The 43,912-nt window shown below is 72.4% G+C and carries 35 protein-coding genes and 1 pseudogene; 6 read left to right on the top strand and 30 right to left on the bottom strand.

All coding sequences use genetic code 11. The annotated features are described in order from the left end of the window. Positions 1 to 20: 20 nt before the first annotated feature. Genes NBZ85_RS01440 through miaB form a run of 3 tightly spaced genes read right to left on the bottom strand, consistent with a single transcriptional unit; the run spans position 21 to position 3,182 of the window. Positions 21 to 884 carry an alpha/beta fold hydrolase gene (locus NBZ85_RS01440; RefSeq protein WP_261553838.1) on the bottom strand — a complete coding sequence of 288 codons (864 nt, stop codon included), beginning with the start codon at positions 882 to 884 and terminating at the stop codon, positions 21 to 23. 1 nt (position 885) lies between these two features. Continuing rightward, a complete protein-coding gene (locus NBZ85_RS01435; protein WP_261553837.1) occupies positions 886 to 1,659 on the bottom strand; it encodes a class III extradiol dioxygenase subunit B-like domain-containing protein in 774 nt (257 codons plus the stop codon). Next, positions 1,656 to 3,182 (bottom strand): tRNA (N6-isopentenyl adenosine(37)-C2)-methylthiotransferase MiaB, encoded by a 1,527-nt coding sequence (gene miaB, locus NBZ85_RS01430; protein ID WP_261553836.1) that lies wholly within the window; start codon positions 3,180 to 3,182, stop codon positions 1,656 to 1,658. Before miaB ends, NBZ85_RS01435 begins: the two co-directional genes overlap by 4 nt. Before the next feature lie 463 nt (positions 3,183 to 3,645). Between miaB and NBZ85_RS01425 the strand changes: the two genes are divergently transcribed. The 4 genes from NBZ85_RS01425 (at position 3,646) to NBZ85_RS01410 (ending at position 7,239) form a co-directional block, all read left to right on the top strand. Beyond that, entirely contained in the window at positions 3,646 to 4,380 is a 735-nt protein-coding gene (locus tag NBZ85_RS01425; RefSeq protein ID WP_308204932.1) for an amino acid ABC transporter ATP-binding protein, read from the top strand. Positions 4,381 to 4,523: 143 nt separating this feature from the next. Beyond that, positions 4,524 to 5,549 carry a glutamate ABC transporter substrate-binding protein gene (locus tag NBZ85_RS01420; protein ID WP_261561388.1) on the top strand — a complete coding sequence of 342 codons (1,026 nt, stop codon included), beginning with the start codon at positions 4,524 to 4,526 and terminating at the stop codon, positions 5,547 to 5,549. A gap of 95 nt (positions 5,550 to 5,644) precedes the next feature. Further along, entirely contained in the window at positions 5,645 to 6,340 is a 696-nt protein-coding gene (locus NBZ85_RS01415; RefSeq protein WP_261553834.1) for an amino acid ABC transporter permease, read from the top strand. Next, positions 6,337 to 7,239 carry an amino acid ABC transporter permease gene (locus NBZ85_RS01410; protein ID WP_261553833.1) on the top strand — a complete coding sequence of 301 codons (903 nt, stop codon included), beginning with the start codon at positions 6,337 to 6,339 and terminating at the stop codon, positions 7,237 to 7,239. Before NBZ85_RS01415 ends, NBZ85_RS01410 begins: the two co-directional genes overlap by 4 nt. A gap of 22 nt (positions 7,240 to 7,261) precedes the next feature. Here NBZ85_RS01410 and rny read toward each other — a convergent pair whose 3' ends face one another. The 4 genes from rny to NBZ85_RS01390 form a co-directional block, all read right to left on the bottom strand. Continuing rightward, positions 7,262 to 9,367, bottom strand: coding sequence for a ribonuclease Y (gene rny, locus NBZ85_RS01405; protein WP_261553849.1), 2,106 nt, complete (start codon positions 9,365 to 9,367; stop codon positions 7,262 to 7,264). 349 nt (positions 9,368 to 9,716) lie between these two features. Beyond that, positions 9,717 to 10,325 carry a recombination regulator RecX gene (gene recX, locus NBZ85_RS01400; RefSeq protein WP_261553832.1) on the bottom strand — a complete coding sequence of 203 codons (609 nt, stop codon included), beginning with the start codon at positions 10,323 to 10,325 and terminating at the stop codon, positions 9,717 to 9,719. A gap of 3 nt (positions 10,326 to 10,328) precedes the next feature. Beyond that, complete coding sequence (gene recA / locus NBZ85_RS01395; RefSeq protein WP_261553831.1) at positions 10,329 to 11,369, bottom strand: recombinase RecA; 1,041 nt, start codon at positions 11,367 to 11,369, stop codon at positions 10,329 to 10,331. 168 nt (positions 11,370 to 11,537) lie between these two features. Further along, positions 11,538 to 11,732, bottom strand: coding sequence for a DUF3046 domain-containing protein (locus tag NBZ85_RS01390; RefSeq protein WP_308203349.1), 195 nt, complete (start codon positions 11,730 to 11,732; stop codon positions 11,538 to 11,540). 160 nt (positions 11,733 to 11,892) lie between these two features. Between NBZ85_RS01390 and NBZ85_RS01385 the strand changes: the two genes are divergently transcribed. Together NBZ85_RS01385 and NBZ85_RS01380 are read left to right on the top strand one after the other, a co-directional pair. Then, positions 11,893 to 16,665 (top strand): ATP-dependent helicase, encoded by a 4,773-nt coding sequence (locus NBZ85_RS01385; RefSeq protein ID WP_261561387.1) that lies wholly within the window; start codon positions 11,893 to 11,895, stop codon positions 16,663 to 16,665. A gap of 65 nt (positions 16,666 to 16,730) precedes the next feature. Continuing rightward, a complete protein-coding gene (locus NBZ85_RS01380; RefSeq protein ID WP_261553828.1) occupies positions 16,731 to 17,219 on the top strand; it encodes a hypothetical protein in 489 nt (162 codons plus the stop codon). Between the two features lie 34 nt (positions 17,220 to 17,253). Here the strand turns inward: NBZ85_RS01380 and NBZ85_RS01375 are convergent, their stop codons facing one another. The 23 genes and pseudogenes from NBZ85_RS01375 to NBZ85_RS01265 form a co-directional block, all read right to left on the bottom strand. Beyond that, on the bottom strand, positions 17,254 to 17,751 hold the full coding sequence (locus NBZ85_RS01375) for an RNA polymerase sigma factor (RefSeq protein ID WP_261553827.1): 498 nt from the start codon (positions 17,749 to 17,751) through the stop codon (positions 17,254 to 17,256). A 587-nt stretch (positions 17,752 to 18,338) separates the two neighbouring features. After that, positions 18,339 to 19,202 carry a phage shock envelope stress response protein PspM gene (gene pspM / locus NBZ85_RS01370; RefSeq protein WP_261553826.1) on the bottom strand — a complete coding sequence of 288 codons (864 nt, stop codon included), beginning with the start codon at positions 19,200 to 19,202 and terminating at the stop codon, positions 18,339 to 18,341. A gap of 19 nt (positions 19,203 to 19,221) precedes the next feature. Next, positions 19,222 to 20,151 (bottom strand): PspA/IM30 family protein, encoded by a 930-nt coding sequence (locus NBZ85_RS01365; RefSeq protein WP_261553825.1) that lies wholly within the window; start codon positions 20,149 to 20,151, stop codon positions 19,222 to 19,224. 68 nt (positions 20,152 to 20,219) lie between these two features. Beyond that, complete coding sequence (locus NBZ85_RS01360) at positions 20,220 to 20,414, bottom strand: hypothetical protein (RefSeq protein ID WP_261553824.1); 195 nt, start codon at positions 20,412 to 20,414, stop codon at positions 20,220 to 20,222. 175 nt (positions 20,415 to 20,589) lie between these two features. Beyond that, the gene (locus NBZ85_RS01355; RefSeq protein ID WP_163551476.1) at positions 20,590 to 21,057 is read right to left on the bottom strand and encodes a Dps family protein; all 468 of its coding nucleotides are present in this window, start codon (positions 21,055 to 21,057) and stop codon (positions 20,590 to 20,592) included. A 182-nt stretch (positions 21,058 to 21,239) separates the two neighbouring features. Further along, positions 21,240 to 21,551, bottom strand: coding sequence for a helix-turn-helix domain-containing protein (locus tag NBZ85_RS01350; RefSeq protein WP_261553823.1), 312 nt, complete (start codon positions 21,549 to 21,551; stop codon positions 21,240 to 21,242). Positions 21,552 to 21,659: 108 nt separating this feature from the next. Beyond that, on the bottom strand, positions 21,660 to 22,973 hold the full coding sequence (locus tag NBZ85_RS01345) for a competence/damage-inducible protein A (RefSeq protein ID WP_261553822.1): 1,314 nt from the start codon (positions 22,971 to 22,973) through the stop codon (positions 21,660 to 21,662). Continuing rightward, the gene (locus tag NBZ85_RS01340; RefSeq protein WP_372517645.1) at positions 22,963 to 23,637 is read right to left on the bottom strand and encodes a CDP-alcohol phosphatidyltransferase family protein; all 675 of its coding nucleotides are present in this window, start codon (positions 23,635 to 23,637) and stop codon (positions 22,963 to 22,965) included. The genes NBZ85_RS01345 and NBZ85_RS01340 overlap by 11 nt, the downstream gene beginning before the upstream one ends. Then, complete coding sequence (locus tag NBZ85_RS01335; protein WP_261553821.1) at positions 23,634 to 25,262, bottom strand: MiaB/RimO family radical SAM methylthiotransferase; 1,629 nt, start codon at positions 25,260 to 25,262, stop codon at positions 23,634 to 23,636. Before NBZ85_RS01335 ends, NBZ85_RS01340 begins: the two co-directional genes overlap by 4 nt. A gap of 93 nt (positions 25,263 to 25,355) precedes the next feature. Further along, a complete protein-coding gene (locus NBZ85_RS01330) occupies positions 25,356 to 26,240 on the bottom strand; it encodes a helix-turn-helix domain-containing protein (protein WP_261553820.1) in 885 nt (294 codons plus the stop codon). 105 nt (positions 26,241 to 26,345) lie between these two features. Continuing rightward, entirely contained in the window at positions 26,346 to 28,931 is a 2,586-nt protein-coding gene (locus tag NBZ85_RS01325) for an FtsK/SpoIIIE family DNA translocase (protein WP_261561386.1), read from the bottom strand. 360 nt (positions 28,932 to 29,291) lie between these two features. Beyond that, positions 29,292 to 30,977 carry a ribonuclease J gene (locus NBZ85_RS01320; RefSeq protein ID WP_261553819.1) on the bottom strand — a complete coding sequence of 562 codons (1,686 nt, stop codon included), beginning with the start codon at positions 30,975 to 30,977 and terminating at the stop codon, positions 29,292 to 29,294. Beyond that, positions 30,974 to 31,969, bottom strand: coding sequence for a 4-hydroxy-tetrahydrodipicolinate synthase (dapA, locus tag NBZ85_RS01315; RefSeq protein WP_261553846.1), 996 nt, complete (start codon positions 31,967 to 31,969; stop codon positions 30,974 to 30,976). Before dapA ends, NBZ85_RS01320 begins: the two co-directional genes overlap by 4 nt. A gap of 221 nt (positions 31,970 to 32,190) precedes the next feature. Then, positions 32,191 to 32,403 carry a hypothetical protein gene (locus NBZ85_RS01310; RefSeq protein ID WP_261553818.1) on the bottom strand — a complete coding sequence of 71 codons (213 nt, stop codon included), beginning with the start codon at positions 32,401 to 32,403 and terminating at the stop codon, positions 32,191 to 32,193. 360 nt (positions 32,404 to 32,763) lie between these two features. After that, on the bottom strand, positions 32,764 to 34,416 hold the full coding sequence (locus NBZ85_RS01305; protein ID WP_261553817.1) for a hypothetical protein: 1,653 nt from the start codon (positions 34,414 to 34,416) through the stop codon (positions 32,764 to 32,766). 88 nt (positions 34,417 to 34,504) lie between these two features. After that, positions 34,505 to 35,620, bottom strand: a complete 1,116-nt coding sequence (locus NBZ85_RS01300) for an acetate/propionate family kinase (protein WP_261553816.1) — start codon at positions 35,618 to 35,620, stop codon at positions 34,505 to 34,507. 17 nt (positions 35,621 to 35,637) lie between these two features. Continuing rightward, positions 35,638 to 36,150, bottom strand: coding sequence for a phosphoketolase family protein (locus NBZ85_RS01295; RefSeq protein WP_372517643.1), 513 nt, complete (start codon positions 36,148 to 36,150; stop codon positions 35,638 to 35,640). 38 nt (positions 36,151 to 36,188) lie between these two features. Then, positions 36,189 to 36,923, bottom strand: coding sequence for an FAD-dependent thymidylate synthase (gene thyX, locus NBZ85_RS01290; protein ID WP_261553844.1), 735 nt, complete (start codon positions 36,921 to 36,923; stop codon positions 36,189 to 36,191). A gap of 665 nt (positions 36,924 to 37,588) precedes the next feature. Beyond that, positions 37,589 to 38,911 carry a histidine--tRNA ligase gene (gene hisS / locus NBZ85_RS01285; RefSeq protein WP_261553815.1) on the bottom strand — a complete coding sequence of 441 codons (1,323 nt, stop codon included), beginning with the start codon at positions 38,909 to 38,911 and terminating at the stop codon, positions 37,589 to 37,591. Between the two features lie 207 nt (positions 38,912 to 39,118). Continuing rightward, positions 39,119 to 40,768, bottom strand: coding sequence for a UDP-glucose dehydrogenase family protein (locus NBZ85_RS01280; protein WP_261553814.1), 1,650 nt, complete (start codon positions 40,766 to 40,768; stop codon positions 39,119 to 39,121). Further along, entirely contained in the window at positions 40,746 to 41,813 is a 1,068-nt protein-coding gene (gene galE, locus NBZ85_RS01275) for a UDP-glucose 4-epimerase GalE (RefSeq protein ID WP_261553813.1), read from the bottom strand. Before galE ends, NBZ85_RS01280 begins: the two co-directional genes overlap by 23 nt. Before the next feature lie 371 nt (positions 41,814 to 42,184). Then, positions 42,185 to 43,135 (bottom strand): UDP-glucuronic acid decarboxylase family protein, encoded by a 951-nt coding sequence (locus tag NBZ85_RS01270; protein ID WP_261553812.1) that lies wholly within the window; start codon positions 43,133 to 43,135, stop codon positions 42,185 to 42,187. A 576-nt stretch (positions 43,136 to 43,711) separates the two neighbouring features. Beyond that, positions 43,712 to 43,912 (bottom strand): annotated as a pseudogene (locus NBZ85_RS01265) (hypothetical protein); the annotation flags it as partial.

The raw sequence follows: 43,912 nt of genomic DNA, 5'->3' as shown, positions 1-43,912 counted from the left end.
CCGCTCAGGCACTCAGGCACTCAGCCGGCCCCGGAGCTGGCCTCGGCGACGGCGGACGCCGGGCGCCGTGCCGGCGCGCCCGGCGTCCGCCAGAACTCCACCAGCGCGGCGACCAGCGCGTCCGGGGCATCGGCCGCCGGGTCGTGCCGGGCGCCCGGCAGCACCTCGTAGCGGGCCGCGAGCCGGCGGGCCATGTCGGCCTGCACGGCTGCCGGCCAACCGTCGTCACCGTCACCATGCGTGACCAGGACCGGCAGGCTCGCGCCGCGGGCAACCGCCGCCAGCTCCGCGACCCGGTCGGGGGTGTCGAGCAGATGCTGGGCGATCGCCACCAGGCAAGCCTGGTTGTGCGCGAAGAACCGCTGGCGCAGGAAATCGGCCGTCGGCGCCGGACGGGGCCGCTCCACCGCGTGCAGCGCCGCCCACACCGCGGCCGACCCGCCCCGCTCCAGGACCAGCCGGATCGTGCGCAACGCCGCCTGACGGCGCCCGACGATGCCGGCGGGTCCGGAGGACAGCAGGGTCAACGAGCGCATCCGGCCCGGGTCTGCGATGACCGCCGCGCGGGCGACGAGGCCGCCGAAGCTGTGCCCGACCAGATGTGCGGGCCCGGCTCCGAGCGCGTCGATCACGCGATGAACGTCGTCGGCAAACGCCTCCATGCTGTACGCGGCGATCTCGTCGGGGCCGGGCGACTCGTGCTGGCCCCGCAGGTCAAGCGCGGTCACGGCGAATCCCGCAGCGGCCAGCGCCGGCAGGATCGGCAGGAAGTCCTCCTTGCTTGCCGCATACCCGGGCAGCAGGAGGACCGCCGGGGCGACCTCCGGCCCGCAGCGCAACGCGGCGAGGCCGCCGAGATCGGTCCGCCACACACCTACCGGCAACTCAGCCGGACTCCCAACCACGTTGCGCGCCCCCCCGATTCCATACGGCAACCAGATACCCGACACCGTAGGGCGCGTCGTCATAGGTGAGCTCGCTGGACCAGACTTCGGCTGGCGTGTCGTCCCGAGTCGCGGCGAGTAGCGCACCGGCGAGCACCTGCCACGGGGCCCGGCCGGCGGCCAGCAGCTCGGTCGCCAGCGCCGGATCAAGGTCGAGCAGGGCGGCCGGATCGGGTCCGGCCAGGGCCGCCGCGGCGGCGGCGTCGAATGCCGCGGCGCGCTCGTCGAGCCCGCCCGGCGCCTTCAGCGTGCGCCGCGCCGACCCGTCGCCCATGACCAGCAGAGCGAGCCGCTCGCCCCGCCCCACCTGCGCGAGAAGGCGCTCACCGAGTCCGGCCGCCGCCCGCGGGGAGTGGCCGGCCGGCACCCCGAGCGCCGAGCGGTCTCCGGACCAGCCGGCGCTCGCCAGCAGCCAGGCACCTACGGTGAGCGACAGGGGCAACGCTGGCCCCACGGCGGCGGCAGACCCAGCGGCCGACGGCCCGAGCGGCACGCGCAGGTCCACCCCGAAGCCGGCAAGGGACCCCGCCGACTCGGGCCCGTAGCGCGTCTCGGCCGGCGCATCCCCGACCACCACGATGCGGTCCGGCTGCGTGGCGCACAGCCGCCGCACCGCATCCACCGCCGCGGCGCGGGCCTGGACCTGCTCGCCGCGGCCGACCTCGGGGACCAGCAGCGGCGGGTGCGGGCAGACGGCCGCGGCGACGAAGGTCACCGGCGACTCGGGCCCGCCGCCGGGCCCACCGACGGCATGCCGAGGGTGACGGCCTGCCGGGCCGCAGGCGCGTCGTTGCCGGCGGGGGCGACGGGGGCGGCTCGACCGAGCTCCCAGGCGTCACCCGCGCGGGTACGGCGGTAGGACAGCAGCGGGCCGTCGGCGGTGAGGTGGTGCGGCGCCGCCCGCGTCACCACAGTCTCGACCACGTCGCCGGGCCGCACCGCGGGCCCCGAACCGGCCGGATCGCCGCCAGGTGCGGGCTGGACACCCGAATCCACGCGGAAGTGCACGAGACGCCCGTCCCGCGCCCGGCCGGACAACCGACCGGTGGCGCCGTCCTTGCGACCCTCGCCCTCGGCGACGAGGAGCTCGACCCGCCGACCGACCAGTTCCCGGTTCTGCGCCCAGGAGACCTCGTCCTGCAGCGCGACCAGCCGGGCGTACCGCTCGGCCACCGTGGCCCGGTCGATCTGGCCGTCCATCGTCGCCGCCGGAGTACCCGGGCGCGGGGAGTACTGGAAGGTGAACGCCCCCGAGAAGCGAGCCTGGCGCACGACGTCGAGGGTGTCGGCGAAGTCCGCCTCGGTCTCACCGGGGAATCCGACGATGATGTCGGTGGTGATGGCCGCGTCGGGCATCGCCGCCCGCACCCGTTCGACGATGCCGAGGTACCGGTCCCGGCGGTAGGAGCGGCGCATCCGGCGCAGCACCTCGTCCGAACCGGACTGCAGGGGCATGTGCAACTGATGGCAGACGTTGGCGGTGGCGGCCATCGCCTCAATGACGTCGTCGGTGAAGTCCCGCGGATGGGGCGAGGTGAAGCGCACCCGCTCCAGGCCGTCGACTCGGCCGCAGGCGACGAGCAGTTTGGCGAACGCGCCCGGATCCCCCAGCGAACGGCCGTAGGAATTCACGTTCTGCCCCAGCAGGGTGATCTCCAACGCCCCCTCGCCGACGAGCGCCTCGACCTCGGCGAGCACGTCACCGGGTCGGCGGTCGCGCTCGCGGCCGCGCAGGCTGGGCACGATGCAGAAGGTGCAGGTGTTGTCGCAGCCCACGCTGATGCTGACCCAGGCCGAGTGGTGGCTGGCCCGCCGCGTCGGCAGCGAGCTCGGGAACACCTCGAGCGCCTCGGCGATCTCCAGCTGGGCCGAGGCGTTGTGCCGGGCCCGTTCCAGCAGCACCGGCAGGCGATGCAGATTGTTGGTGCCGAACACGACGTCGACCCAGGGAGCGCGATCGAGGATCGTCGCGCGATCCTTTTGCGCCAGGCAGCCGCCGACGGCGATCTGCATCCCCGGATGGCCCTTCTTCACCGGGACGAGCTGGCCGAGATTGCCGTACAGCCGGTTGTCGGCGTTTTCCCGCACCGCACAGGTGTTGAACACCACGACATCGGCCTCGCTGCCGGGGGCGGCGGGGACGTAGCCGGCGGACTCGAGCAGTCCGGAGAGCCGTTCGGAGTCGTGGACGTTCATCTGGCATCCGAACGTGCGTACCTCGTAGCTGCGGCCCTTCACATCGACCAGCCTACGGCGCGTCGGTCGCGGCCCATCCGGCGACCGCCGGCCGCGACCGATACACGGCTCCCGATCGGGGCCGTGACCAGGGAAGACGATGGTCGAGACGCGGACACACAGAGGTCACAGCCGGCGAGACGGCGGCCGGCGGCCGAGCAGTGCGTGTGCGGACGGGCGGGGGTGGGCGCCCGGGCGACGCCCCGCTGCGCCGGCCACCGGCACCCACCGGGGCACCGGCAGGGGTACCCGCCCGGAAAATGTCAAGAAATATACAGATTCGCGGACTCCCGATCCCGGTCGCGTATCATCCGCGGATGCCGCCCTAACGGTCCGGAAACGGAGCGCGGCGGCCGTCCACCTGTCAGACCGACGACTGATCCGCGCGCCTGGCCCGCCCATCCGGGACCTGCCGGGATGCTCGGCCCAACACCACACCGTTCTGCCATTGTGTCGGGAGGTCGATGTGCCCCTGGTGACCCTGGAACGCGTCGGGAAATCCTTCGGCGACAACCGAGTACTGAGCGACGTCGACCTGACCGTCGAGGCAGGGGAGGTCGTGGTCGTCATCGGCCCCTCCGGGTCCGGAAAGTCGACGCTGTGCCGTTGCATCAACCGGTTGGAGACGATCGACGAGGGCCGCATCCTGTTCGAGGGCAACCCACTGCCCGCGGAGGGACGTGAACTCGCCCGGATGCGTTCTCGGGTGGGAATGGTTTTCCAGTCGTTCAATCTGTTCGCCCACCGCACGATTCTCGACAACGTGACGCTCGGGCCGACGAAAGTGCTCGGGCAGAAGCGGGGTCCCGCCGAGGCCCGCGCCCGCGAGCTGCTGGCCAGGGTCGGCATCGCGGACAAGGCCGACCGGCTGCCCCGCCAGCTCTCCGGCGGCCAGCAGCAGCGCGCCGCCATCGCCCGGGCGCTGGCCATGGATCCGGTGCTGATGCTTTTCGACGAGCCGACCTCGGCCCTGGATCCCGAGATGATCTCCGAGGTGCTCGACGTCATGCGCTCCCTGGCCGCGAGCGGGATGACCATGATCGTGGTCACCCATGAGATGGGCTTCGCCCGCTCCGCCGCGGACCGCGTCGCCTTCATGGCCGACGGCCGCATTCTCGAGATCGCTCCACCCGACGAGTTCTTCGGCGCGCCGAAATCCGAACGGGCCAGGGACTTCCTGGCCAGGATCCTGCAGCACTGATCGGGCACCGCGCGGGTGCGCCCCCCTTGCACCCGCGCGGGCGCCGGGCGAGAGCCATGCCGCAGGCAGCACCGGGACACCGCATTCGACATCAGAGCCCGATCCGGACCCCGCGGTCCGGATCACCGCGAGAGGATTCGGTCATGCGTACACCGTTTATTCGGGGCCGGCGGCCAACCGCCGAACATCTTCCCGGGGACCTCGGGGACCCCGGGGACCCCGGGGACCCCGGGCAGCCGGTCGGGGGCTCACCCCGGCGCTTCGGCGGCCCCGGCCCCGGCCGCGCCCGGCGGCAGCGCGGCGGCGCGTTGCTGCTCGGCGTCGCGATGGTCGCCACCGTCGGCCTGACCGCCTGCGGCAGCGACGACGACGGCGGGGACACGGCCACCCCGAACGCCGCGGCGAGCTTCGCCCCCGGTACCACGATGGCCAAGCTCCACGACGCCGGAAAGATCACCATCGGGACCAAGTTCGACCAGAACCTGTTCGGCCTGAAGAACCTCAGCGGCAAGCCCGAGGGCTTCGACGTCGAGATCGCGGAGATCGTCACCGACGCGCTCGGGATCCCCCGGGACAAGGTGAACTTCGTGGAGACGGTGTCGGCCAACCGCGAGCCGTTCATCCAGCAGGGCCGGGTCAACATGGTCGTCGCCACATACACGATCAACGACAAGCGCAAGAAGGTCGTCGACTTCGCCGGGCCGTACTACGTCGCCGGCCAGTCGATCATGGTGGCGAAGAACAACACCGACATCACCGGCAAGGACTCCCTCGCCGGCAAGAAGGTGTGCTCGGTCAGCGGCTCCACCCCGGCGGAGAACATCCGCAAGGTGGCGCCCGCCGCCCAGCTGGTCCTGTTCGACGTGTACAGCAAGTGCGCCGACGCGTTGAAGAACAAGCAGGTGGACGCGGTCACCACCGACAACGTGATCCTCCTCGGCCTCATCGACAAGGACCCGGACGCCTTCAAGCTCGTGGGCGGCACCTTCACCAAGGAGCCGTACGGCATCGGGATCAAGAAGGGCGACACCGCCTTCCGGACCTTCATCAACGACACGCTGGAGGCCTCCTACAAGGACGGCCGTTGGGCGAAGGCGTTCAGCTCGACCGTCGGCAAGGTCGAGCCGACCACGCCGACCCCGCCTCCCGTCGACCGGTACACCTCCTGATCCACGTGAGCACGCGGGTCCGCACCCGCTGACGCGGCGGGGGCTCGGGGCGGCCACCGGCCAGCCCCAGCGCCGTCCCGGCCCTCGCCGCCGTCGTGCCGCCGCACCGCATCGGGCGTTCCACCGCACGAGGGAGCATCGCGATCGACGCCGTCTTCGACAACCTCGACATCTTCGCCGAGGGATTCCGCCGCACGGTGGGTCTGAGCCTGTTCGCCGCGATCGCGGCGCTGATCCTCGGCACCGCGCTCGCGGCGATGCGGGTCTCCCCGGTGCCCCCACTGCGCTGGTTCGGCACCGCCTACGTGGAGATCGTCCGCAACACCCCGTTGACCGTGGTGTTCTTCTTCGTCGTGTTCGTCCTGCCACAGGTCGACATCAGGTTCTCCTACTTCACCTTCGCGGTGGTCGCCTTGTCGATCTACCACGGGGCACTGGTCTGCGAGGCGGTCCGCTCCGGCATCAACGGGGTCGATCTCGGTCAGGCCGAGGCCGCCCGCGCACTCGGCCTGACCTTCACCCAGACGCTGCGGATGATCGTGCTGCCGCAGGCGTTCCGCAACGTGCTCCAGCCCCTCGGCAGCGTGATCAGCGCGCTGATCCGCAACACCTCGATCGCCGCGGCGTTCGGCGTCCAGGAGCTGACCGGGGTGGTGCAGCGGCTGACGACGGCCAACCCGGACTCGGTCATCGCCGTGCTGCTCGGCGGTGTCGTCGCCTACCTGATCCTCACCCTGGCGCTGGCGGGCGCGCTGGCCCTGACCGAACGACGAGTGGCGAGCGCACGATGAGCGGCACACCGATCGTCCTGGCGGATCCGCCCGGTCCCCGGGGCCGGCGGCGCATCCTGATCTCCAGCATCCTCGCGCTCGTCGTCCTCGCCGGCCTGGTCACGCTGGCGCTGCTGCGACTGGCGGACAAAGGCCAGCTCGACGGCGAGCTGTGGAGCGTGTTCGTCGACCAGCCCGACCTGCGAACCCTGCTGTGGAACGGCCTGCTCGACACGCTGCGCGCAGCGCTGACGGCGATGGTGTTCGCCGCGGCCCTGGGCATCGCGCTGGCGTTGGCGCGAACGTCGCGGCAATGGGCCGTGCGCATCCCGGCCACCGCTGTGGTCGAGTTGTTCCGTAGCTTGCCGGTGCTCATGCTGATCCTGTTCGCCTACCTGGGCCTGCCGGCGCTCGGTTGGCAGCTGTCGGCCTTCTGGGCCCTGGTCCTCGGCCTGACCGCCTACAACGGGGCAGTGATCAGCGAGATCTTCCGGGCGGGAATCGCCTCGATCGACCGGGGGCAGACCGAGGCCGCCAGTGCGCTCGGGCTGCGGCCGCTGCAGATCTTCCGACTCATCCAGTTCCCGCAGGCGGTCCGGCGGATGAGCCCGACGCTGATCAGCCAGCTCGTGACCCTGCTCAAGGACACCTCCCTCGGTTTCGTCATCGCCTACAGCGAGCTGCTGCGCTCCGGGCGCGGCGCCGTGGAGTTCCTCGGCAGCCGATATGCCCTGCCGATCTACACGGCGATCGCCGCGATCTACATCGTGACCAACGGCCTGCTGTCGGCGCTGGCCCGCTGGCTCGATCGCCGGCAGAGCCGCCGGCTCGGCGGGCGGCACGCGGAGCTGCCGATGGATGCCGCGGCTGCGACGGCTGCGCTGCCCGAGCCGAGTGGGCCGGACAGCGCCCGGACCTGAACCGCCGGGCTGGCCGGGCTGGTCAGCGGGCCGTGCCCACCGCCCGGGTCTCGCGGACCACGGTCACTCGGATCTGACCCGGGTAGGTCAGCTCGTCCTCGATCTGCCTGGCGACGTCGCGGGCGAGCAGGTGAGCGGCGACGTCGTCGACCTCCTCGGGGATGACCATGACCCGCACCTCCCGCCCGGCCTGCATCGCGAACACCCGGTCGACCCCCGGGCGGTCACCGGCGATCTGCTCGATCCGTTCGAGCCGCTTCACATACGACTCCAGACTGTTGCGGCGGGCCCCCGGCCGGCCGCCGGAAATCTGGTCGGCCGCCTGGGTCAGCACGGCGCACAACGAGCGGGGCGCGACCTCGTTGTGGTGGGCCTCGATTGCGTGCACGACCTCCTCGTCCTCCCCGTAACGACGGGCCATATCCGCACCGATGAGCGCATGGGAACCCTCGACCTCGTGCGTGAGCGCCTTGCCGAGATCGTGCAGCAGGGCGGCGCGTTTCGCCAGGGGCAGCGCCATCCGCAGCTCCGCGGCCATGATCCCGGCGAGGTGCGCGCTCTCGATGAGGTGCGCGAGCACGTTCTGGCCGTAGCTGGTGCGGTAACGCAGCCGACCGAGCAGGGTGACCAGCTCGGGGTGCATCTCGGAGATCCCGGTCTCGAGCAGCGCGTCCTCGCCTGCGCGCACGCACCGCTCCTCCACCTCCACCTGGGCCCGCGCGTACTCCTCCTCGATGCGATGCGGGTGGATGCGCCCGTCGGACACCAGCGCCGCCAACGTTATCCGGCCGATCTCCCTGCGCACCGGGTCGAAACAGCTCAGCAGGACCGCCTCGGGGGTGTCGTCGATCAGCACGTTCACCCCGGTCACGGACTCGAACGTGCGGATGTTGCGCCCCTCGCGGCCGATGATCCGGCCCTTCATCTCATCGCCCGGCAGGTGCAGCACGGTGACGACGGACTCGGCGGTCTGCTCCGAGGCGACCCGCTGGATGGCCGTGGTCACGATCCGGCGGGCGCGTTCCTCTCCTTCCTCCTCGGCCTGCGACTCGATCGCGCGAACAAGCAGGGCGGCCTCGCGGCGGGCCTCGTGCTCGATGGTCGAGACCAGCTCCGCGCGGGCCTGCGCCGCGGTGAGCTCGGCGATCCGCTCCAGCGCCGCCTGCCGCGCGGCCTCCACGCCGGACGCCTCGATCGCCTTGCGGGCCAGCTCGTCCTCCCGGTCGAGCAGGTCCTGTTCACGTGCGGCGAGCCGACTGGCGTGTTCGTCCAGGCCGGCGGTGCGCTCCTCGACCCGCTGATCGCGGGCCGCCAGCGCCTCGTCCCGGCCGCGCAGTTCAGCCCGCCGGACCCGCAGCTCCTCCTCGAAGGAGGCCCGGGCCGAGGCGATCTCGGCCCGGGCAGCCTCCAGCTCGGCCCGGGCCACGTCACGCGCCGCCGCCTCCGCCCGGGACGCGTCGGCCGCGGCGTCAGCGACCGCCTGCTTGCGCAGCGAGGCGACCTCGTCGTCGCCACGACGGCGGATCTCCGCAGCCTCCCGCTCGCCGCGAGCCAGCCGTTCCGCCGCCTCACGTTCGGCGCGCGCGACAATCTGCGCGGCCTCCCGCTCGGCGGCCCGCAACGCCGACGCCACCTCCCGAGGCGCCGCCTCCTGCGACGCCACCTCCTGCCTCGGCGCCTCGGCGACGAGCGGAGCGTCGGCCCGGCCCGGCCCGGCGGGCGATCCGGTCGCCGGTGCAGACGCACCACCATCACCGTCGCCAGAGTCGGGATCCGGTGCGACGACGGCATCGCTCGGCACCCGCCCGGAGGGCGCGGAACCGGAACCCGCCCCCGTGGCGACCGGCGAGCCACCGACGGCCGTCACCGGGGCGGCGCCGGCTGGCTGAGCGCCGTCGGCGGCAGAGCGGACGGGGGGGAGCACCCGGACTGCGGGTTCCTCGTCCTCGTCGTCGAGCGGGTGCGCGTTGGCCGCGGCCGCGGTACCCGAGGAGCTCCGGGCTGCATGTATCGCGGTACCGTAATGCCGATCCCCCCGCCCCGTGCGCGCCAGCCACGCCACGGCGAGGATAAGCGCGATGAGCACGACGAGAACGACTGACAAGAGGATGACGAGAACGCCGTCCATCGCTGCTCCCACCGCTATCGTCGGATCCGCCCAGGCAGGCTGGATCGGAGCGGCGAAGGACCCACGACCCGGCGCGATCTACAGCCGTGGAGGGACAGCACGCGGACTCCATCATTACGATAAGGAGCCCACGGCGGCACGCTAGAGCAGACCATCAGCGGTGATGGCCCATCCCGGCATAGCGACTCGGGCACCCGCTCGCGGCGGCTGCCTCCTTGTGAAGTTGAACGAGCTATCGTCACCGCGTCGCCGCGGAGGATCCTGTCACCTTTCTGGGAGAATAAGTCGGGTTGCATTCTCCGGTCAAGAAATTCGTCACATTGACAACCGGCGAAAATCCCGCTACCGCTCACACGGAGGGGTCGAGATCCCCGCCGTCCCACGTCGTCGGCGGCGGCTCGCCGTCGTCGGTATTGGCGCTGGACTGCTCCCGTACGACGCGGATCGCGAGCGCGGGCGGGTAGCCCCGACGCATGAGCATGGCCAGCAGCCTCCGCGCCCGCGCCTGCTCGGGCAGCCGGTCCATCGATCGCAAGCGGCGCCGGACAAGATCCCGGGCTGTGGCCTCCTCGTCCTCCGCCGCGACGACGGCCGTGGCCGCCTCGACCATGGCTGGTTGAACCCCTCGCCGACGCAGTTCCGCGGCGAGCGCCTGCCGGCCCAACCCACGCTGGGACCGCGCCGAGGACACGAAGGCAGCGGCGAAGGCCGCATCGTCCACGAGCCCGACGGCGGCCAGCCGGTCGAGGACGGTCGCGGCCACGTCGTCGGCCACGCCTCGGCGGCGCAAGGTCGTGGCCAACTCGGCTCTGCTACGCGCCCGCGTCGCTAGCTGGCGCAGGCAGATCTCCCGTGCGACGACAACCGGATCCGTCGGCCGACCGGCACCAGGATCGCCCGAGGCGTCGGTGCCGGTGGCCGGACGGCGTTCGGCGTCGCGCCGACCGGCTTCCACCATCGGTTAGAGGTCGATGGGGACCGGTGCCACAACGTCGGATTCGACGCTGGGCAGGAGGCCGAGTTTTTCCTTGATCTTCTTCTCGATCTCGTTGGCCAGGTCGGGATTGTCCCGCAGGAACGACCGGGCGTTCTCCTTGCCCTGGCCGAGCTGGTCACCGTCGTAGGTGTACCAGGCACCGGACTTGCGGATGATGCCGTGTTCGACGCCCATGTCGATGAGGGAACCCTCGCGACTGATTCCGCCGCCGTAGACGATGTCGAATTCGGCGGTCCGGAACGGCGGGGCGACCTTGTTCTTCACCACCTTGACCCGGGTACGGTTACCCACGGCTTCCGCGCCGTCCTTGAGCGTCTCGATGCGGCGGACGTCGAGGCGCACCGACGCATAGAACTTCAGGGCCTTTCCACCGGTCGTGGTCTCCGGTGAACCGAACATGACGCCGATCTTCTCGCGCAGCTGGTTGATGAAAATCGCGGTCGTGCCGGAGTTCGCCAGCGCGCCCGTCATCTTGCGCAGGGCCTGCGACATCAGGCGGGCCTGGAGGCCGACGTGGCTGTCTCCCATCTCACCCTCGATCTCGGCCCGCGGCACCAGCGCCGCCACCGAGTCGATGACGATGATGTCCAGCGCGCCGGACCGCACGAGCATGTCCGCGATCTCGAGTGCCTGCTCACCGGTGTCCGGCTGGGAGACCAGCAGGTTGTCGACGTCGACGCCGAGCTTTCCCGCATACTCTGGATCAAGGGCGTGCTCGGCGTCGATGAACGCCGCGATGCCGCCGGCGGCCTGCGCGTTGGCCACCGCGTGCAGGGCGACGGTCGTCTTCCCGGACGACTCCGGGCCATAGATCTCGATGACCCGGCCCCGCGGGAGCCCGCCGATGCCGAGCGCGACATCCAGCGCGATCGAGCCGGTGGGGATCACCTGGATCGGCGGCCGGGTCTCGTCCCCCAACCGCATGACCGATCCCTTACCGAACGCCTTGTCGATCTGCGCCAAGGCGTTATCCAACGCCTTCTCACGGTCAAGTCCTGCCGCCATTGGAGTCACTCCATGCTGAGGTCGTCGGTTCTTGGCCACGGGGGTGACGTTAGGCCGTGGGTCCGACAGTTTCGAGGGCCGGGGGCGATCTGTGGATAAGTGGCCGCATGGGGATAACTGTAGCCGAACAGGCGTTCGATGGCTCGGCGACACGCCGAATCGGCACGCTCAACGATCCCGAACGGGCACCCCGAACTCGTCGCACACGGCCCGCCAGACGGTCTTGACGTCGTCACCGCGGGACAGGGCCGCCTCGATCGTCGCGCCCCCGAGCCCGGCGAGCACATGATCGCGGGCAAATGACTCCGCGTAGGCCGAACCGAACCGTGTGTCCATCTTCGCCCAGAACTCGGTCAGCCGCACCTCACCAGTGTGCACCGCCCGAAGCGGACCTGGTCATTGGCTGCCGCACCCACCGATCCGCACCTCCGCGACTTCCACCAGAGCGAGATGTATGGGTTGTAACCACAGCAAGACAGACAGACTGAACGGCCCGGCGGACTGCGACCGCCGAAATCTGTCGGTGCCGCGTCGCAGACTGGACGACGTGCCCAGCCGCAGCCCCACCGACCAGCCGGATCCGCTCGCGCCGTTCTCCGCGCCGACGCGCAGCTGGTTCGGCGCGGCCTTCGCCGCGGCGACGCCCGCCCAGCGGGGGGCGTGGGAGGCGATCCGCGGGGGCGGAAACGCGCTGGTCGTCGCCCCGACGGGCTCCGGGAAGACGCTCGCCGCGTTCCTGTGGTCCCTCGACACCCTGGCCGGCTCGCAACCGCCGCCCGAGCCGACGCGCCGGTGCCGGGTGCTCTACATCAGCCCGCTCAAGGCGCTCGGCATCGACGTGGAGCGCAACCTGCGCGCCCCGCTGGCGGGAATCCGAGGCGCCGCGCAGCGCCTCGGCCTGCCCCAGCCCGAGATCACCGTGGGAGTCCGTTCGGGCGATACCCCGGCCGCCCAGCGCCGCGGCCTCGGGACCCACCCGCCCGACATTCTGATCACCACGCCGGAGTCACTGTTCCTCATACTGACCAGCGCGGCCCGCGAGGCGCTGCGTGGAGTCCGCACGGTGATCGTCGACGAGGTGCACGCCGTGGCCGGCAGCAAGCGCGGCGCCCACCTGGCGCTCAGCCTGGAGCGCCTCGACGCGCTGTTGGAAACGCCGGCGCAGCGGCTCGGCCTGTCGGCCACGGTGCGTCCGGTCGAGGAAGTCGCGCGCTTCCTCGGCGGGGCGGCCCCTGTGACGGTGGTCCGGCCGCCGGCGGCGAAGGCCCTCGAGATCACGGTCGTGGTCCCCGTGGAGGACATGACCCGGCTGGGCGAACCGCTCGCCGAGGCCCCGCCGGACGGTTCCGCGGCCGCCGCGCCGCCGCGTGCATCAATCTGGCCGGCGGTCGAGGAACGCGTGCTCGACCTGGTGCTGGCGCACTCGTCGACGATCGTGTTCGCCAACTCGCGGCGGCTCGCGGAGCGGCTGTGTGCCCGGCTGAACGAGCTCTACGCCGACCGGCTGGCCGCAGCCGCAGCCGCGGGATCGGAGCCGAGCCCGGTCGCGGCCGGTCTCGACAGCACCGACGCATTCCCGGCGCGGGTGGCCCCGGCCGCGACTATGGGCGCGGCCGGCCAGGGCGGCGGCACCGCCGGCTGGCCGGAGGTCGCTCGGGCCCACCACGGCAGTGTCAGCCGCGAGCAGCGGCTGCTCATCGAGGATGATCTCAAGGCTGGGCGGTTGCCTGCGGTCGTGGCGACCTCCAGCCTGGAGCTGGGCATCGACATGGGCGTGGTCGACCTCGTGATCCAGATCGGTTCGCCGCCAAGCGTCGCCGCCGGCATGCAGCGCGTCGGCCGCGCCGGCCACCAGGTCGACGCCACGAGCCTCGGCGTGGTCCTGCCGCAACATCGCGGGGACCTGCTTGAAAGCGCCGTTGTCGCCGAGCGGATGCGGACGGGGACGGGGACGATCGAGGAGGTGCACGCTCCGCGCAACCCGCTGGACGTGCTCGCCCAGCAGATCGTGGCGATGACGGCGATGGACGACTGGTCCGTCGACGACCTCGGCGTCCTGGTCCGCCGCGCCGCCTCCTTCGCATCCCTGCCGGCCTCGGTGCTGGAGGCCGTGCTCGACATGCTCGCCGGGCGCTATCCCTCCGACGCCTTCGCCGAGCTGCGTCCCCGCATCACCTGGGACCGGGCCACCGGCATCCTGCGCGGTCGACCCGGCGCGCAGCGGCTCGCGGTGACCAGCGGCGGGACGATCCCCGACCGGGGGATGTTCGGCGTGTTCGGCGTCGGGGAGAAGGCCAGCCGGGTCGGGGAGCTCGACGAGGAGATGGTCTACGAGTCCCGGGTCGGGGACGTGGTGCTGCTCGGCTCGTCCAGCTGGCGCATCGAGGAGATCACCGCGGACCGGGTGCTGGTCACCCCGGCGCCGGGCCGCCCCGGCCGGCTGCCCTTCTGGCACGGCGACGCCCCGGGCCGCCCCGCCGAGCTCGGTCGCGCGCTGGGTGCCTTCCTGCGCGAGGTCGGCCGGCTGACCTCGCCGGCTGCGGCCGAGCGGGTGCGGGCCGCCGGGCTCGACGACTGGGCCACCGCCAACCTGCTGCGCTACCTCGACGAGCAACGGGCTGCCGTCGGGCACCTAGGGGACGACCGCACGATCGTCGTCGAGCGGTTCCGTGACGAGCTCGGCGACTGGCGCCTCGCGGTGCACTCGCCGTTCGGCGCACCGGTCAACGCGCCCTGGGCGCTCGCGCTCGGGGCGCGGCTGCGGGAGCGATACGGCACCGAGGTGCAGATCATGCACACCGACGACGGCATCGTCGCCCGGATCCCGGACGCGGCGGAGGTACCGGGAGCGGACCTCGCGCTGTTCGAGCCGGACGAGATCGATGCGATCGTACGAGCCGAGATCGGCGGCAGCGCCCTGTTCGCCAGCCGCTTCCGGGAATGCGCCGGGCGGGCTCTGCTGCTGCCCCGGCGCACCCCTGGCCGGCGGACCCCGCTGTGGCAGCAGCGCCAGCGCAGCGCCCACCTGCTCACCGTCGCCGCCACGTTCAGCGATTTCCCGATCGTGCTGGAGACGATGCGGGAATGCCTGCAGGACGTGTTCGACACCCCGGCGCTGGTCGGGCTCATGCGCGAGGTGGCCACCAGGTCGCTACGGGTGGTCGAGGTGGAGACGCCGTCCCCGTCGCCGTTCGCCTCGTCGCTGCTGTTCGGCTACGTCGCCGCGTTCCTCTACAACGGCGACGTACCGCTGGCCGAACGCCGCGCCCAGGTGCTGTCGCTGGACAGCTCACTGCTCGCCGAGCTGCTCGGCGAGGCCGACCTGCGGGAACTGATCGATCCCGCCGCGCTGGCCCAGGTGACCGCCGAGCTCACCCGGCTCGCCCCGCAGCGGCACGCCCGCGATGCCGAGGGCGTCGCCGACCTGCTGCGCATCGTCGGTGACCTGACCACCGAGGAGGCCCTCGCCCGAGGCGCCACCTCGGCCTGGCTTGCCGAGCTCGAGCGAGATCGCCGGATCCTGCGGGTCCGCATCGCCGGGGAGGAACGCTGGGTGCCGATCGAGGACGCGGGGCGGCTGCGCGACGCCCTCGGGGTCCCCCTGCCGGTGGGGGTGCCCGAGGCGTTCACCCAGCCGGTGCGCGACCCACTGGGCGATCTGATCTCCCGGTACGCCCGCACCCACGGGCCGTTCGACGCCGAGGAGCCGGCCCGTCGCCTCGGTCTCGGCCCGGTCGTCGTCGTCGGGGTGCTCGAGACCCTGACCGCCGAGGGCCGGCTGGTGCGCGGCGAGCTGCACCCCGGGCGCACGGGCATGCAGTGGTGCGACGCCGGAGTGCTGCGCGCGCTGCGCCGGCGCAGCCTCGCCGCGGTGCGCCGGGAGGTCGAGGCCGTACCGACGCGGGCGCTCGGCGCGTTCCTTCCCGCCTGGCAGGGGGTGGCCAGCGGCCGGAGCCACGGGGTCGACGGCGTGCTGCGGGCCGTCGAACAACTGCAGGGCGCACTGATCCCGGCAAGTGCCTGGGAGCAGCTCGTCCTGCCGGCCCGGGTCACCGACTACTCCCCCGCGATGCTGGACGAGCTGTGCTCCGCCGGCGAGGTCCACTGGGCGGGCGCCGGCGGCCTGCCCGCCGGCGACGGCTGGCTGACCCTGGTCACCGCCGACGCCGCCGCCCTGCTGCTGCCCGCGGCCGACCTCGACGCCGCCGCCGGGCAGCCGCACGAAGCGATCCTCGACGCCCTCGCGGACGGCGCGGCGTTGTTCTTCCGGGCGCTGTCGGATCGGGTCGGCTCGCTCGACGACACCGCCCTCACCGCGGCCCTGTGGGATCTCGTCTGGGCGGGCCTGATCACCAACGACACCCTCGCGCCGCTACGCGTCCTGCTGGGCGCCACCGGTGGGACCGCCGGACCGGCGGCCAGGCGGCGGGCCCCGCGGCCGCGGCCCTCCCGGTACGGCCGGCCGGCGCTGCCCCGGCGGACCGGCCCCCCCACCGCGGCCGGCCGGTGGTCGCTGCTACCCGAGCGCGACGAGGACCCGACCCGCCGCGGCCACGCGCTCGCGGAGACCCTGCTCGATCGGCACGGCATCGTCACCCGAGGGGCGGTGACCGGCGAGCGCCCGGCCGGCGGTTTCGCCGCGGTCTACCGGGTGCTCAGCGCGTTCGAGGACGCGGGCCGGGCCCGACGCGGCTACTTCGTCGAGTCGCTGGGCGCCGCCCAGTTCGCCGTGCCCGGCGCGGTCGACCGGCTACGGGCGATCGCCACGGCGCAACGCGATGCGGCCCAGGCCCCCTCCTGGGCCCCGCAACCGAGTAGATCCGACCCGGGCATCTCCGCGGACGACCGGACGCCATGGGCGCAGGCGGATCCCGGCCAGCGCGGATCCGCGGGGGGCCGGGCCGGCGGGGGGCCCGCGGCCGTGGTCCTCGCCGCCACGGATCCGGCCAACCCCTTCGGTGCCGCGCTGGCGTGGCCGAACCGGCCGGGGGCCGGGACGGACGCGGCCGCCGGGCACCGGCCCGGCCGCAAGGCGGGTGCGCTGGTCGTCCTTGTCGACGGCGAGCTCGTCCTCTACGTGGAGCGAGGCGGGCGGTCCCTGCTGTCGTGGACGGCGGACGAACGCCTGACCGGGATCGCAGTGGGCGCGCTGGCCCGTGCGGTCGTGGACGGGCCACTCGGCCGGCTGACCGTGGAGAAGGCCGACGGGGAGCCGATCGCCGCGAGTGGGCTCGGCACCGCCCTCGAACGCGCCGGTTTCCATCCGACGCCCCGCGGCCTACGGCTGCGGGCTTGACCGACCAGATCGGGGCACGGCGGCCGGCGAGAGAGACCGGCCACGGATGCGGGGAGGGTGCGGGGATGCCCGAGGGCGACACCGTGTGGCGGGCGGCCCGGCGGATGGACGCCGCACTCGCCGGTGCGCGGCTGCTGAGCACCGATTTCCGGATGCCCCGGCTGGCCACGGCCGACCTGTCCGGGCAGCGGATCATCGCCGGCCTCGGCAACATCTGGCGTACCGAGGCGTGTTTTGTCACCGGGGTGTCACCCTGGACGCCCGTGGGCGACGTACCTGATCTGCCGGGACTCGTCCGACGAGCCCAAACGATGATCAAAGCCGGCGCCCACGGTGGGCATCAGGTGACGACCGGGTCACTGCGACCCGGGGAGGAGCACTGGGTCTATGGCCGGGCCGGGCGGCCCTGCCGGCGCACCACCTGGTGCCCCCGATGCCAGGCCGGACCGGCGGCTCCGGTGGGAACCGTCACCCGTCGCGGACATACGGACCGAGGCGCCGAGGCGCGCTCCGGCCGCGTCCACCGGCCTGCTGCCGGGGAAGGTGGTGCCTGAGGTGCGTAGTACACGCCCGATCCTGACGGGACCGTCAGTTCCGGGAAAAGCTGATCAACCGCGCCCGGCCACGAGTGAAGGCACCCTCGGCCGCCTTGAGGCTGATTTCCAGGTCCGCCGCCGCCTCACGAGTACTCATCCCGGCCGCCCGCGCCATGATCACCTGGCGCTCGCGGCCGCGCAGCGTACCGGCTCGGGCCAGCAGCCAGCGGGCCTCCGCCCGGTCGCAGACGGCGTCGTCCGGCGCCGGTTCCCACGGCTGCAGGTACCCGCGGACGACCGCCCGCTCCGCTCGCTGCCGGGCCCGGTGGTGGTCGACGCACAGGCGCAGCACGGTCGTCGTCAGGAACTGACCGACTCGGTTCGCGTCGAGGTCCCGGAAGCCCGCCGCACGGATGAACGCCTCGTGCACACAGTCCTCCGCGTCGGCCTTGCTCGGCAGCCGACGACGGGCGATGTGGATCAGCCGCTCCCGGTGGGGCAGCATCAGCGACCAACGCTGCTCGCTGTAGGGCCGGTCCAGCTCGGCCACGGACGTTGCGGTTGCGGTTGCCGCTGCAGGTGCGGATTCAACCGGGGGGAACTCCCCGGCAGGGCATGTCACGGTTAGTCCACCTCTGACTTGCTCGGACCGCGCCACCCCCCAGCGCGACCACGGCCGACCCGGTGCGCGCCAGCACCGGCAGAACCGCGATGCGCCTTGGTCTTCTGTGCCGCTAGGTGCCAACCAGCGGACTTTGGACAAGCCGGACATTACACATCCACTCCTGGGCAAGCCAGTCCCGACTGCTCCGTGCACGCGACGCGGCCGCCCAACATGCACGCACCGTGCGCACCACGGAGCCGGAACCGATCCTCCTACGCCGGAGCAACACCACCAAACGGTGGCAAAACACCGAGAAAGCCAAGAGAATGGCGTTCTCCAGCCCAACGGGCCGTATGCCTAATTGCCATTCGCTACAGACCGTATTCAGTGAACTGGCTGTAAACGTGGCGATCTACGACCCGAAAGTGCCACCCAGTCGAATAGCCGACACGTGGTCGGAGCCGCGCAGTTCGTACCGGCCCGAGCATGGGTGTCCCGCGGCGCGCACGACAGCGCGGCGGGGAGCCCGGCGGCTAGGAACCCGCGAGGTCCCGGAGGGCCGCCGCGTACCCGCGCAGCATCTCGGTGTCCTCGCGCAGTCTGATCAGACCGGGTGCCGACGACGACACGGTACCGACCGCCTCCCCCGCCGCAGCGAGCAGGTCATCGAAGACGGCAACCGACGTCGTCATCGTCGCGACCAGCGCCTCGGTGGTCCGCGCGAGTTCGGCCCGCCGCCCGGGGTGGGAGATCGCCCGGGCGGCCGCCTCGCAGGCGACGACTCTCGCCGCGCCGAGGCGCAGCCCGTCGACCAGGTCCGCCGCGCCGGCCGCGGTGGTCTGCAGGAGCGTTCGGGCCGGGCCCGGACCGAGGGAGCGGGTCATCGCCGCGAGCGCCGCAAGCGCCGCCTCCCCGCGGCGCAGCGGCTCGGCGGCCGCGGACCGGCGCAGCTCCCACGGGCTCGGCTCCGGGCTGCGGGGCAGAGGAAGACCGCCATCGACCCGCCGCAGCAGCCCCAGTTCCCGTCCGGCGAGGGCCGCCCGAGCGAGCGCCGCCCCGCCGGCCACGAGCCAGCCCCAGGAGTCGTATGCGACGGCGGCGACAGGCGTCAGCGCGGCGACCCCGGTCCAGATCGACGCGGTGGCCGTCTCCCGCCGCCGCGCCCAGCGCAACCCGCGCCCGGCCCGCCGCTCGGCGCGCAGCAGCGACCGACGCTCGACGTCGGCCCCGACCCAGGCCGGCAGGGCGGGCACGACCGCAGCCGCGGCATCCGCGGCCGCCCGAGCCGCGCCGGAGCGCCCGTCGAGCAGAGTGTGGAAGCGACCCCAACTCCAGCCGGTGGGACCGGTGGGACCGGTAGGGGAAGCCTGACCGTCGTCCTTCGACCAGTCCGTCACAGTGGGCTCCCCGCTCGGCTCACACCGCCGACCCACCGGGGGCGGTCGCGGGGCCGTCGGCACCCTGCCCACCCGCGGCGGGCGGCGGTGCGCCCCGGCCGCCAGCCTCGGGCGCCCGGTACTGCGAGCCGTCGGGCGACCCCTTGGCCAGCGACTGCCGCTGCGGGTCGGTCCCGGTGCCGAGCGCCGCCGGCGCCGCCCCACCACCCAACGCGGTGCCGGGACCGTCCCCGCCGAGATCCCCGCGCAGCTCGGCCAGCCGGGACAGGGCCCGGGCGTCCATGGTCGCTCGGCGGACCTCGACCATCCGCTCCTCCATCCCTTGCGAGGCGAGCTCGTGGCGCCCGAGCGCCACCGCGTAGCGGTGCTCGACCTTGTCGCGGATCTCGGCGAGCGACGGGGTGTCCCCGGGCGGAGCCAGCGACGACATACCCTCCACCGCCTGGGTCATCCGCTCCTGCATGGCAGCGTGCTCGATCTGGGTCAGCAGCCGGGCCCGCTCGGCGAGGTGGCGTTGCATCCGCGTCGTGTTGTCCTCGACCGCCGTGCGGGCCTGGGCCGCGGACGCCACCGCCTGGCGGTGCAGGTTCTTCAGGTCCTCAAGGGAGGTCTCCGCGGAGACGAGCTGGCTGGCGAACGCCTGCGCGGTTTCCTCGTAGCGGGCCGCGGAGACCGGGTCGCCCGAGGCCCGCGCGTTGTCGGCCAGCAGCAGCGAGGAGCGGGCCGACTCGGTCAGGCCGCCGACCTCCTCGGCCTGGCGGGCCAGCCGCATCTCAAGCTGACGCTGGTTTCCCACGACGAGGGCGGCCTGCTGCACGAGCGCCTCGTGCTGGCGGCGCGCCTCCTCGATGGCCTGGTCTATCTGCACCCGCGGGTCGGCCCGCTCGTCGAACTTGCGGTTCGCAGACGCAGACAGATACCGGGCAATCTTGCGGACGACATTCGCCATACCACGATCGTCGCACGACCAGGGCCCGGTGGTGACCCGGCGGGGATACCAATCCCGTCGGCCATCCGTCAGACGGGCGGCCGCAACGCCGTACGGCCCCGTCCCTCGCAGACCAGGCACGAACGGCACGCGGGCACGAAGCCGCCGCGCGCCGTGGCGAAGACGACCAGTTGTTCGCCCAGGCCGTTACACGCCTTGCAGACCTGGATCGGCGGGTGCGCCGGGACTGCGTCATCCTCCTCGGGTCGCGAGGCGGTGCTCACGTGATCTTCTCTCCCTGCGGGCCAGGCCCGGGAGCCACGCCCGGGGGGACGACGACCGACTCAAGCTGCGCCGTGAAAACTACCCGGGGAGAGTGCCAGACCGCCCCGCCCGCCGCCACCGGAGTCACCCGTTCGGGCCGATGGCCCCGGTGGCGGCCCCGACGGCGGACCCGGCTCAGACCATCGCCTGGAACATCCAGTGCTGTTCCTCCAGCTCACGTACAACGCCGATGATGAGGTCCTGGGTGACCGGGTCAGGCTGCTCGGTGATGTCCATCCGGGTGCGCATCCGGGTGACGACCCCGGCGAGCACATCGGTCATCAGCCGGATCACCTTCTCGTCGGCGAGGTAACCGACCTCCACCCCGTGCAGATGGGTGCCGCGAGCGACCGTCGACGCCTGGCCGTCCGGGTTGACCCCGATGGCCACGGCCCGCTCGGCGACAGCGTCCGCGAAGCGGCGGGCCAACTCCACGATCTCGTCGAGCTGACGGTGCACGCTGCGGAAGGTCCGGCCGATGACGTTCCAGTGCAGCTGCTTCGCGTACAGGGACAGATCGATCAGATCGACCAACGCCCCCTGCAACGCTTCGCCGGTGACGGATCGGGCTTCGTCGGACAGTGGGCTGCGGATCGCACTCATGCTCGTCCTCTCGGGTCGGAGCTGCTTGCGTTCCCTGGCGTGCCCCCGGATCGGGATCCGTATGCGGAGCTTCCGGCGCCGGCCCGGCCGTCGCCCCGCAGCGCGAGCGTGATGCACGCGCGGTTGGACCTGGAGCAGACGAGGCTGACACGCGCCATCGAGCAGGTACGGCAGGGAGAAGCTCAGGCTGCCCGATTCACAACCGTCGGGCGGGCCGGTACCACGACCGTGGCCCCGCCGACACCCGCGCCCACCGTCAACTCGGCGAGCTCGAGGTCCTCACTCACCTCGCGCAGCAGATCCGCGAGCCGGACTCCCAATGCCTCGCAGATGGCTGCGAGCAGCTCGGAGCTGGCTTCCTTCTGCCCACGCTCGACCTCGGACAGGTAGCCCAGCGACACCCTGGCCGCCGAGGACACCTCCCGAAGCGTGCGATGTTGATCTTGACGGCGGCGGCGCAACGCCTCGCCGATCATGCGTCGGAGCAGGACCATCGAGCCTCCTCCTTCGTCCGCGGGATGCGTTCACCGTATACCCACCACCGCGGCCATCGGGCCCTCGTTGATGGGACTGTAACTGTGTAAGCACCTCGGGTCCGGCGATTACTCCCGCGATTCGCCGGTGGCGTCATCACCGAAGGTAACGATCTTGCTGCTGGGCAGTCCCGCCAGGGTACGCCGCAGCAAGTCCAGCGCGGTCACCGCGGCGAAGGCACGCACCCGCGCCCGGTCCCCGGGGAGACGAACCGAACGGGTAGTCGTGCCGTCCGGGCCGGCGAGGCCCAGGTGGACCGTACCCGCCGGCTTGCCCTCCAGCTCCGCCGGACCGGCGACACCCGTGGTGGCCAGCCCATAGTCGGCGCCGAGGCGGGCACGCACCCCGGCCGCCATCGCCGCGGCGGTGTTCGCCGACACCGCCCCCTCGGCGGCGAGCAGGCCCTCGTCGACGCCGAGCACCGAAGCCTTGACGTCGGTCGCGTAGGACACCACGCCGCCGCGAAACACCACGCTCGCCCCGGGTACGTCGGTCAGCCGGCCGGCGAGCAGCCCACCGGTGATCGACTCGGCGACGGCAAGTGTGGCCGACCGGGCCCGCAGCAGCCCCAGTACCACGCTCTCCAGGGAGTCCTCGTCGCCGCCGTACACCCCGGCGCCGAGCGCCGCCCGCGCCGCCGCCTCCACCGGGGCGATCAGCGTCTCGGCCGCGGCCCGGTCGCGCGCCTGGGCGGTGATGCGAACCCGGGTCTGACCGCCGCTGGCCAGGAACGCGATCCGCGGGTTGCCGATCGGCGCCAGCCGATCGACCTCGCCCGCGAGCGCCTCGGCGACCGCCGACTCCCACATCCCCGCCGTGCGCAGCACCCGGTGCACGACCACGGCCGGCTGGCCCGCGCGGCGCAGGATGTCGGGCAGGACGCTGGCGGTGAACATGTCGTTCATCTCGAAGGGCACACCCGGCATGGCGTACACGACGCCCGCGCCGATCTCCATCCGCAGGCCCGGGGCGGTGCCCGGCCCGTTGGGCAGCGGCTGCGCCCCCCTGGGCAGGTCCGCCTGCCGGTAGTTCATCATCGGGACGTCGCGCCCGTCGAGCCGGCCCATTGCCTGGAACCGCCGGCGCAGCTCGGCCTCCAGGACGTCGTCGCGGCGCAGCTCGACGCCGGCCGCGGCGGCAATGCCCTCGCGGGTCAGATCGTCCTGGGTCGGCCCGAGACCGCCGGTCATGATGACGGCGTCGGCGCGGTCCAGCGCCACCCGGATCGCCGTGGCAATCACCTCGACGTCGTCACCGACCACCGTGGACGTCGCGACCGTCACCCCGACGTCGGCGAGCTGGCGGCCGAGCCACGCGGCGTTGCCGTTCACGATGTCGCCGTAGAGGAGCTCGTCCCCCACCGCCAGCAGCTCAGCGCGCATCTGTCAGCCCCTCGTCGTCGATGATGGCGGGCCCGCCCGCGGATTCGCCGGACGCGTCGCGCGCGGCCCGACGCCGCAGCGCGAGCGCCCGGTACACGTAGTCGATGCCGGTGACGACCGCGACCACCACCCCGGCGGCGAGGATCACCGCCCGGCTGGTCGCCGCGGCCCCCGCCAGCGGCAGCACGTAGAGCCCGATCGCCACGTTCAGCAGCAGCGTCTTGGCCTTGCCACCGCGACTGGCCGCGATCACCCCGAACCGGATCACCCACAACCGCAGCAGGGTCACCCCGACCTCGCGCAGCAGGACCGCCACCGTCACCGGCCACGGCAGCTCCCCGAGAACGGACAGCGAGATCAGTGCGGCGCCAGTCAGCGCCTTGTCGGCGATCGGGTCGACGAGGATGCCGAAGTCGGTGACGAGGTGCCAGTGCCGGGCGATGGACCCGTCGACCTGATCGGTGACCGCGGCGACGGCGTAGGCGACGAAGGCCGCATACCGCCATCCGTCGCTGTCGGGGCCGGCGAACAGCAGAACCACGAAGACCGGCACCAGGATCAGCCGGATGATCGTCAGCAGGTTGGCGACGTTGAGCACGGACACGCCCGGGAGCGCCTCCGGCCCGCCGGCACCGCCCGGGGCGCCGGCGCCGGGGGCCGTCACGTCCCTTCCGCGCCGCGCCGGCCCACCAGGACCGATGCCCGGGCCCCGGCGGGCGGCGACGAGGGCCGCCCGGCCTGGGGGCGGGCGCGGTCGAGCACAGCGGTGAACTCGGCGACCAGGTCGACCCCCTCGGTCGCGACGACCCGGGCCTCAATCAGGTCCCCCACCTCGACTCCGGGCACACCGCCCACACCGGGCCGGTCGGACGGCTCGCCCGCCGCGACCGGGCCGGGCAGCCGCACCACGCACGAGCCGTCCGCGTCGGGCTGCTGGTGGCCCGCGCACCCGGCGGCGAGCCCGTCGGTGACCTCCTCGACGAGAACCTGCACCCGGCTGCCGATGCGCTCCTGCGCCCGGGCGGCGGTGAGCTGTTCCACGAGATCGGTGATCTGCACCCGGCGTCGCTCGATCTCCTCCTCGGCGATCTTGCCCGGCAGCGCGACCGCCTCGGTGCCCTCCTCATCCGAATAGCCGAACACGCCGACCGCGTCGAGCTCGGCGGCCTCGAGGAAGTCGGCCAGGATGTCGACGTCCGCCTCGGTCTCGCCGGGGAAGCCGACGATCACGTTCGACCGGGCGCCGAGGCCGGGAAGCAGGTGGCGACCGCGGCCCAACAGGTCGAGGAAGTGCTCGGAGCCGCCGAACCGCCGCATCCGGCGCAGCACCGCCGGGCTCGCGTGCTGGAACGACAGGTCGAGGTAGGGGGCGAGGCCCGGCGTGGTCAGCAGCACCTCGAGCAGCGACGGCCGCAGCTCCGCCGGCTGTAGGTACACGGTGCGCACCCGCACGATGCCCGGCACGGCGGCGAGCTGCGGCAGCAGCTTCTCCAGTGCCCGCAGGTCACCGAGGTCCTTGCCGTAGGAGGTCGAATTCTCGCTGACCAGCACCAGCTCACGTGCGCCTTCGCCGGCGAGCCACTCGGCCTCGGCGAGGATGTCGTCGACGGGCCGGGAGACGTGCGAGCCGCGGAACGACGGGATCGCGCAGAACGCGCACCTCCGGTCGCATCCGCTGGAGATCTTCAGCGCCGCGACGGGTCCCGCCGTCAGCCGGCGGCGGCCCGGGGTACGCGCCGCACCCTCGTCCGCACCCCCGGCCCCAGCGCCGCCCGCCGGCCTGCCGGCGCCTGCGTGCCCGGGGACGTGCACGTCGATGTTCGCCGAAGCGCTCCGCTCGACCGGGGTGATCGGCAGCAGGGTCCGCCGGTCCCGCGGGGTGTGCGCGGGCACGATGGCGCCACCGAGGACCGCGTCGAGGTGCGCGCCGATGCTCGGATAGGCGTCGAAGCCCAGTACCGCGTCGGCCTCAGGCAGGCTCGCCGCCAGCTCGTTGCCGTAGCGCTCCGCCAGGCAGCCGACGGCCACCACCGCCCGCGGGCCCGCTCCGGCCGCCTCCCCGTCGCCGGCGCGCAGGCCGTCCGCGGCGAGCAGGGCGTCGATCGAGTCCTTCTTCGCCGCGTCGACGAAGCCGCAGGTGTTGACCAGCACGGCGTCGGCGTCGGCGGCCTCTGCGACCAGCTCCCAGCCCTGCGCGGCGAGCCGGCCGGCGAGCTCCTCCGAGTCCACCTCGTTCCGGGCACAACCGAGCGTGATCAGAGCTACCCGGCGCGGGACCTGTGTGGACACACAGGTCAGGCTACCGGGGCAGCGGCGCCCGGCGCCGCATCAGCCCGACATGGCCGACACGCCCCGGTGGGAGACCCGCCCCGGTGGGAGCCGTCAGTCCACCGGCGCGATGGGCGCGGTACCGAGCGCGGACGGCGGCGGCGCCGCGGCAAGCGGGCTGCGGCCGGCCTGACCGACCTCGCACTCGCCGGAGGCGACCAGGCTGACCCGGATCGTCACCACCTGGCCGGCACCGCCGGAGGGCCCGAGGTTCCTGCCGTTGCAGGACACGTCGACCGCGCCCGCGTTGCCCATCCGGATGTTCAACGCCCCCGGCGCCGTGACAGTGCGGCTGTCGCCGGAGTGCAGCAGCTGCGCCAGCAGTACGTGCCGGTCGTCGTCACGCACCTCCAGCCAGCTCTGCGCGTCGCGCGCCGCCACCACCACGTTCACCCCCGCCGGCGGGGAGGTGGTGGGAGCGGCGACAGGCGTCGTGCTCGGCGCCGCGATCGGCGCCGGCTCGGTCGCCGGGTGCGCCGCCGCGTCGCCCTGCCGCGTGGATCCCGACGAACCGGACGACCCGGAGCCGGGCACCAGCAGCGCGATGACCGCGATCAGGCACACCGCGGCCAGCGACGCGATCATCGCGGCACCCCAGCGGAACCCACCGCGCCGGCGCCGGGTTCCGCCGCGCAGCGGGTCGAACTCACCGGGCGGGACACCGAGCACGGGCCCGGTCAACGCCTCATGCGAGGCGTCGTAGGCGGCGAGGACGGGACCGGGGTCGAGGCCGAGGCTGGCGGCGATGCTGCGCAGGTGGCCGCGGGCGTAGACCGTGCCGCCGCAGCGGGAGTAGTCGTCCCGCTCGATCTGGTCGATCAGGCTCGCCCGCACCCGCGTGCGCTCGCTGACCTCGTCGATCGTCAGGTTGCGCTCGCGACGGGCCGCGGCGAGCAGCGAGCCGGCGCTGGCCGGCTGCGGATCGTCCACGGATTGCATGAGCGACCTCCGCAAGCGTGAATGTCTGCCTACCGTGGAGGCACCGGCCTCAGTTTACGGTCCGTCACCCCGCCTCGAAAGCGCAGACCCGATCACCGGCACTTCCTAGCCGTTGCGCAGGGTCGTGAGCAGACCTTCGAGTTCGTCGGGCATGACGAGCACGTCGCGTGCCTTGGAGCCCTCGCTGGCCCCGACGATGCCCCGGCTCTCCATCAGGTCCATCAGCCGGCCCGCCTTGGCGAACCCGACGCGCAGCTTGCGCTGCAGCATGGACGTGGAGCCGAACTGGGTGCTCACCACGAGCTCGACGGCCTGCAGGAACAGCTGCAGATCATCGCCGATGTCCTCGTCGATGTCCTTCTTCGCCTCACCGCCGCCGTCGAACACATCCTCGCGGAATGCCGGCGGCGCCTGCTCCTTGGTGTGGTCGACGATCGCGGCGATCTCGTCCTCGGAAACGAAGGCGCCCTGGATACGGGCCGGTTTGCCCGCGCCCATGGGAAGAAACAGCGCATCGCCCAGACCGACCAGCTTCTCGGCGCCGGCCTGGTCGAGGATCGTGCGGCTGTCCGTGAGCGACGCGGTCGCGAACGCGAGCCGGGACGGCACGTTCGCCTTGATCAGACCGGTCACCACGTCCACCGACGGGCGCTGGGTCGCCAGCACGAGGTGGATGCCGACCGCGCGGGCCATCGCCGTGATCCGGCAGATGGCGTCCTCGACGTCGCGCGGGGCGACCATCATCAGGTCGGCGAGTTCGTCGACGATGGTCAGGATGTACGGATACGGCGTGTACACCCGCTCGGAACCAGGCGGGGCGACAATCTCCCCGTTGCGGACCTTGCGGTTGAAGTCGTCGACGTGGCGCACCCCGCAGGCGGCGAGGTCCTCGTAGCGGTTCTCCATCTCCTTGACGACCCACTGCAGCGCGTCGGCCGCCTTCTTCGGATTCGTGATGATCGGCGTTATCAGGTGCGGGATGCCCTGGTAGTTCGTCAGCTCGACCCTTTTGGGGTCGACGAGCACCATGCGCACCTGGTCCGGCGTCGCGCGCGCCAGCACCGAGGTGATCAGCGTGTTGATGCACGTCGACTTGCCGGCACCGGTCGCCCCGGCGATGAGGATGTGCGGCATCTTCGCCAGGTTCGCGAGCACATAGCCGCCCTCGATGTCCTTGCCGAGGCCGACGACCAGCGGATGGGAGTTCGCCAGCGCCTCACCGCTGCGCAGCACGTCGCCGAGCGACACCAGCTCGCGGTCGGTGTTGGGGATCTCGACGCCGACCGCGCTCTTGCCCGGGATCGGGCTGATGATCCGCACGTCCGCGCTCTTGACCGCATAGGCGATGTTCTTCGCGAGCTGGGTGATCCGCTCGACCTTCACCGCGGCACCGAGCTCGACCTCATATCGGGTCACCGTCGGACCGCGGGTGAAACCGGTGACCCGCGCATCGACCTTGAACTGCGCGAAGACGTCGGTGAGCGCGGCGATCACACCGTCGGTCGCGGCCGAACGGACCTTCGGTGGAGTGCCGGAACGCAGCAGTGTCGGTGACGGCAGGGTGTAGTCGCCGTCGACCGGCGGGACCAGATGCTGGATCTCGTCCGGGGCGCTCGGGGACCCCGGCCCGGGCACGCCGCTCGCCGTGTCGGCGGCGCCGGCAGTCACCTTCGCCGCCCGCGTCCGCCCGCGCCGCGCAGCAGCCCCCGCGGCCGAGCGCGCCGCCGAGGCAGGGCCCGCACCGGACGGCCCGGCCGCCGGGTCTTCGTCGTCGGACCCGCCGGCGTAACCGGTGTCGGCCTCGGGGCCGGCGAGCTCGCCGAACAGGTCGAGGGTGAGGTCGCCTGCCGCGGACTCGCCGTCGGCCGCCTCGGCACCCGCGGCGACGCCGCGCCGGGAGCGGCGCCGGGGCCGGCCGCCGCCCGGCTCGGCCTCGATGTCGCCCGCCGACCTGGCGGCGCCGCCGGTGGCGTCCGCGCCGAGCGGATCGTCGACGAGCGCAGGATCGTCGAGATCGTCGTAGTCGGAGTCGGAGTCGTAACTGTCATCGCGACGCGCCCGCGCCGCGGGATCGCGCACACCGGCGGTGAGCCGGTCGACGAGCTCGGCGAGCAGCTCGGGCACCTGCCGGATCGGCGTCGCGGTGATCACTAGCACGCCGAACGCCGCGATCAGCAGCAGCAGCGGGACGGCGACAAAGGGCGTCACGGCGCTCGCGAGCGGCAGGCCGCCAAGCAGGCCGACGAGGCCGCCGGCCCCCCGGACCCGGCCGACGCCGTCGGAGAAGTCGGGCAGCCCGCGGGCGATGTGCACGACGCCGAGCAGGCCGACACCGAACGCGGCCCAGCCGATCACCACCCGGCCGCGGCTGTCGGGGTCGCTGGGCGCGCGCACGAGCCGCCAGGCAGACCCCAGGCCGAACAACGGAAGCGCCCACGCCCCGGCGCCGACTAACAGCTCCAGAGCGGCGGCGGCGAAGGAGCCGACCGGGCCGCCCGCGGAGAACCAGACCGCGACGGCGGCCAGGATCGCCCCGCCGAAGGCCGCAAGCCCCAGCCCGTCGCGCCGGTGGGCGGGATCGATGCGCAGGTCGCGGGCGCCCCGTCCGGTGCGGCGCAGCATGGTGCCAAGCAGCGTCGCCGCGGTCATCCACACCTGGTAGACGGTCCGGACGACGGCCTGGCCGACCATCAGGCTCAGCGGCGGCCGGCGCTGCCGGTCCGGCGCTTTCGCCCGGCCGGCGGGCGCGGACCGGGTGGATCCCCCGGTCCGCGCCGCGCGGCCGCCCGCGGCCGGGCGGGCCTTACCGCCCGAGGCCGGGCGGCTCTTGCCACCCGCGCCACCGCGCGCTGCTGTCTGACGCCCATCGCCCCCCGGCCGGGACGTGGCCGTCTCCGTCTGCACACGCGTACGCGCGCCGCTGGTACGTGTGGCCACCGTCGAAACGGTACACAGAGAGGCGGCCGAGTCCCTGCAACCCCGACGAACCGGGCGCGCCGTACTGGGCACACCCACCCGCACGGGTGGGCGAGGATGGGCCACCCCGGCAGGTCAGACCTCCAGGACCACCGGAATGATCATCGGACGGCGACGGTAGTGCTCGTTGACCCAGCGGCCGACCGTGCGCCGCACGAGCTGCTGCAGGGCCGCGGTGTCGTTCATCCCGCCGCGCATCGCGTCCGCCAGCCCGTCGCTGACCAGCCGGGCCACCGAGTCGAAGGTGGCGGGCGAGTCGGTGAAGCCGCGGGCGGACAGGTCGGGGCCGACGACGACCTTGCCGGCGGCGGCATCCACCACGACGGTGATCGTGATGAAGCCCTCCTCACCGAGGATCCGGCGATCCTTCAGGCTCGGCTCACCGACGTCGCCGACCGCGGCGCCGTCGACGTAGACGAAACCGCAGGGCACCGCGCCGGTGATGCGAGCCCGACCGTCGAGCAGGTCGATGACCATGCCGTCCTCGGCGAGAACCACATGGTCGGCGGGCACGCCCGTGGCCTCGGCGAGCTTCGCGTGCGCCCGCAGATGGCGCCACTCGCCGTGCACCGGCATGACGTTGGACGGACGGGTGGCGTTGAGGACGTAGAGCAGCTCGCCCGCCGGGGCGTGGCCGGAGGTGTGCACCTTGGCGACGCCCTTGTGGACGACCTTCGCGCCGTAGCGGGTCAGGCCGTTGATGACCCGGAAGACCGCGTTCTCGTTGCCGGGGATGAGGCTGGACGCCAGCACGACGGTGTCCCCGGCCTGGATGCGGATCTGATGGTCACGGTTGGCCATCCGGGACAGCGCCGACAGCGGCTCGCCCTGCGACCCGGTGGAGATCAGGCAGATGTTGCGGTCGGGCAGCGAGTCCACGTCCCGGGCGTCGATGATCAGACCCGGCGGCACCCGCAGCAGGCCGAGGTCGCGCGCCACGCCCATGTTGCGCACCATCGAGCGGCCGACGAAGCAGACCGAGCGGCCATGCGTCTCGGCGGCGTCGAGCACCTGTTGCACCCGATGCACGTGGCTGGCGAAACAGGCGACGATGATTCGGCGGGTCGCGTCCCGGAAGATCCCGTCGATCACTGGGGCGATCTCCCGCTCCGAGCTGACGAATCCGGGCACCTCGGCGTTGGTCGAGTCGGACAGCAGCAGGTCCACGCCCTCGCGACCGAGCCGGGCGAAGCCGCCGAGGTCGGTGAGCCGACCGTCGAGCGGGAGCTGGTCCATCTTGAAGTCGCCGGTGTGCAGGACGAGGCCCGCGTCGGTGCGGATGGCGACGGCCACCGCGTCCGGAATCGAGTGGTTGACCGCGAAGAACTCGCACTCGAACGGCCCGTAGGTGTGTCGCTCCTCCTCGCGGATCTCCTGCGTGACCGCCTTGATCCGGTGCTCGGCGAGCTTCGCGTTCAGCAGCGCCAGGGTGAGGCGGGTGCCGATGATCGGAATGTCGCGCCGCTCCCGCAGCAGGTACGGGACCGCACCGATGTGATCCTCGTGCGCGTGGGTGAGGATCAGCGCGTCGATGTCGGCCAGCCGGTCCCGGATGGCGGTGAAGTCCGGCAGGATCAGGTCGACCCCGGGTTGGAAGTCCTCCGGGAACAGCACGCCGCAGTCGACGATCAACAGCCGGCCGGCGTGTTCGAAGACGGTCATGTTGCGGCCGATCTCGCCGACCCCGCCGAGCGGGATGATGCGCAACCCGTCCGCGCGCAGCGGCGGCGGGGGACCGTAGTCGGGGTGCGGGCGGCTCATGAGACCTCACCCGCCGCCACGACGGCGAGCCCGGCCGGCGCCTGCCGCGCGCCGGCTCCGCGCTGGCCGCCGACATCCAGCGTCGCCTCGGCGAGGTCGGCGCGTAGCCGCGCGACCTCGGCGGGGGTGGCGTCGACCAGCGGCGGTCGGACCGGACCCGCCGGCAGCCCGGCAAGCCGTAGCGCGGCCTTTGCCAAGATCACCCCTTGCGTTCGGAAGATTCCCTCATACGCGGGCAGCAAGCCCTGATGCAGCGCGATCGCCCGACCCACCTCACCGGCCCCAATGGCCTCGATCATGGCACGGATCGCCGGGGTGGCCACGTGCGAAACAACGCTGACGACCCCACAGGCCCCGATGGACAAAAGCGGCAGGGTGAGCGCGTCCGTGCCGGAGTAATACGCCAGATTCGTCCGCGCCATCACCCAGGAGGAGGCGGCCAGGTCGTCCTTGGCGTCCTTGACCGCGACGATACGCGGGTGTTCAGCCAGCCGCATCAGGGTGTCGGTCGCCACCGGCACCCCCGTCCGGCCGGGAATGTCATAGATCATAACGGGCAGCCCGGTCGCGTCGGCGACGGTGGTGAAGTGCAACGCGAGCCCGGCCTGCGGCGGCTTGCTGTAATACGGCGCGACGACGAGCAGCCCCTGAGCGCCCGCGGCCTCGGCCGCCCGGGCAAGCTCCACCGTGTGGGCGGTGTCGTTGGTCCCGACGCCGGCAACGACGCGGGCACGCCCGGCCACGGCCTCGACGACCACGCGCACCAGGCGGGCTTTCTCCGCATCGGTCGTGGTCGGCGACTCCCCGGTGGTGCCGTTGACGACGAGCGCCTCGTTGCCCGCGTCCACCAGGCGGACCGCGAGCTGCGCGGCACCCGCTTCGTCGAGAGCGCCGTCCACCAGGAACGGCGTGATCATCGCCGTGACCATGCGCCCGAACGGCGCCGGCGGCAACACTGACATACCGGTCACGCTAGAGCACACCTCCGACATCATCTCTCCGGCCGACGCGGAGCGCCGACCACCGAACAAACCACCCGTGCTCCTACCAGGCACCGTGCGGCACCCGGCGCGAACCCATCGTCCGCCCGACCCGCCGCGCCGGCCAGGCCGGGCGCGGCCCGCGCAGGGCGGATCCGCCCGGATCGGACATCACCGCCGCACCGCCGGGCAGGTCGCCTACGCACGCTCGATCACCAACCACCCTGCACATCTCACGCCACCCCGCACCCACCACGCCTCGTCCGCCCACCTGCCACCTCCGGCACCCAGGCGCCGCGCCGGGAACCGCCGCGGCGGGGCGGGCCGCTGCCACCGCCGAGCGCCCCGCCCGCGGCCTCGTCCGGCCCGGTCCGCCAGCAGGCCGGCGCCCCGGACATGAGCACCCGGCTCGAGGCACCGCCGTCGCCGTCGGCCGCGGTGGCCAACAGTCGAAAGCTCCGCGCCGCCGACGATCGCCGACGCCAGGCCCGACGCGGCTGCACAGGCCGCCATCGGGCAAACCGGCAAGAGGCGGTGAACAGAGCCGAGGCGGTGAACAGAGCCGAGGCGGTGAACAGAGCCGAGAAGGACTAGTGTGCGCGAACGGACCCCCCGGACGCCCGACCGGGCAATCCCAGCCCCGGCGCGCTCCCGCGACCGCCCGCGCCCAGCATGTTGCGGTCCAGCCGCAACCACAGGTCCCGGCGGCCCAGGCGCACCAGCGATCGCAGCCCACCGGAACGGAGCGTGCCGAGCGCCACACCCGGGCCGTAGTTCTTCGGCATCCGCCACCGTCCCGTTCGCCGCTACAGAGCTTCCAGCGTACCGCCACCGCGCCGGTCAGGGACGGTCACGGCGTCTTCCGCGGGCCGCGCGGGCGGATCGGTCGCCACGGTGGACGGGGCGGGCGGCGGCGGATCGGGCGGGGCGTGCCAACCGGCGGCCCGCAACCCGGCGAGGACCGCGAGCGTCACCAGCAGGGCGAGCAGGGTCGTCTTCGCCGGGCCGAGGACCCAGGCGGCCAGACTGCTGCGCTCCCGGGTGAGCAGGACCGTCGCGGCGAACGAGGACGGCAGCGTGATCACGGCGACGGCATCCGGAGCCAGCTCGACCGGCAGGGCGCACAGGCCCGCGGTGAGCAGCATCAACAGGCTGATCGCGCCGGTGACGCGGGAGACGTCCGCGGAGACGCTGAGCCCCACGACCAGCCGGGACCGCGGCAGCCGGCGCGCGTCGGTGGTGTAGAAGGCGTACACCTCCCGGTTGCGCTGGACGTCCTCGATGTAGGTGCGCGGCACCGGGTCGCCGAACAGGTCGATCATCATCGGGGTGTCGAGCTCGATGCTCGTGTCGTCGGTGCCGATGCTGACGTGATAGCTGCCCGTGCCGCCCGAGTCGATGTCGACCAGCGCGGCCGGGTGAAGCAGTTGGCGCCACACCGGCGCGGACCGGCCGAACACCGGACGGCCGCGGACGAGCACGGTGCGCAGCTCCTCACTCGTCTTGATCAGAAACGGCCGGTAGGGGTCGAGGGTGACGGCAGCGAGAGCCTCCCAGCGCCGCCCGTACTCGGCCACGGTCGTCAGCACTGGTTCGGCCGCCGCCCCGACGCCGACCAGCGCGTCGATCCAGGCGGTGAACCCGGTCAGGTACCGCTCGACGGCGTCCAGCTCGCGCCCGTCGGGAACGTCCGGATCCCGCCAGAGTTCCCCGACGGCGAGCAGCAGCGTCTCGGAGCTGCTGAGAGGGTCGAACGGTTCGGCGAGAGCGGCGGCCAGCACCCGCTCGGCGTCGACGACGAGGTCCTGCCACCGGGCCAGCCGGGACGCCGGCACGGCGAGCTCGGCCTCGCGTTCCAGGTAGGTCCGGATCGCGTCGAGCCGCAGCGGACGTTCCCGCGCCGGGACCAGCCGCGGGTAGTTGCCGGACAGCCGGCCAGGGCGGAACCGGGAGATGGCGTCGACCATGCGGCGGGCCGGGCCGTTCAGCGGCACCCCGAGCGGATCGGCGAGCCCGGCGATGAGGTTCCCCTGCAGAGCCACCGACGTGCCGTAAGGCATCAGGTGCGCGTCCGAACCGCTCGGACCGGTGAGGTCGAAGGCCACCAGGGCCCGCTTGGACAGCGTGGAGACCGGCAGCAGTACCAGCACTTCGGGCGGCAGCCTGCCGACGGTGTTCACCCGGCCAGCACCCGTCACCGGGACGACCTGGTTGAGTACGGCGTCCAGCGGACCCCAGTTGACCGAGCGGGCCAGCCGGCACCGGTTGGCGCTGAGGATCGTGAACTGGTCGACCACCCGCCGCCGCAGTCCCTGGAAGGGCGCCGGCGGGGCGAGCAGGGTCATCGTGACCTCGTCAACGTCGGTGAGGTCGAGGACGGGGGCGTGCTCGGCGTCGTCGCGCCGGCTCCACCGCCACAGCCGGCCGGGGCCGGCCCCAGCCGAACCGGCGGACGCCATCAGCGCCAGCCTCCGCCCTCGACGGCTCCCCTCGGCTGCACGAATCAGGAGATTACCGCTTTATCCAGCGCCGCTCACCCAGCGCCACTCACCCAGCGCCACCGGCGAGGACGCTCCGGACCCCCCGAGCGATCTCCAGGTCCTCCCGGGCGGTGAGGACGAGCGTGCGCACCGCGGCCCCCGGCGCGCCGATCTCGCGGTCGACCGTCCCGTCGGCGGGTGCGGAGTTACGTGCCGGGTCGACGGCCACCCCCAGGTACCCGAGTCCCGCCGCGGCACCGGCGCGGACCGCCGCCGAGCCCTCCCCGACCCCGCCGGTGAACACCAGGGCGTCCAGCCCGCCGAGCGCCGCGGTCATCGCGGCGATCTGCGCCCGCAGCCGGTGCAGGTAGACGTCCAGCGCGAGCGCGCAGGCCGGGTCGCCACCGGCGGCGCCGGCCTCGACCGCACGCAGATCCGCGGTGCCGGCGAGCCCGAGCAGCCCGGCTGAGCGGAACAGCGCCTCGGTGAGCTCCGCCGCGCTCAGGCCGGCTTCGGTCTGCAGCCACAGCAGGGCGCCCGGGTCGACGCTGCCCGAACGAGTGCCCATCACCAGGCCCTCCAGCGGGGTGAAGCCCATCGTCGTGTCGACGCCGACCCCGTCGAGGACGGCGGCAAGCGACGCGCCCGAGCCCAGGTGGCAGGTCACGATGCGCCGAGCGCCGGTGAGGCGCGCCGCGCGGCGTGCGGCATGGGCATGCGAGAGCCCGTGGAAGCCGTAACGGCGGATGCCGTACCTTTCCCGCCACCCCGCCGGCAGGGCGTAGGTCGCCGCCGCCGCCGGCAGCCGGCTGTGGAACGCCGTGTCGAAGCAGGCGACCTGGGCAGCCTCGGGAAGGGCCGCCCGCACCGCGTCGAGCGCGTCGAGCGCCGCCGGTTGGTGCAGCGGGGCGAGCGCGGTGAGCGCGCGCAGCCGGTCGGCCACCTCCTCGTCGACGAGCACCGGCTGGGTGAACTCGGTGCCGCCGTGCACGATGCGGTGGCCGACCGCACCCGGCTCGCCGTTCCCGGCGCCGGCGAGCTCGCCCAGCGCCGCGTCGAGCTCGGCGGGGTCGGCGTGGCCGGCGGGCGCGTCGAGATCCCGGTCGGCGAGCAGGTTGTCGTCCGGGCCGACCAGCCGCAGCTTGAGGCTGGCCGACCCGGCGTTGACCACCAGGACGTTCACCGTCAGACCGGCCACCGTCAGTAGGGCCAGGTCCAGTCGCGGATCTCCGGGTCGTCCTCGCCGTGCTCGCGGGTGTAGGCACGGGCGGCGAGGCGAGCATCGACCATCCGCTGGCGAACGTGGGCCGCCCGAGCGCCCAGGCTCGGCACCCGGTCGATGACGTCGGCCACGAGGTGGAAGCGGTCGAGGTTGTTGAGCATGACCATGCCGAAGGGGGTGGTGGTCGTCCCCTCCTCGATGTAGCCGCGCACGTGCAGGTTCTGGTGATTGCGGCGGCGGTAGGTCAGTCGGTTCAGGTGGACGTAGATGAGGTTCAGCCCCGGCGTGGTGCCCCAGTGGCCCAGCAGCCGCCGCTTGACGTGCTCGGCCCGCAGCGGCTCGGTAAGCAGCGGATTGTCCAGCAGGTAGATCTGGCCCACGGACAGGTAGTTCGCCGCCCGCCAGTAGGCGTTGAGCAGTTCGAGCTCCGCGGCGGACAGCGGGCCGGTGGCCTCGTCCTCCGGCCGCACTGCATCGACGACGCTGGTCATTCGCCGCTCCTCCTCCCGTCGGCCTGGCGCCGGCTGCCTCAGCCCTCCCCGACCAACGGACTGGACGCGACTTCCGTGCCGTCGTCGAGGGTGGAGATGCGGAAATCCGAGAAGACGTTGGGCGCCACCGCCTGCAGTTCGCGCAGGATCGTGACAGCGAGACCGCGAATCTCCACATCAGCGTGCTCGCTGGCGCGCATCGCGATGAAATGCCGCCACGCCCGATAGTTCCCGGTGACGACGATGCGGGTCTCGGTCGCGTTCAACAGGACCGAGCGGGCGGCCTGCCGGGCCTGCTTGCGCCGCGAGGTGGGGGCGGAGATGTCGGCGAACCGCTTCTCCAGCCCCTCCAGCAGCCGGCCATACGCCTCCAGGGACGCCGCCGCCGCCTGTTCGAACAAGGCGTGCAGCTCCGGGTCACCGGCCACGATCTCGGGCTCGACGATCGCCGCGTCGTGCTCGGGGACATACCGCTGGGAGAGCTGGCTGTAGGAGAAATGCCGGTGGCGGACCAGCTCGTGGGTGAGGCTGCGGGACACACCGGTGAGGTAGAGCGAGACGGTGCCGTGTTCGAGCACCGACAGATGCCCCACGTCGAGGATGTGACGCAGGTAGCCGGCGTTGGTCGCGGTCGCCGGGTTGGGCTTGCTCCAACTCTGGTAGCAGGCCCGGCCGGCGAACTCCGCCAACGCCTGGCCGCCGTCCGCATCGGTGCTCCACGGCACGTCCGCCGGTGGGAGGAACTCGGTCCTCGCGATCACCTGGACCCGCATCCGGGCGGTCGCCCGGCCGGCGGGCGCCACCGCGGACCCCGGCGTCACCGCGTCGGGTACCGCCTGGGACGCCGTCCCGGAATTCGGTTCGGACGCCGGCTCCGACACTGCCACCTCCATCGCCCACCGCGGCCTCCCGGGACGACCCTTGCCCCGGCGCGGACTTCGACCACGGTAGACGCTCCGAGCTGCCCGGCGTGCGCCGGACCTCGCGAACCCGCCACCGGCCGCCTGGCTTCCGGCTGTGGTGGGCGCGCCAGGACTGTCGTCCGCAGTCGGCCGCAGCGGGCCAGCCAGCCACTGCCTCCTCAGCCGAGCCCTCCTCAGCCGAGCCACTGCGCAATCAGTAGAGCCGCGCCGCAATCAGTAGAGCGGGCCAGCAATCGCCCAACGCGGCCGGTGTCGGCACCCACTTACCCGTCCGGTCACGCGATCGGCGCACGGGGATTGGACGCCGGTGCAGGCGTGGTACACCGGTTGTGGGCGCCTCTTCAGTCCCCAACGACGAGGCGTCGCAGTGCCCGCTCGCGCGGCGTGGCCTGGTGCGGTCGGGGGTCTCCGCCCCCGTCAATCCTCGGCCGCCCAGCCACGTCGCGGCGGGCAGCCCTCCCGCGATGGCGCGGCGGTCCACCCGCCGCGCGCATCCGGAATCCGCTTCTTTCCCGTCAGGACGAGGTCGGGTGCCAGGCGGTGAGGTCGGCGGTGGTCTGCTCACCGGTCGCCATGTTCTTCACCTCGTGCTCCCGGCCCTCGTCGAAGGGGGGGAACCAGACGAAGCCGATGCCCTTGCGGGCGGCGTACCGGATCTGCTTGGCCAGCTTGTCCGGCTGGTGGTAGGTCTCGACCTTCAGCCCGCGGGCGCGCAGCGCCGTCGCGGTGGCCAGCGCCGCCGCCCGGCGCTCGGCGGCGGGGACGACCACGAGCACGTCGGCCGGGCTCGCCGGGCCGGTCGGCAGCAGGCCCTCGGCGAGGAGCTTGGCGAAGATGCGGGTCAGGCCGATGGAGATGCCTACACCGGGCAGGCTTCGGCGGATGAACGAGCCGGCCAGGTTCTCGTACCGACCGCCGGAGCAGATGCTGCCGAAGTCGGGCCAGTCGACGAACTTCGCCTCGTAGACGGTGCCGGTGTAGTAGTCGAGGCCGCGGGCGATCGACAGGTCCGCGACGACGCTGCCCGCGGGCAGGTCGGCGAGGTCGTCGAGGACCTGGGCGAGCTCGTCGAGGCCCTCGGTGAGCAGATCCGACTTCACGCCCAGGCGGCGCACCTCGTCGACGACCCCGGGGCCCGTCGCCCGGATCGCGGCGAGATCGAGGCAGGCCCGCACCTGGTCGGCGTCGAGTCCGGCCTGGGCTGCGAGCAGGTTCGCGACGCCGTCGGGGCCGATCTTGTCCATCTTGTCGGCGATCCTGATGACCGCGAGCGGATCGCCGATGCTCAGCCCCTCGTAGAAGCCCTGCAGCACCTTGCGGTTGTTGATGTTGAGGGTCCAGGGTGGGACGCCCAGGGTGCCGAGCACCTCGTGGACGATCCGGGGCAGCTCGGCGTCGAAGTGCAGGGGCACCCGGTCGACGTTGATGACGTCGATGTCGCACTGGGTGAACTCGCGGAAGCGGCCCTCCTGGGGTCGCTCACCGCGCCATACCCGCTGCATCTGGTAGCGCTTGAACGGGAAGACGAGCTCGTTGAAGTGCGCGGCGACGTACCGGGCGAACGGCACGGTCAGGTCGAAGTGCAGGCCGAGGCGGGCGCTGTCGTCGTCTGCGTCGGCCTGCAGGCGGCGCAGCGTGTAGACCTCCTGGGAGGTCTCCCCCTTCGCGGTGAGCACGTCCAGAGCCTCGACCGACGGGGTCTCCACCGAGCAGAAGCCGTAACGCTCGAAGGTCGCCCGGATCGTGTCGAGCCAGCGCTGCTCGACGATCCGGACCTCGGGCAGCCACTCCGGGAAACCACTGACGGGCAGGGGGCGGACGATCGGCGCGTCACTCATCGCCGGGAAATCTCCTCATCGATCTCGAACGGACGGGCACCTGCCGTCCCGGGCGCGGCCGACCGCGACGCCGGGACCGGGCTCACCGATGTCGAACGAGGCGAGGCATGCGTTGCACCCTACCTCGCCGATCACGGGGGCCGCCCCGCCGGAACGGGGCCTGCGCCCCATCGGGCCCCGTCCCGGCAGGGCACGCACCCGTGCCGGTCAGGACCGGCGCCCCACCGGTGCCTCGATCTCCGCGTCACGGGCGGCAGCGCCGTCCGAGTCTGCCGCGGCGGGTAGCCCGAAGCGCGGCCGCTGCTCCGGCACGGGGCTGGGAATGACTCCCGTCGGCCGGCCGGGGGCCAGGTAAACCCAGCCAGCCTGGCGCCAGCGGTCGCCGTCGAGGGCGTGCCGGCCATCGATGATCAGTTTGCGGCGGACAAGCCGGCCCAGTCGAGCCGGGTCGAGCTCGGCGAACTGGCGCCACTCGGTGAGCAGCACGACGGCGTCGGCGTCCACGGCCACGTCCTCGACGGTCTCGCTGTAGGCGACACCGGGCAGGGCGCGCCGCGCGTTGAGGGTCGCGACCGGGTCGACGACCGTCACGTCGGCGCCGGTGCGGGCCAGCAGGTCCGCGACCGCGAGCGCCGGCGAGTCGCGTACGTCGTCCGAGTTCGGTTTGAAGGCGGCGCCGAGCAGGAGCAGCCGCCGATGCGACAGCGTGCCGTCGAGCGCCGCGGCGACCAGGTCGACGACCCGGTCCCGACGCCGGTTGTTGATCTCGTCGATCTCGCGCAGGAACCGCAGCGCGACGCCGACGCCGAGCTCGTCGGCCCGGGCCTGAAAGGCGCGGATGTCCTTGGGCAGACAGCCGCCGCCGAACCCGACGCCGGGACGAAGGAAGTTGCCGCCGATGCGGACGTCGTGGGACAGCGCCTCGGCCAGGGTGAGCACGTCGGCGTCGACGGCCTCGCACACCTCGGCCATCGCGTTGATGAAAGAGATCTTCGTGGCGAGGAAGGAGTTCGCCGCGGTCTTGACCAGCTCCGCGGTCGCGTAGTCGGTCACGATCACCGGCACGCCCTGGGCGATCACCGGGGCGAAGGCCGCCCGCAGCGCCCCCTCGGCGGCCGGTGAGGCAACCCCGAACACGAGCCGGTCGGGATGCAGGGTGTCGGCCACCGCGAAGCCTTCCCGCAGGAACTCCGGGTTCCAGGCGAGCTGCACGCCGGCAAGATCGGGGACGATCTCGGCATGGGTCTCGGCATGGGTCTCGGCGCCCGTCACCGTGCCGGTCACGGACGCCCCGGTGACGCTCGAACCGGTCACGCCGGAGCCGTCCGCATCGGCGGCACTCGGACCGGCGGAGTCCCCCGTCAGGCCGGCCGGACGATTCGCCGGGGCGAGCCGGGCGAGGGTCCGGGCGATTCCGGCGGCCGTGCCGGCCGGGACGGTCGACTTGCCGACCACCAGGCACGGCCTGGTCAGCAGGGGCGCCAGCCGCTCGATGGCCGCGTTGAGATGGCTGAGGTCCGCCCCGTAGCCATCGGGACGTTGCGGCGTGCCGACGCATACGAAGTGCACGTCACCGAACTCGGCGATCTCCTCGAAGGAGGTCGTGAAGCGCAGCCGGCCGGTGGCGAGGTTCGTTCGCAGCAGATCGGCGAGATCCGGCTCGAAGAACGGAATCTCTCCCGCGGAGAGCCGGGAGATCTTCGAGTGGTCGACGTCGACGGCCAGCACCTCGAAGCCCAGTTCGGCCATACAGACCGCGTGCGTGGCGCCGAGATAGCCGGTTCCGATGACCGTCAGCCGGGGTCGAGGCCCGCTGGCCGGAGCCTCCGCGTCCTCATGGCTGTCCGACGTGCTCATCAGGCTCCTCTCCATCGTCGTACCCCTCTGGATTGAGGCGCTGGAACTGCCAGGCGTCCCGGCACATGTCCGCGACGCTGCGGCGGGCCGTCCAGCCGAGCGCCTCGCGGGCGAGCGTGGCGTCGGCGACGAGCGCGGCGACGTCGCCGGGCCGCCGCGCCACGACGCGGCAGGGAAGATCCTGGCCGCAGGCGGCGGAGAAAGCCGCGTGCAGCTCCCGCACGGACGTCCCCGCGCCGGTTCCCAGATTGATGACCCGGTGCCCCGCCTGGTCATCAAGGTGGTCCACGGCCTGACGGTGGCCCTCGGCCAGGTCGACCACATGGATGTAGTCGCGCACCCCGGTGCCGTCGGGCGTGGGATAGTCGTCGCCAAAGACGGCCAGCTCGGCGCGCCGGCCGACCGCCACCTGGGCGAGATATGGCATGACGTTGTTCGGCACGCCGCGGGGGTCCTCGCCGAGCAGGCCGGACTCGTGCGCCCCGGCGGGGTTGAAGTACCGCAGCGAGATGACGTGCCAGGCCGGGTCGCGGGCACAGACGTCGGCGAGGATCTGCTCGCACATCCACTTGGTGCGCGAGTAGGGGTTGGTCGGCCGAGCCGGGGTGTCCTCGGTGATCGGAACCGTGTCGACCGCGCCGTAGATGGAGCAGGACGACGAGAAGACCAGGCGGTGCACGCCGTGCTCCGCCATGACGCTGACGAGGCCGAGGGTGGCGTTGACGTTGGTGTCGTAGTACTCCAGCGGCATCTCGACCGACTCGCCCACCGCCTTGCGCGCGGCGAAGTGGATCACAGCGCCGATCGGCCAGCGACGGAACACCTCGCCCAGAGCCACCCGGTCACGCACGTCGAGCCGGACGAACTCGAGGCTCTGGCCGGCGACCTCACGCAACCGGTCCAGGACCCGCGGCGAGCTGTTGATGAAGTTGTCCACACCCACCACCCGGTGCCCCGCCGCCAGGAGCTCGACGCAGGTGTGGGAGCCGATGAATCCGGCGGCCCCGGTCACCAGGATGATCCCGGTCCGGTCCGTCGACGTCATACCTCGACCATCCAATTCCTCTTCGTCAGCCCGGCTCTTCGGGCAACCCGGCCGATCGGGCAACCCGGCTGTTCCGTCAACTCGGACAACCCACGTTCGCGAAAGACAGCTCGCGGAGCACCGCAGCGCAGGCGGCCGCGGACGACCGGAACAGGAGAACACAACCCCCGGGTCGAACAGTCACCACCCCGCTTTCGGGATCAACCGGGCATCGGCGGGCATTCAAGCTCTCGAGCCAGCCCGGCCAGTTCTCCACCCAACCTGCGCCATTGATAGACCACAACGTGGGCGAGCGGTTTCGGGAGTGTCACCCGCGAAACGCCGGAGCCGGGCGGGTACCCGCCCGGACACCGACGGAGTACACCGCGTGCTCAGGCGACCTGGCGACTCTCGGTGAGCTGGCCGGCGAACCAGGAGATCGTGCGGGTCAGGCCGTCATCCAGGCTGATCTTCGGCTCCCAGCCAAGCCGGGTGCGGGCGATGGTGATGTCCGGCTGGCGCACGGAGGGATCGTCCTGGGGCCGCGGGACGAAGGTGATCGGCGCCGTCGACCCGCACAGGTCGCGCACGAGCCTCGCCGTGTCGAGAATGGACATCTCGTGCGGGTTGCCGATGTTCACCGGGCCGGGCAGGTCCGAGTGCAGAAGCCGGACGATCCCGTCGATCAGGTCGTCGACGTAGCAGATGGACCGGGTCTGGGAGCCGTCACCGGCGACGGTGATGGGCTCCCCGCGCAGCGCCTGGGAGACGAAGGCGGGGACGGCACGCCCATCATCCAGCCGCATCCGGGGGCCGTAGGTGTTGAAGATCCGCACGATCGCCGTGTCGACGCCGTGCTTGCGGTGGTAGGCCATGGTCACGGCCTCGGCGAATCGCTTTGCCTCGTCGTAGACGCTGCGCGGGCCGACCGGGTTCACGTTACCCCAGTAGTCCTCCGGCTGCGGATTGACCTGCGGGTCCCCGTACGTCTCCGAGGTGGAGGCGAGCAGGAATCGGGCGCCTTTCTCCCGAGCGAGGCCCAAGGCGTGGAACGTACCCAGCGAGCCGACCTTCAGCGTCTCGATCGGCAGCTCGTAGTAATCGAGCGGCGATGCCGGTGAGGCGAAATGCAGCACGGCGTCAACCGGGCCGGAAACATAGATGAAATCGTTCACGTTCCGGTTGATCAGACGGAAACGAGGATCGACGAGCAGGTGCTCCACGTTTTCCGGTCGGCCGGTGAGGAAGTTGTCGAAGCAGATGACCTCGTAGCCGTCGCCGAGCAGACGCTCACAGAGGTGACTGCCGAGGAAACCGGCGCCGCCGGTCACTATCGCACGCACGTCGAGTGCTCCCGGATCTGAAACATCGAGGACCCTGGAGAGTGGCCACCGACCGCCGGTGGGACGGGGGGCGACGCGGACGGACCACATCCCGAGAGCCAGACGAGAGTGCGACGCAGTGGTTCGGTCGGCGCCGCACGGGCAGGTGAAGAGGCCGGGAACCCGGACCTCAGATTATCCGGAATCGAGGGATCACCGTGATCGCTGGTCCGTCGGGGTAGTCAGCACTGCCACCACCGGACCGGCCCTGAAAGGCCGCATGACACCACCACAGCACTACCCCCCAGTAGTCCAGACAGCCGTCTACAACGGCCTTCGAGCATGGTACACAGGGCGTCGACCCGTTAGTACCGCGCCCCTCCCCCCGCGTCAGCCCGCCACCAGGAAATCCGCGGTCGGGGGCCGTGCTGATCGCACCGCATGAGCAGTCAATACTCCCGACCGAGCCGTTCGCATTCGGTAGGCAAACAGCCGCCGTCCGGCTCAGTGGACGCTCCGAGCATCGCAAACCGAGCCAGCCGGTAATCCCGTGGCCACTTCAACGCTGATTTCTCGGGCTCGGGCCGGGCCAGCCGGTCAGCGCGGATCCCGCTCGAGGGCGATGGCGTACCGCATCGCGGCACGTCCGCGCCGGGAGTCGCCGGCATCGCCGTAGGAGACGGCAAGCCGGTACCAGCGCCGCCAGTCGCCGGGGTCCGCCTCCACCTCGGCTCGCCGAAGCGCGAACACCGCGTCGGCCGAGGCCCGGTCGATGCGCCCCGAGGGCCTGCGGACCTG

Source organism: Frankia tisae, from assembly GCF_025403405.1.
Taxonomy (GTDB): Bacteria; Actinomycetota; Actinomycetes; order Frankiales; family Frankiaceae; genus Frankia; species Frankia tisai.
Note: the sequence above shows the minus strand (reverse complement) of the source record. Positions and strands in the feature narration are given on the sequence as shown.

Coding starts and splice junctions, on each gene's coding strand:
- NBZ85_RS01320 (WP_261553819.1), bottom strand. CDS start 30,977: ATGAGCCGCCCGCACCCCGACTACGGTCCCCCGCCGCCGCTGCGCGCG.
- galE (WP_261553813.1), bottom strand. CDS start 41,813: ATGACGTCGACGGACCGGACCGGGATCATCCTGGTGACCGGGGCCGCC.
- hisS (WP_261553815.1), bottom strand. CDS start 38,911: ATGAGTGACGCGCCGATCGTCCGCCCCCTGCCCGTCAGTGGTTTCCCG.
- NBZ85_RS01365 (WP_261553825.1), bottom strand. CDS start 20,151: ATGGCGAATGTCGTCCGCAAGATTGCCCGGTATCTGTCTGCGTCTGCG.
- NBZ85_RS01350 (WP_261553823.1), bottom strand. CDS start 21,551: ATGGTCCTGCTCCGACGCATGATCGGCGAGGCGTTGCGCCGCCGCCGT.
- NBZ85_RS01410 (WP_261553833.1), top strand. CDS start 6,337: ATGAGCGGCACACCGATCGTCCTGGCGGATCCGCCCGGTCCCCGGGGC.
- NBZ85_RS01420 (WP_261561388.1), top strand. CDS start 4,524: ATGCGTACACCGTTTATTCGGGGCCGGCGGCCAACCGCCGAACATCTT.
- rny (WP_261553849.1), bottom strand. CDS start 9,367: ATGGACGGCGTTCTCGTCATCCTCTTGTCAGTCGTTCTCGTCGTGCTC.
- dapA (WP_261553846.1), bottom strand. CDS start 31,969: ATGTCGGAGGTGTGCTCTAGCGTGACCGGTATGTCAGTGTTGCCGCCG.
- NBZ85_RS01280 (WP_261553814.1), bottom strand. CDS start 40,768: ATGAGCACGTCGGACAGCCATGAGGACGCGGAGGCTCCGGCCAGCGGG.
- thyX (WP_261553844.1), bottom strand. CDS start 36,923: ATGCGGGTCCAGGTGATCGCGAGGACCGAGTTCCTCCCACCGGCGGAC.
- NBZ85_RS01325 (WP_261561386.1), bottom strand. CDS start 28,931: ATGGTCGGCCAGGCCGTCGTCCGGACCGTCTACCAGGTGTGGATGACC.
- NBZ85_RS01295 (WP_372517643.1), bottom strand. CDS start 36,150: ATGACCAGCGTCGTCGATGCAGTGCGGCCGGAGGACGAGGCCACCGGC.
- recA (WP_261553831.1), bottom strand. CDS start 11,369: ATGGCGGCAGGACTTGACCGTGAGAAGGCGTTGGATAACGCCTTGGCG.
- NBZ85_RS01330 (WP_261553820.1), bottom strand. CDS start 26,240: ATGCAATCCGTGGACGATCCGCAGCCGGCCAGCGCCGGCTCGCTGCTC.
- NBZ85_RS01380 (WP_261553828.1), top strand. CDS start 16,731: ATGCCCGAGGGCGACACCGTGTGGCGGGCGGCCCGGCGGATGGACGCC.
- NBZ85_RS01345 (WP_261553822.1), bottom strand. CDS start 22,973: ATGCGCGCTGAGCTGCTGGCGGTGGGGGACGAGCTCCTCTACGGCGAC.
- NBZ85_RS01355 (WP_163551476.1), bottom strand. CDS start 21,057: ATGAGTGCGATCCGCAGCCCACTGTCCGACGAAGCCCGATCCGTCACC.
- NBZ85_RS01305 (WP_261553817.1), bottom strand. CDS start 34,416: ATGGCGTCCGCCGGTTCGGCTGGGGCCGGCCCCGGCCGGCTGTGGCGG.
- recX (WP_261553832.1), bottom strand. CDS start 10,325: ATGGTGGAAGCCGGTCGGCGCGACGCCGAACGCCGTCCGGCCACCGGC.